This is a genomic window from Endozoicomonas sp. ONNA1 (genome assembly GCF_024606325.1).
In the GTDB taxonomy this organism is placed as follows: Bacteria; Pseudomonadota; Gammaproteobacteria; order Pseudomonadales; family Endozoicomonadaceae; genus Endozoicomonas_A.
This window is the reverse complement of record NZ_JAHHPN010000424.1, coordinates 1-57,671: the sequence shown is the minus strand read 5'-3', so window position 1 is coordinate 57,671 and position 57,671 is coordinate 1. Positions and strand designations below refer to the sequence as shown.

Annotated in this window: 49 protein-coding genes (1 of these 49 running past the window's edge); 19 read left to right on the top strand and 30 right to left on the bottom strand. The window is 46.1% G+C overall.

What is annotated here, in order from left to right:
* Positions 1–1,603, bottom strand: partial view of a tyrosine-protein phosphatase gene (locus KDK19_RS09720; RefSeq protein WP_257291831.1) — the 5' portion only. The gene continues 641 nt to the left of window position 1, outside the view; only the first 1,603 of its 2,244 coding nucleotides appear in the window; its start codon is at positions 1,601–1,603; its stop codon lies beyond the left edge, outside the window.
* Between the two features lie 188 nt (positions 1,604–1,791).
* Positions 1,792–2,397 (bottom strand): YecA family protein, encoded by a 606-nt coding sequence (locus tag KDK19_RS09715; RefSeq protein ID WP_257253246.1) that lies wholly within the window; start codon positions 2,395–2,397, stop codon positions 1,792–1,794.
* A gap of 170 nt (positions 2,398–2,567) precedes the next feature.
* Between KDK19_RS09715 and recQ the strand changes: the two genes are divergently transcribed.
* On the top strand, positions 2,568–4,397 hold the full coding sequence (gene recQ / locus KDK19_RS09710) for a DNA helicase RecQ (protein ID WP_257291830.1): 1,830 nt from the start codon (positions 2,568–2,570) through the stop codon (positions 4,395–4,397).
* Between the two features lie 124 nt (positions 4,398–4,521).
* Positions 4,522–6,216 carry an alpha-galactosidase gene (locus KDK19_RS09705; RefSeq protein WP_257280566.1) on the top strand — a complete coding sequence of 565 codons (1,695 nt, stop codon included), beginning with the start codon at positions 4,522–4,524 and terminating at the stop codon, positions 6,214–6,216.
* Positions 6,217–6,283: 67 nt separating this feature from the next.
* On the opposite strand, the gene KDK19_RS09700 is transcribed toward KDK19_RS09705, so the two are convergent.
* Both KDK19_RS09700 and KDK19_RS09695 read right to left on the bottom strand, forming a co-directional pair.
* Positions 6,284–6,796 (bottom strand): SprT family zinc-dependent metalloprotease, encoded by a 513-nt coding sequence (locus KDK19_RS09700; protein WP_257288636.1) that lies wholly within the window; start codon positions 6,794–6,796, stop codon positions 6,284–6,286.
* 143 nt (positions 6,797–6,939) lie between these two features.
* A complete protein-coding gene (locus tag KDK19_RS09695; protein WP_257253254.1) occupies positions 6,940–7,551 on the bottom strand; it encodes a Yip1 family protein in 612 nt (203 codons plus the stop codon).
* A gap of 415 nt (positions 7,552–7,966) precedes the next feature.
* On the opposite strand from KDK19_RS09695, the gene KDK19_RS09690 reads away from it, so the two are divergent.
* Entirely contained in the window at positions 7,967–8,797 is an 831-nt protein-coding gene (locus KDK19_RS09690) for a glucosaminidase domain-containing protein (RefSeq protein ID WP_257253255.1), read from the top strand.
* A gap of 215 nt (positions 8,798–9,012) precedes the next feature.
* On the opposite strand, the gene ttcA is transcribed toward KDK19_RS09690, so the two are convergent.
* A complete protein-coding gene (gene ttcA / locus KDK19_RS09685; protein WP_257253256.1) occupies positions 9,013–9,933 on the bottom strand; it encodes a tRNA 2-thiocytidine(32) synthetase TtcA in 921 nt (306 codons plus the stop codon).
* A gap of 319 nt (positions 9,934–10,252) precedes the next feature.
* On the opposite strand from ttcA, the gene KDK19_RS09680 reads away from it, so the two are divergent.
* A complete protein-coding gene (locus KDK19_RS09680) occupies positions 10,253–10,588 on the top strand; it encodes a TraR/DksA family transcriptional regulator (RefSeq protein WP_257253257.1) in 336 nt (111 codons plus the stop codon).
* A 170-nt stretch (positions 10,589–10,758) separates the two neighbouring features.
* Positions 10,759–11,025 (top strand): GIY-YIG nuclease family protein, encoded by a 267-nt coding sequence (locus tag KDK19_RS09675; protein ID WP_257253287.1) that lies wholly within the window; start codon positions 10,759–10,761, stop codon positions 11,023–11,025.
* Positions 11,026–11,075: 50 nt separating this feature from the next.
* On the opposite strand, the gene KDK19_RS09670 is transcribed toward KDK19_RS09675, so the two are convergent.
* The 3 genes from KDK19_RS09670 to fnr all read right to left on the bottom strand — a co-directional run bounded on the left by KDK19_RS09670 (position 11,076) and on the right by fnr (position 13,146).
* Positions 11,076–11,603 (bottom strand): hypothetical protein, encoded by a 528-nt coding sequence (locus tag KDK19_RS09670; RefSeq protein WP_257253258.1) that lies wholly within the window; start codon positions 11,601–11,603, stop codon positions 11,076–11,078.
* A 210-nt stretch (positions 11,604–11,813) separates the two neighbouring features.
* A complete protein-coding gene (locus KDK19_RS09665; RefSeq protein WP_257253259.1) occupies positions 11,814–12,356 on the bottom strand; it encodes an adenine phosphoribosyltransferase in 543 nt (180 codons plus the stop codon).
* Positions 12,357–12,387: 31 nt separating this feature from the next.
* Positions 12,388–13,146, bottom strand: a complete 759-nt coding sequence (gene fnr / locus KDK19_RS09660) for a fumarate/nitrate reduction transcriptional regulator Fnr (RefSeq protein WP_257253260.1) — start codon at positions 13,144–13,146, stop codon at positions 12,388–12,390.
* Between the two features lie 318 nt (positions 13,147–13,464).
* On the opposite strand from fnr, the gene KDK19_RS09655 reads away from it, so the two are divergent.
* Complete coding sequence (locus KDK19_RS09655) at positions 13,465–17,637, top strand: hypothetical protein (RefSeq protein ID WP_257291829.1); 4,173 nt, start codon at positions 13,465–13,467, stop codon at positions 17,635–17,637.
* 113 nt (positions 17,638–17,750) lie between these two features.
* Positions 17,751–19,340: an autotransporter domain-containing protein gene (locus KDK19_RS09650; RefSeq protein WP_257280567.1), complete on the top strand. Its 1,590-nt coding sequence runs from the start codon at positions 17,751–17,753 to the stop codon at positions 19,338–19,340.
* An 80-nt stretch (positions 19,341–19,420) separates the two neighbouring features.
* Here the strand turns inward: KDK19_RS09650 and hemN are convergent, their stop codons facing one another.
* Positions 19,421–20,812, bottom strand: a complete 1,392-nt coding sequence (gene hemN / locus KDK19_RS09645; protein ID WP_257253263.1) for an oxygen-independent coproporphyrinogen III oxidase — start codon at positions 20,810–20,812, stop codon at positions 19,421–19,423.
* A gap of 408 nt (positions 20,813–21,220) precedes the next feature.
* On the opposite strand from hemN, the gene KDK19_RS09640 reads away from it, so the two are divergent.
* From KDK19_RS09640 to KDK19_RS09625, 4 genes are all read left to right on the top strand, one after another.
* Positions 21,221–22,153 carry a hypothetical protein gene (locus tag KDK19_RS09640; RefSeq protein ID WP_257253264.1) on the top strand — a complete coding sequence of 311 codons (933 nt, stop codon included), beginning with the start codon at positions 21,221–21,223 and terminating at the stop codon, positions 22,151–22,153.
* A 62-nt stretch (positions 22,154–22,215) separates the two neighbouring features.
* Positions 22,216–22,728, top strand: coding sequence for a hypothetical protein (locus tag KDK19_RS09635; RefSeq protein WP_257280568.1), 513 nt, complete (start codon positions 22,216–22,218; stop codon positions 22,726–22,728).
* A gap of 249 nt (positions 22,729–22,977) precedes the next feature.
* Positions 22,978–23,550 (top strand): GIG1 family protein, encoded by a 573-nt coding sequence (locus KDK19_RS09630; RefSeq protein ID WP_257253266.1) that lies wholly within the window; start codon positions 22,978–22,980, stop codon positions 23,548–23,550.
* A gap of 283 nt (positions 23,551–23,833) precedes the next feature.
* Positions 23,834–24,154 (top strand): hypothetical protein, encoded by a 321-nt coding sequence (locus tag KDK19_RS09625; protein WP_257253267.1) that lies wholly within the window; start codon positions 23,834–23,836, stop codon positions 24,152–24,154.
* A gap of 628 nt (positions 24,155–24,782) precedes the next feature.
* Here KDK19_RS09625 and KDK19_RS09620 read toward each other — a convergent pair.
* From KDK19_RS09620 to KDK19_RS09565, 12 genes are all read right to left on the bottom strand, one after another.
* Positions 24,783–25,085: a hypothetical protein gene (locus tag KDK19_RS09620; protein ID WP_257253269.1), complete on the bottom strand. Its 303-nt coding sequence runs from the start codon at positions 25,083–25,085 to the stop codon at positions 24,783–24,785.
* A 484-nt stretch (positions 25,086–25,569) separates the two neighbouring features.
* Positions 25,570–26,286 (bottom strand): sulfite exporter TauE/SafE family protein, encoded by a 717-nt coding sequence (locus tag KDK19_RS09615; protein WP_257253270.1) that lies wholly within the window; start codon positions 26,284–26,286, stop codon positions 25,570–25,572.
* A gap of 66 nt (positions 26,287–26,352) precedes the next feature.
* Positions 26,353–26,526 (bottom strand): cbb3-type cytochrome oxidase assembly protein CcoS, encoded by a 174-nt coding sequence (gene ccoS, locus KDK19_RS09610; protein ID WP_257253271.1) that lies wholly within the window; start codon positions 26,524–26,526, stop codon positions 26,353–26,355.
* A 7-nt stretch (positions 26,527–26,533) separates the two neighbouring features.
* Complete coding sequence (locus KDK19_RS09605; RefSeq protein ID WP_257253273.1) at positions 26,534–29,032, bottom strand: heavy metal translocating P-type ATPase; 2,499 nt, start codon at positions 29,030–29,032, stop codon at positions 26,534–26,536.
* Positions 29,033–29,051: 19 nt separating this feature from the next.
* On the bottom strand, positions 29,052–29,618 hold the full coding sequence (locus KDK19_RS09600; RefSeq protein WP_257253274.1) for a FixH family protein: 567 nt from the start codon (positions 29,616–29,618) through the stop codon (positions 29,052–29,054).
* Between the two features lie 18 nt (positions 29,619–29,636).
* Complete coding sequence (ccoG, locus tag KDK19_RS09595) at positions 29,637–31,037, bottom strand: cytochrome c oxidase accessory protein CcoG (RefSeq protein ID WP_257253276.1); 1,401 nt, start codon at positions 31,035–31,037, stop codon at positions 29,637–29,639.
* Positions 31,038–31,230: 193 nt separating this feature from the next.
* Positions 31,231–32,151: a cytochrome-c oxidase, cbb3-type subunit III gene (gene ccoP, locus KDK19_RS09590; protein ID WP_306670848.1), complete on the bottom strand. Its 921-nt coding sequence runs from the start codon at positions 32,149–32,151 to the stop codon at positions 31,231–31,233.
* The gene (locus KDK19_RS09585; protein ID WP_257253277.1) at positions 32,148–32,363 is read right to left on the bottom strand and encodes a cbb3-type cytochrome c oxidase subunit 3; all 216 of its coding nucleotides are present in this window, start codon (positions 32,361–32,363) and stop codon (positions 32,148–32,150) included. The genes ccoP and KDK19_RS09585 overlap by 4 nt, the downstream gene beginning before the upstream one ends.
* Before the next feature lie 5 nt (positions 32,364–32,368).
* A complete protein-coding gene (gene ccoO, locus KDK19_RS09580; protein ID WP_257253278.1) occupies positions 32,369–32,980 on the bottom strand; it encodes a cytochrome-c oxidase, cbb3-type subunit II in 612 nt (203 codons plus the stop codon).
* Between the two features lie 14 nt (positions 32,981–32,994).
* The gene (gene ccoN, locus KDK19_RS09575) at positions 32,995–34,437 is read right to left on the bottom strand and encodes a cytochrome-c oxidase, cbb3-type subunit I (protein ID WP_257253280.1); all 1,443 of its coding nucleotides are present in this window, start codon (positions 34,435–34,437) and stop codon (positions 32,995–32,997) included.
* A gap of 865 nt (positions 34,438–35,302) precedes the next feature.
* Complete coding sequence (locus tag KDK19_RS09570) at positions 35,303–35,902, bottom strand: hypothetical protein (protein WP_257253281.1); 600 nt, start codon at positions 35,900–35,902, stop codon at positions 35,303–35,305.
* A gap of 134 nt (positions 35,903–36,036) precedes the next feature.
* Positions 36,037–38,013 carry a hypothetical protein gene (locus KDK19_RS09565; RefSeq protein WP_257280572.1) on the bottom strand — a complete coding sequence of 659 codons (1,977 nt, stop codon included), beginning with the start codon at positions 38,011–38,013 and terminating at the stop codon, positions 36,037–36,039.
* 587 nt (positions 38,014–38,600) lie between these two features.
* Between KDK19_RS09565 and KDK19_RS09560 the strand changes: the two genes are divergently transcribed.
* From KDK19_RS09560 to KDK19_RS09550, 3 genes are all read left to right on the top strand, one after another.
* Positions 38,601–40,295 carry a hypothetical protein gene (locus tag KDK19_RS09560; protein WP_257280573.1) on the top strand — a complete coding sequence of 565 codons (1,695 nt, stop codon included), beginning with the start codon at positions 38,601–38,603 and terminating at the stop codon, positions 40,293–40,295.
* 482 nt (positions 40,296–40,777) lie between these two features.
* Positions 40,778–41,647: a hypothetical protein gene (locus KDK19_RS09555; RefSeq protein ID WP_257291828.1), complete on the top strand. Its 870-nt coding sequence runs from the start codon at positions 40,778–40,780 to the stop codon at positions 41,645–41,647.
* 542 nt (positions 41,648–42,189) lie between these two features.
* Complete coding sequence (locus KDK19_RS09550) at positions 42,190–42,807, top strand: hypothetical protein (RefSeq protein ID WP_257253796.1); 618 nt, start codon at positions 42,190–42,192, stop codon at positions 42,805–42,807.
* Between the two features lie 67 nt (positions 42,808–42,874).
* Here the strand turns inward: KDK19_RS09550 and KDK19_RS09545 are convergent, their stop codons facing one another.
* The 5 genes from KDK19_RS09545 to KDK19_RS09525 all read right to left on the bottom strand — a co-directional run bounded on the left by KDK19_RS09545 (position 42,875) and on the right by KDK19_RS09525 (position 48,588).
* Positions 42,875–44,002: an ABC transporter permease gene (locus KDK19_RS09545; protein WP_257253797.1), complete on the bottom strand. Its 1,128-nt coding sequence runs from the start codon at positions 44,000–44,002 to the stop codon at positions 42,875–42,877.
* Positions 44,002–44,931 carry an ABC transporter ATP-binding protein gene (locus KDK19_RS09540; RefSeq protein WP_257253798.1) on the bottom strand — a complete coding sequence of 310 codons (930 nt, stop codon included), beginning with the start codon at positions 44,929–44,931 and terminating at the stop codon, positions 44,002–44,004. Before KDK19_RS09540 ends, KDK19_RS09545 begins: the two co-directional genes overlap by 1 nt.
* Positions 44,928–45,896 carry an HlyD family secretion protein gene (locus KDK19_RS09535; RefSeq protein WP_257253799.1) on the bottom strand — a complete coding sequence of 323 codons (969 nt, stop codon included), beginning with the start codon at positions 45,894–45,896 and terminating at the stop codon, positions 44,928–44,930. Before KDK19_RS09535 ends, KDK19_RS09540 begins: the two co-directional genes overlap by 4 nt.
* 185 nt (positions 45,897–46,081) lie before the next feature.
* Positions 46,082–47,005 carry a Dyp-type peroxidase gene (locus KDK19_RS09530; protein WP_257253800.1) on the bottom strand — a complete coding sequence of 308 codons (924 nt, stop codon included), beginning with the start codon at positions 47,003–47,005 and terminating at the stop codon, positions 46,082–46,084.
* A gap of 101 nt (positions 47,006–47,106) precedes the next feature.
* Complete coding sequence (locus tag KDK19_RS09525) at positions 47,107–48,588, bottom strand: MATE family efflux transporter (protein WP_257280574.1); 1,482 nt, start codon at positions 48,586–48,588, stop codon at positions 47,107–47,109.
* A gap of 102 nt (positions 48,589–48,690) precedes the next feature.
* Here KDK19_RS09525 and KDK19_RS09520 point away from each other — a divergent pair, with 102 nt between their 5' ends.
* The 3 genes from KDK19_RS09520 to tusA all read left to right on the top strand — a co-directional run bounded on the left by KDK19_RS09520 (position 48,691) and on the right by tusA (position 51,082).
* On the top strand, positions 48,691–49,422 hold the full coding sequence (locus tag KDK19_RS09520; protein ID WP_257291827.1) for an alpha/beta family hydrolase: 732 nt from the start codon (positions 48,691–48,693) through the stop codon (positions 49,420–49,422).
* An 80-nt stretch (positions 49,423–49,502) separates the two neighbouring features.
* A complete protein-coding gene (locus tag KDK19_RS09515; RefSeq protein ID WP_257253803.1) occupies positions 49,503–50,825 on the top strand; it encodes an MATE family efflux transporter in 1,323 nt (440 codons plus the stop codon).
* Between the two features lie 11 nt (positions 50,826–50,836).
* Positions 50,837–51,082 carry a sulfurtransferase TusA gene (tusA, locus tag KDK19_RS09510; RefSeq protein ID WP_257253804.1) on the top strand — a complete coding sequence of 82 codons (246 nt, stop codon included), beginning with the start codon at positions 50,837–50,839 and terminating at the stop codon, positions 51,080–51,082.
* Between the two features lie 201 nt (positions 51,083–51,283).
* Here the strand turns inward: tusA and KDK19_RS09505 are convergent, their stop codons facing one another.
* Both KDK19_RS09505 and KDK19_RS09500 read right to left on the bottom strand, forming a co-directional pair.
* Positions 51,284–52,681, bottom strand: coding sequence for a hypothetical protein (locus tag KDK19_RS09505; RefSeq protein ID WP_257253807.1), 1,398 nt, complete (start codon positions 52,679–52,681; stop codon positions 51,284–51,286).
* Positions 52,682–53,101: 420 nt separating this feature from the next.
* A complete protein-coding gene (locus KDK19_RS09500; RefSeq protein WP_257253808.1) occupies positions 53,102–53,668 on the bottom strand; it encodes a hypothetical protein in 567 nt (188 codons plus the stop codon).
* Positions 53,669–53,808: 140 nt separating this feature from the next.
* Between KDK19_RS09500 and KDK19_RS09495 the strand changes: the two genes are divergently transcribed.
* Positions 53,809–53,988, top strand: a complete 180-nt coding sequence (locus KDK19_RS09495) for a hypothetical protein (RefSeq protein ID WP_257253810.1) — start codon at positions 53,809–53,811, stop codon at positions 53,986–53,988.
* 239 nt (positions 53,989–54,227) lie between these two features.
* Complete coding sequence (locus KDK19_RS09490) at positions 54,228–54,791, top strand: hypothetical protein (RefSeq protein WP_257253812.1); 564 nt, start codon at positions 54,228–54,230, stop codon at positions 54,789–54,791.
* Between the two features lie 189 nt (positions 54,792–54,980).
* Here the strand turns inward: KDK19_RS09490 and KDK19_RS09485 are convergent, their stop codons facing one another.
* Positions 54,981–56,378: a hypothetical protein gene (locus KDK19_RS09485; protein ID WP_257291826.1), complete on the bottom strand. Its 1,398-nt coding sequence runs from the start codon at positions 56,376–56,378 to the stop codon at positions 54,981–54,983.
* Positions 56,379–56,642: 264 nt separating this feature from the next.
* A partial coding sequence (locus tag KDK19_RS09480; RefSeq protein ID WP_257291825.1) for a hypothetical protein occupies positions 56,643–57,671 on the bottom strand: 1,029 nt, incomplete at its 5' end.

Sequence of the window (57,671 nt, the reverse complement as noted above, 5' to 3'; positions counted from 1 at the left end):
TGAAATCTTGTGGAACTTTTCCTGTCTTTTGGTACTGCCTAAGGCTGTTATCAATCGTTACGAAAGTTCCGGTTCTGCCGACCCCCGCATTGCAGTTGACGACGGTGGGGTTGTCTGACCTGGCTGCAACAGAGGGATGCTGACGTAACTTTTCAACCAGTACCGACAGTTTTGCCAGTCTTTCCGGGTTGCCGGCAGAATGGTCTGCCCAGCCTTTGTCGTAAACCCTGAACTGTGTTTCTCCATTAACGGAGAATTGTTTGACGGTGACGTTATCATTATCAAACGAATACTGCCCATCCAGTCTAACCTTAACGCCGCCGTAGTCTTTTTCTTCACCCACATTCTTCGGGCCTACTTCAATAGAACACTTATTAATTCTCTGCCCGGAAATTTTCGGATCTTGCAGTTCCTTGGCGTTAACAAGAGAGACTGAAACGGCAGGACGATGATGGGCCAGCATCTTAATGAAGTTGGTTTCTGTCTTTTCAACCGGTCCCTGACTGGCGATAAAGCTGCCACCAGGCAGGTCAACTTTGGCGGCATGATAGGGAGCTCCCGGTGCGAATGCTTTGCCTTTATCGCTCTGAAAGATGTTTTTGAATTTTGGCTGTGCTTGAGCTTTGAAAGCAGGGTCTTGATCGAATTTACTTTGTATATCTGGGCTGTCTTTTTGAATATCGCTGAATTGCTTTGTAATGACAGGATCGTCAGGCTGGAAGGGGAATGTCTGATCCAGTTTAAGTGGAGCTCCCTCATAAGAGCCAAATGTCAGTTGGGACCCATTGTTCGAGTCATACACACCCTGCAAGGACGAAGTCAGTTCTTTAAGTTCGCGGGATCGGGAGTCAGGGCTTTCCTGAATATTCAGTTGACGATCTACCTCTGCGCCCATCGCAGCCGCAAGCATGGGAGCTTTTGCGTAATGTGTGGCAAGTTCTTCTTTTAAACCCTTTACGTCACCGTTAAAGTTTTTCATCTTTTCGGTGACTTTTCTTTCGGCATAAATTTCTCGTACTTCTTGCTTGACTGTGCTGTAGCTATCGTCTTGGTTTTGGCTAAGTTTTGATATTAAATCCTTGATATCCGAAGTGGGGAGCTGCCGGACGGCGTCTGAGAAGTTGCTGAGTGAGAAACCAGAATCATCATCAAATTTGCCATAGTCTATGCCATCAATGATTTCAGGAACGGACAGGGCTTTAGTTGATGGGGTTTCCGGAGTGCTGTTTCTAACTGCAAGTGGTGTGTCAGCGGGCTTTGAACGGGTCGTTTCGGGTTGCTCACTCATTTTGTTGGGGAGCTTGGGCAGGGGGCGGGCATTCCTTTCCGAAAGGGGTGTTGAAGGCGGTTTTGATGGATTCGCTGCATGGTCAGCGCGATGTTCATGCAGCTTGCTATGGAAGTGGTCATAGACGGGTTTAACCAAACCGTGAACACCGAGAACCTCTCGCGCGACTCTCAATCCCCAGACTTTCGAAGCACTGCAGTTGTATAGTTTGCCATTGACCTTGACTGTCTTGGTAATTGAATTCTGTGGATCAGCGCCTGTTGTTTGAGAATGGCTTATTGAAGAAGCCCCGCTGTTGTTGATCGGATTGCCCACAACCTCTCTCCTGAGAATCTTCCCTGATTCTTGCAGTATAAATGGCTACGTGACTTTTTCCATTGAGTCGGTTGTTGTTGGGGCTGACAGAGAATTCTTGTTGAAGGGTGTCATATTTCTGGCATAGCTCACCGTTCGCTACGGCACAAAGCACTGCTCACATGATTGCTGAGCAGCGCGGTTCGTGTTCAGTGGCGCTTGTGAGGTGAATCTTTGCGGGCAGGTTTTGATGGTTTGACAGATGACTTGCCGCTGGCTTCCTCTGGAGAATTAAACAACAGATAAAGCTCCATTAACACTTCGGGTATCTGGCTGCACATATCTTCAGTCAGCTTTTCATTTTCCAGAATCGCTTCAAACTCGGGCTCGTCGTCAAACAGTCCGGAGCCGAGCATGAGCGGGAGCAGCAATTCACTGACTTCCTGTTCATTTTCCTGGAACCACTTTTCTTCCGACATGATATGGGCCTGAATAAAACCGCAGCACCAGTCCATCAGGTTTTCATCATCCGGGTCGGCAAATTCCTCGCAGGAGAGCTCAAAGCCCTCTTCTTCATTGAACTGCCGATCAATCGCTCGTGACAACTGATCAAGAGCCTGTTCCAGCAGAACTGAATCTTCTCTGGAAAGCGTTACCAGAGTTCCAAAAAGAATCTCATTACGCTCATCAGTCTTTAAATTGAAAGGGATGATGGCCATGGCGGTATAAAAGCCATGGATGGCGTTGAAGGTAAAACCTTCCTCATCCGCATACCTGTTCAGCAGCGGCTCCAGAGTAGAACAGATGTCCTGCATTTAAAGAAAATCCGGTGTGAATTGAAGTTTGGAAGTTTACAGCAGTTTTCTGAAAGATTCCTGTTTATTCAAGGTTAAACTCTTTGAAGTCTTATGCTCGTTTGATGCTATACTGACCTGTCTTTTCTTATGTGATTAATCATTGTCGTTTAAATGTGCACTGGACTGTAATGACTGACCCTGCTCTGAATGTTCTGCAAAATACTTTCGGGTTCGAATCTTTCCGTGGTTTTCAGGGAGAGGTCATCAGGGAGATCACAGAAGGGCGTGATACGCTGGTTCTAATGCCTACCGGCGGTGGTAAATCACTTTGTTATCAGGTACCGGCTCTGGTTATGGCCGGTACGGCCATCGTTGTTTCTCCCCTGATTGCTTTGATGGAAGATCAGATCCGTAATCTCAAGCAGATAGGTATTCGAGCCGAAAGTTTGCACTCAGGCGTAGCCATGGAAGAGCACTATCGAATCGAACAGGAACTGTTTACCGGGCATCTTGATCTGCTCTATGTCGCTCCTGAGCGTCTGATGACTGAAATGATGTTGAGGAAGCTGGATCAGATACGAATTTCCCTTTTTGCCATTGACGAGGCTCACTGTGTGTCTCAATGGGGGCATGATTTCAGGCCCGAATATTTACAGCTCTCAGTACTGAAAACGCGCTTTCCAACCGTTCCCAGGGTTGCTCTCACCGCCACTGCAGACAAACGAACCCGTCAGGAAATCATCGACCGTCTGGGTCTGGAACAGGCCAGAGTGTTTGTCGACAGCTTTAACCGGGCCAATATTTTTTACCGAATCAGTCAGAAGAAGCAGGGTAAGCAACAGTTACTGCGATTTTTGGAAAAAGAGCATCCTGAAGATTCCGGCATTGTCTACTGTCTTTCAAGAAAGCGGGTGGAGGATACTGCTGCCTGGCTGAATGCCCAGGGTAGAAAAGCACTGCCTTATCACGGTGGTATGACGAACCCCGATCGCAAGAATAATCAACACCGTTTTCTCAACGAAGACGGCATGATCATTGTTGCGACACTGGCATTCGGCATGGGGATTGATAAGCCAGACGTTCGCTTTGTTGCTCATCTGGATCTGCCAAGGAGCATTGAAGCTTATTATCAGGAAACCGGTCGTGCCGGTCGTGATGGACTCCCGGCGACGGCCTGGATGGTTTATGGCCTGCAGGATGTCATGTTGCTGCGGCAGATCCAGTCAAATTCTACCGCTGCACCTGAAATTCAGCGAGTTGAGCAGCAGAAGCTGGAGGCCATGTTGTCTCTTTGTGAGGTGACCGGATGTCGCCGTCAGGTGTTGCTGGAATATTTTGATGAACCCCTGAAAGAGAAGTGTGGACACTGTGACCTATGTCTGGAGCCGGTGACGACCTGGGATGGCACGGAAGCAGCCAGAAAAGCACTCTCCTGTGTTTACCGGACAGGGCAGATGTTTGGTGTTTCTCATCTGGTTGACGTGCTGATGGGCAAAGAAACGGCCAAGGTCGACCAATTTGGTCACAGGCAGATAAGCACTTTTGGTATAGGCAGTGAGTTCAAACAGAGCGAGTGGCGTTCAATTTTTCGGCAATTGGTATCCAGAGGGTTTATAAATGTTGACGTAGAAGGGCACGGTGCACTCAAACTGAATGAAAATTGCCGTCCTCTGCTCAAAGGCACTGAGCGACTGTTACTCCGACAGGATCGCTTCGAGTACGCCAGCGAGAGAGCCGCACGCAAAACCCGAAATGTGGATCAGGGAAGAGTTATTATAGGCGACCATGATCGTTCATTATGGGAGGCTATGAGAGCCCGTCGTAAAGAACTGGCAGAAGAGCAGAGTGTCCCTGCTTATGTTATTTTCAATGACAAAACACTCTATGAAATGCTCAATGTTAAACCCACCAGTCTGGAGGCTTTGTCTCATATTTCCGGGGTGGGTGAATACAAGCTGGAGAAATATGGGCAAACTTTCGTTGAGTTGATATCCGGGTTTGTTGTTTCGACTGTTTGATTTGAGTATTTGTTTCTAAGCTTGAGCATGGGAGCTCGTCAAATGACGCTATGGGTTTTTTGCCAGCTTTAAACAGGTTCATATGTCTCATACCATTCATTTGCCGTGTCACAGAGAGCTCACAGTGAATAATCCAGACTTGCTGGATAACATTTGTGAAAATGAAGTGACCTTTTGTTATAACGGTTTGCATGACAATCCAATACCAGACAATTACCAGCTATTTACCAGTGAGTTTGATTTTGAGTTCAGTGCGACTTTGCTGGGTGATGGCTTTCAAATGCTGGCACAAACCACAGGGACGTTTGACAAGCCGGTCGATGTTGGTCGATGCCCGGATAACGACAGTAGTTATCGGATTTATGGGGAACAGCAGAGAAAGCGTTATTACAACTACCTGATTATTGAAGGTTCAGCGGAGTATACCTTGTTTGGTTTTACCCGCTGTTATCGCTATGCGGGCTACTTCGAAGTAGTCAATGGTGAGAGCGGTATTATGATATCGGCATGCATTGATGGGGAAGGAACTTCTCCTCGGGACTCTGGCAGCAAAGAGCTGGAGTCAGTCGTTGTGCTAAGTGGAGATTCTTTATCTCAGCTGTATCAACAATACGCAAAGTTGATCGCTCAGCATCACCCCGCAAGGGCAGGCGTCGGGCAACCAGCACCCATCGGCTGGTGCTCTTGGTATGCCTATTATGCTGATGTCACCGGAGACAACATTCGCCAGAATCTCAATCTAATGGCAGGTGATCTTGGTAGCCTGGAGTGGGTGCTGCTGGATGATGGTTATCAGGCGTTTATGGGCGACTGGTTGTCTCCTTCGGATAAATTTTCCGGAGGAGTGAAAGAATTAATTGCGGATATCAGGCGCAAAGGAAAAAAACCGGCGATTTGGCTTGCTCCTTTTATTGCTCAGCCTGAGTCGCAACTGTTTGAACAGAATCCATCATGGTTTGTCCGCCATCATAACGGTGATCTCCTCAAAGCCGAAGATGTGACGTACGGAGGCTGGCGTTGTACCCCCTGGTATGTACTGGATACATCCAACCCCGAAGTACTAGCTCATTTAACTCACCTGGTCAGAACCATGCGAGAAGAGTGGGGTGTCGAGCTGTTTAAACTCGATGCCAATTATTGGGGAGCGCTTAAAGGAAAACGTTATCAGAGAGGCGTCACCGGAGTGCAGGCTTACCGAATGGGGATGGAGGCAATAGCGGAAGGCGCTCAAAATGCTTTGTTACTCGGGTGTAACGCACCCATGTGGCCATCTCTGGGACTTGTAGATGCCATGAGAGTCTCTGACGATGTGGAGCGGAACGCTCAGCGGTTTGAGCAAATTGCAAAAGAAACCTTCTATCGTAGTTGGCAGCATCGTAAATTGTGGCAAATCGATCCTGATTGCGGCACATTTGTTTCGCTTGCTAATCAATCAACGGATCGTTGTAATTACGACTTTCATCGTAATGTCTTACTTGCCAGCGGTGGGCTTTTGCTTTCGGGCGATCCGCTGCCTGATCTCACTCCCTTTGCTAAAAAGACATTAAGCAAATTGATACTGCGCCATCGTTACAGTCAGGACGCCGCCCAATTTACTTCACTGTCTTTACATCATGCTTCTCTTGCTTTAACAGAGGGTAAAAAGCTGCACTGTTTATTCAACTACAACGAGAACGCCAGGGAGGTGGCATTGACCTCCGATCAGCCGGTGTATTGGCGCGATTATTGGACTGGCGAGAAGTTAACTGAAGAACCTGTTCAGAAGGTGATGGTAGCATTGGATGCCGGGTTAACCAGCCGTGCAATTATTGCTTCGTGATAAGAGAAGTTCCCTCTCAAAAAAGAGTGGTTTCACCACTCTTAAATTGCCACTGAAGTACAGGTTCTCAAACGCTGATTCTCTCAACGAACTTCAAAGGTTCCCGGCACTGGGTACAGAGATAGACGGTACCTTTTACTGCCCTGTTATGGCGGATGGTACTGAGTGGGATGGTCTTTCCTTTACAGCTGCAACTATACAAAAATGGCCTTTTACTGGTATTGCTGGTGTTGTAGCTGTGCGTTCTACGGGCCGGCAGTCTGAAAACCTCTTCCATAATCCATTGCCACTCCCTGCCATGGGGACGGATTTTTCTGCCAAACAGTTGGTGAGCAATGAGGTGTGCGACTTCATGGCCCACGGTATGCGTCAGAAAATGCTCCTGGTTTTCTTTAAATAGTTGCTTGTTGAGGCGTAACAGGTTTTTTTCTGTCCAAGCCTGACCGGCGGTTTCACCTCTTAAATTGAGGCTGATCTGTGGACGCGGAAATTGTTTAAGAAAGTGCCGCTCAGCCAGGCAGTAAAGCTCACTGACCCGTAACTCAATGGCAGGCAAATAGAGACATTGTGTATTCGACATAAACTAACTGATTTGAAAAACTTTCCAGAGGATAGATCAGGGAAATTGTATCTGTACAGCTTGCTTATTGGAATAATCAGACAGGGTTCAGGGCGTCGCTTCCAGATGATATGACTTAATTCATCTGGCCTGACGCTGAAGTTTTAGTGAGCTTGAATGTATTCAGGGCCTACACCCATGCCCCAGAAAATAACAGTGGTGATCATAATAGAGACCAAAACAACCAGCCCGATACAAAGCACTGAGCTGGCATAGACAAATCCCTGCTCTTTGGGTATTCGCATAAAGGTTGGCAGACCAGAATACAACATCCATGCAGAGCAGGAAGTGGCAATGGTGCCTGCGACGATAGTCAACCAGATAGAGGGATAAAGTCCGCAGAAGCCCGCCAGGAAGAGTGGTGCAGCTGTGTAGCAGCTAAATGCAACACTCTGTGTCATGGTGGGCTTGCTGCCAAAGGTTTCTGCCATCCATTGGATGAATGCACCCATAACAGCAACACCGGCCAGTATGGCCAGCCAGGCAAAAAATGCCATGTAAGCAGCACTGGCTTCTGTTAACTTGATGACCTGATCACTGCCGGGGACTGTCCAACCGGTTCGAGTCGTTCCCAGATAAGTACATATGGCTGGCAGGGCCGCCAGCCAGATGACCTGACCCAGGTAGAGGCGAAGAATACCGGGAGGGTGCTCTCGAATAATGCTCCACTCTTCTTCGGGACGAGAGAGAAGTCCCCAAAAATGACTTAATATCATGGTGCAACCTCCATTATGGCTGTACCAGTAGCTGGTAATCCTTACATTGAACTTTGTAATCAGCTACAAAACAGCGGCTAATATGTTGTTATTATTCACTGCGTCAGGCATCGGTTCTTCCTGTTCAACAGGATCGTTTGATAGCCTTGATTTCAGTGTCTAATTATTTCTAACACGATGTAAAGTAATATCGTCCAAAGGCAGGTTATTTATTGAATAATACGGCAATTATTTAGCACCTTATCAGCCACCTGATAGCTTAGGTCATGACAGGTTAGGTGGATCGTAAGGTCAGGGGGCTAGTATGATAGAACTCCGGAGTGATTAAATGCCTCTGAGGCGGTGCCGTTTTTGTTGAAGTATTGTGTGGAAAGAGTCGTTTTTGCCAAGCTGGCTCAGGAGTATTGCTAATACCATGATGAATAAAATTGATCGTTATTTTCTTTTGCTACTGGCGGGACTTGTCGCTCTGGCAAGCTGGTATAACAAAGATTTTCAGCCTGTTAAAGAGCCCGCAGTAGAACAGGTAAAAAAGATCAGCAAGGAGGAGGTTAAGAAAAAGGTTCAAAAGGATATTCCTGATTTTGCCTCCATCGAAGACGTCAACAAGAAGAAAAGTCACTTCTTTGGCTTCATCAAGCAAATGGTTGATGAAGAGAATGAGCGTCTGGCGGGTATCCGTCAGGAAATTAAAATGCTAAGAGACAAATCGACTCTGCATGAAGCCGAAGAAAAGTGGTTATTTGATATTGCCAGAAAATTCAGGGTGGATGAAGAGTTTAGAGTCAGTGATGATTTTTATGACGACCTGTTGAGTAGGGCGGATGAGATTCCGGTCTCTCTTGCTTTGGTGCAGGCAGCTAACGAGTCGGCCTGGGGGACTTCAAGGTTTGCCGTTGAAGCCAACAATTACTTTGGCCAGTGGTGTTTTACTCCGGGCTGTGGTGTTATTCCCGGTGAGCGTCCGGAAGGTGCGACTTACGAGGTCAGGAAGTTTTCTTCAATGGCTGCATCGGTTCGGTCTTACATGCACAATCTCAATACCAGCCATCATTATGAAGGTTTGAGGGAGCTGCGCTCAAAAAGAAGATCCATGGGGAAGCCAGTTACCGGTCCGATGCTGGCACATGGACTTCATGCCTATTCCTCAAGAGGGATCGATTACATAGAAGAGTTGATATTCATGATTGAGAGTAACGATTTACTAAAGTTCGATCTGGAAAAGCCTTTAACGGATCAGTATTAATTGATGGATGACTTTGGTAATAATGCATCTAATGATACTGCTAATGCCTCAGCAAACGACTCCCTCCGGTGCATACCGGAGGGATTGTATAAATAGCGAAGCACGCCATTGAAAACAGAAGATTGTTCAGTCAGGGGGGGCATGGGGCAGGATCAGGGGAATCCGTTATTACGGGAACTTTGCCAGTAAAAACTGTCCGATCTTGCCTGATAAGCCTAAAGGTTAATCAAATTTACAATGGAGGCTTGTTCAGGCTTTTCATCTTCATCGTTTTGATCCCTGAAGGTCAGAGGTACATCCACCGGGTCAAATGCTGTGTCACCCTCTTCAGCAGGCTGGCCATCCGCCACCAGATTTCTGAAATCAAATAATGAGCTGTCTGCCAGATGGGAGGGAGCTACGTTTCTCAGAGCTCTGAACATACTTTCCATTCTGCCGGGGAAGCGCTTGTCCCAATCAGTGAACATAGCTTTGATCGCTTGCCTCTGAAGGTTTTCCTGAGAGCCGCAGAGGTTACAGGGGATAATCGGAAATGCTTTGAACCCGGAGAAACGGATAATATCTCTTTCACGGCAGAAGGCCAGAGGGCGGATAACCGTGTGCTGACCGTCGTCACTAACCAGTTTGGGCGGCATGGCTTTCATCTTGCCGCCATAGAACATGTTCAGGAACAGAGTTTCTAAAATATCATCCCGGTGGTGGCCTAAGGCAATCTTGGTGGCTTTCAGCTCGCTGGCTGTGCGGTAGAGAATGCCCCGGCGCAGGCGTGAGCAGAGTGCGCACGTGGTTTTTCCTTCAGGCACCTTCTCTTTGACAATGGAGTAAGTATCTTCTTCGACAATGCGATACTCAACGCCCAGATTTTCAAGATAATCAGGCAGCACATGTTCAGGGAAGCCAGGCTGTTTTTGATCAAGGTTAACTGCGATAACGTCAAAATTGACCGGCGCATAGGTCTTCAGATTCAGCATAATGTCCAGCAGGGTATAGCTGTCCTTTCCCCCTGACAGACAGACCATGATGCGGTCACCATCCTCAATCATGTGGTATTCAGCGATGGCCTGACCAACCTCTCGTCTCAGGCGTTTCTGTAGCTTGTTGAAGTTGGTTTTTGCGCTTTTTGTCTGACTCTGCATTTTGGTTCTGTCTTGTCTCTCAAAGTACCCAACTTCATTTAAAGCCCGGAAAGGGGGCGGTTAAACCGGGTGACTTACAGCTCTGAATAATGGTCAAACGGGCAGGAACCCGAAAATTGAGGACATTATAATAAAAGGTTTAACGATAGGCATCAGGGATATCTCCCGAATTTCGCAGGGCTGCATGCGACTGTTGCGAATGAGCTGTCGAAATATAGTTAACTGTGGCTATGCTTAGCTAATGGACAGAATGCGAAGGGACATAGCATCCAGTCGTTTATACACACAATAATCGTCGACATTTATTCAGGGGATTTCCATGGCTGATTACGAGAAACTTAAAGTCTGGTTATTGTCTCGCAGAGATGAGTTGAATGTTCGTCTCGGAAACATCAGTAAAGATATGACTCGCAGGGCCAATGCCGATTGGTCAGAACAGGCGCAGGAGAGGGAAAATGATGAGGTTATTGACCAGCTGGGTAATGATGCCCGGGCTGAACTTAACCTGGTTAACAAAGCGCTGGATCGTATGAATCATGATGATTACGGCTTCTGCACCGGCTGTGGTGACAAAATCATTGAAGCCCGTCTGATCGCGATGCCATACGCCGATCTGTGTATTAAGTGTGCAGAAAAGCGCGATCGGGCCAGCTGACGTCATCAGCTCTGTAGGGGGCAATTTCGTTACGAATCTTGATTTAAAAGGGAGGGTGAGTACTCGCCAGCAGGTATGACCGCAAGCTTATTAACTCAAGCTGAATGATTCCCGCCTTTTCGAGAATGATGATCGAAGGAGTATCAATGCTTAAGTAACCTTGCGTTTACATACTTGCCAGTAAGAGAAATGGAGCACTGCATATTGGTGTAACCAGTCACCTGATTCAGAGGATATGGCAACGCAAAAACGACCTGGCTTCTGGTTTTACAGCAGAACATAACGTTCACATGCGGGTTTACTTTGGGCAGCGTGAAACGATGGAGTCCGCCGTCATCCGCGAAAAACAGCTGAAGAAATGGAATCGCCAGTGGAAGATTGATTTGATTGAAAAAGAAAACCCGCAATGGAATGACCTGTGGGATTATATTCAATGACCGTTTGCAACATCCCCCATTGTCTCGAAATTGTCCGCTACAGAGCAGCATCAGGGAGTCTTGACACTCTCTGATACTGACTCTTCTGTCTCAATTGAATTCGTTATTAAAGTCTTGTAGCTCGCCACAAAGCTCTCGATGGGGCCGGGGTGGTGACGGTGGTAGTAATTATGCCAAAGCTTACCCAGAGCATGGACATCATCATGGGGTACTTTGTGGATGGGTTTATTGGTTCGATAATAAATCATCCAGGCAATGGCTGTTGCGTAAGAGAGGTTGGTCGCTAATTCCAGGTGTGGATGAGCCAGAAATTCTCTCTGGCTGGCCAGCCCCCGGATCAAACTGGAAAGGTCGGCCTTCTTCGCCAGATAATGATCCCAGATGTTGCGATGCATTCTGGGCGAGATTTGAAATATCCCCAAAGCCTGATGGTGTTCTTGTTTAAGATGAAAACCCAGCCCGGATTCTCTGGCGGCAGTCCCCAGCAGCAGGTTTTCTGCAGTAGGGCTCCACATTCTTAAATGTTTCAGGGTAGGGCGAACAACGTAGTGGCGCAGCTCCTTTGCACAAATACCCATCGGGATTTCCTTTGCTTTAGAGCATTATTTTCATTATTCAGATTATCGTAGCACTCAAAAAAATCTGAAGTACAGCAAAATTTAACCAGGGAGCACTTCAGAGCATGAAAAACACAGCAGCACCTGAAGTTATTTCCGATAAAACCGAATATCAGGCCACCGTGGAAGGGGTAGAAGTGAGTTTGATGCAGATAGAGCAAATAAGGGGGGTTATTCCCCTTCAAATTCACACAGAGAGAAGACCGGAACTCCTGCTTCGTTCAATGTCTTTGAACCTCCAAGATCCGGAAGGTCCATGATGGCAGCCGCTTCCAGAATTTGTCCGCCGAGTTGTTTGACCAGATGACTGGCCGCAAGCAAAGTGCCGCCTGTTGCGATCAGGTCGTCGACCAGAATCACTTTATCACCTTTCTTAATGGTGTCTGAATGAACTTCCAGGGTCGCCGTACCGTATTCGAGCTCATAATCCCGGGCGACGGTATGGAAGGGCAGTTTCCCCTTTTTCCTGAATAAGACCAGTGGCTTGTTCAAAGCATACGACAGCGCAGAGCCCAACAGGAAACCCCGTGCATCAAGGGCACCGATCCGGTCAAACTCAACATTCATGTACCGATGAATGAGGCTGTCCATGACTGACCGCCAGGCTTTGGGGTTCTCGAAAAGCGTGGTAACGTCCCGAAAATAAATGCCAGGGTTTGGCCAGTCAGGAACGGTTCTAATCTGTGCTTTCAGATAAGCTTCATCAACGATCATTTTTTTGCCTTACTGTCCATTCCGGGCGAGCTTATGCGGTGGAGATAATCTGTTCCAAATCGACAGACTTTCCACCCGCCAGTGAGCATAATTGAACCGGGTCACGGATTTCAATCTCTTTGCCCACTGCGAAGATCAGGCCGTTTTTTTGAAATCGGGTAAATACCCGGCTAACGGTTTCTACAGCCAGTCCCAGGTAGTTGCCCATTTCGTTGCGGGACATGGACAGCCGGAATGACTGAGATGAGAACCCCCTGCGACGAAAACGACTGGCCAGATTGATCAGGAAAGTCGCAATCCTTTCATCGGCGTTCTTCTTGGACAGTAGCATCATCATCTGCTGATCTTCCCGGATTTTCTTGCTCATCAGGCGCATCATATGACGACGCAACTCTGGGAATCGGTCGGACAGGGTTTCTAGCTGATCAAAGGGGATCTCACAGATCATGGTGGTTTCCATAGCCTGTGCAGAGACAGGGTAGACGTCAGTATCCATACCACTCAGGCCCAGTATCTCGCTGGGAAGGTAGAAAGATGTGATCTGTTCCTCACCTTCGTTGGTGGCGGTATAGGTCTTAATGGCCCCGGAGCGGACAGCGAAGACGCTGGTAAAGGGGTCTCCTTCCAGGAACAGGTGTTCCCCCTTCTTGAGAGGGCGGCCTCGCTTGATGATGCGATCAAGCTGGTCAATGTCTTGTAGACTCAATGCCAGCGGCAGGCAGAGAGAGCTAAGACTACAGTCTCTGCAGGCCACATGGCCAGGCTGTCGTACATTGGGCTTTGACGTCATTGAGTGGCCTCAAAGTCGTATTGGCGAAATCGCTGCACATTCTATTGAAAATGTTATCTGAGTGTAAGTCTGTGCTTTCCGAGACTAAAGTGTAATTCCTTCATACTTAAGGTTTTTTTCGGAAAATGCTTATCAGGTTTCGATAAGTTCGCGGTAAAAAGTATTGCCCTTGATCAGCAGGTTGGACCTTTAGCTACAGGGTTTATGGAGGTCGCTGTGAACGCTATCAATAACTATTAGTAAAGAAAAATATTCTTCACGGCCAATGTGCCGATAACTGTTTTCAATACAATTTCGTAAATCAGGGAGATTTACGCCATGAGTCTGTTCAGCTCAGTGACGGGGATTTTCTTTAGGCCAGCCGTGCCAGAGGCTGAACCCAGAACCTTTGAGGAACTCGTTGACGCAGAAGGTCTGACATTTAATGATCTTACGCCACGGGAAAAGAAAATCCTGATGGACAGAAAGGGCGAGCTGGAGCTGGATAAACTCAGATCATTAAAACTCGAAGAGGCCGAGTGTGCTGAGCTTGAAGAGACGCATCGCACCAGACTTCAGAAAAGCTCGATCTGGAATGGCCGGAGAATCGCTGTCACCATCGCCAAGGGGACTGGGGTTATGGTCGTTGGGGCCTTTGCAGCGGGGGCTGCTTCTGTCTCTATTCCTGTCGCTGCCGGAGTAGCTGTGTGCACGGGAGTAGGCTATTTGTTTTATCTTCGAACTCATGCGGGTGAGCTGGAAACGCGTTCAAAGCAACTGACTGATTTTGTCGTTACACACGCACAACCCCAGAGAATTATTCGGGAACAGCTGGAGATCAGAGAGTCTGAACGTGCAGAGGCTCTGAACAGAACGCTCCATCAGACACAAGAAGAGCTGGCGTTGGAGAGACAGCGAAAAGCAGAGTTGGCCAGTCAGCTGTTTCCGGAAAAATCGGATCTGGCCTCAGGGCAAGAACACTTTCAGGAGATGCAGTATTTAATCGAACAACTCAGGTTTGCCGAGCAACGTCAAAAAGAGCTGGGCGATGAGTTAAGAGTACTGACAGAGCGGCACAAAAACGTTGATCTTGAGACACTGAGAGTGAATGAAGAAGTTGAACGATTGAGTGATGCTCTCAGGAACTGGCAAGATACTGAAAAAGGGGGAGAGCTTCAGCTTGCCCGTGAAAAGGTCATGGCCCTTGAAGGTGAAGCACGGACACTCACTGAAAAGATTAAAGAAAAAGATATTGAGCTTGAAAGGCTGAATCGGCAGAAGAGCCTTCAGGCCAACGATATTCAGGCACTGATTCTGCAAAATAAAGCCGTTGAGCGAGGCACTATTAAGCCATTGCAGAGAAAACTAAAGGTAGCCGAGCGAATGCTTGTCGATGCAGAAAACGCTCAGCAGGCGATTCAAAACCAGCTCTTCCAAACTCAGCAGACTGTCCGATCCCTGGAAGGAGAGGTCAAGACGGTTTCTGATGAAGCGGATACCCGCAGAGCTCATTTGGAAAGTGCTTTAGAAAGGGTTCAGTTTCTGGAGAATCAGTTAAGTCTTGCCATTCAGAATAAAGATAAAAACTTTCAGGAATATCTGGTTGTTATTAGTGAGCTAAATACTGTTCGAACGCAGCTTGTAAGCAGTCAGGAGTTACAAAAGGAGCTGGAAACCCAATTGGAGAATGATCAGGCTGCTCAGCACATTCAGGTAAGGCGACTGGGGGCAGATCTGGAGAAACTGCAAAAAGAGAAAGCCCTGTTGATCAATAGCTCGGAAAAGATCGCTTCTGAGAATCGGTTGTATCGGGAGCAGGTTGCTCTTCTCACCCGGGAAGAGCAGATGGTCAGGGCGCGTTGGGTAGAGGCACACCAGTCGACTCAGCGTCTGAAGAATGTTGAAAAAGAACTTAAGGCTCAGGGTGAACTGCTTACAGAAACCAGAGTTCACTTACAGCATGAGGCTTCTTCCAGAAAAGTGCTGGAAGCGGAGCTCAATGGCTTTAAGCAGTGGGAAGCAAACGTTGCCAAAGAAAAAGCTTCGCTGGAGGCGCAGATCCAGCGTCTCAGGGATCAGAAAAAAACAGACCAGACTGAGCTCGTCAGGACAGCGCATCAGCTTGAAGAGAAAAAGTATGAGCTTAAATTGCTGCAGGAAAGTCATACCCGCCTTCAGGAGCATGTCAGTCAGGGTAAGCTTTCGAAACAGCAGTTGAGAACCGAACTGGATCGCGTGAGAGAAGAGATACTGAATAGAAACAGAGAGATCCGGGAAATTAGTGACCTTTTGCAGAAAACAAAAAGCGCCCTGGAAAGTTCAGAGCAGAAGGTTCTTGACCTCAAAGCAGAACAGGAGACCGTTCGCAGTCAAACCATGCAGGGGCCTGTCTCCAGTGCTATGACTCACGTGAATCAATTGACCGCTGATTTGGTGAATACCAGAGAGCAGCTAAAAAAGGTCGAAGAGCAAAAGTATAATCTGGAGCTACAGTTTCAGGGGCTCAGCAGTATGAATGAGAAGCTGCTGAAAGAAGCCGCTCAGTTTAATAACAAGCGGGGTCAGAAAAAAAGGGTCTGGCAACAGCAAATCAGGCAGGCTAAATATGAAGCTGAACAATGCCAGGCGCTTGCTAAACGATTCCAGCAAGAGTTGATCAGCAAGAACTCATCGGTTGATGAGATGAGTGAGAGGCTCAAGCAATTTGAAGAGGCGTTTGGTCAGGTTTCAGAAGAGTTAAACGTCAAAAAGCAGGAGGCAAATGCAGTCACCATTCAGCTTGAGTCGACCATGATAGAGTCTGAAGAACGAAGGCTAAAGCTGGAAGAGGTGGAACAGTCGAGGGCTAAACTGCAATTCAGGCTGGATTCCCTGACCGGCGAACTTGAAATGCTCAGATCAAAACCGAAAGGCGTTGATAAAGAAGTGCGCCAAAGAGTAGTTGATGAGCTTGCAAAAGCACAGGGCGAGGTTAAACAGCTACAGAGACTGCTGGGTGGCATTGACACCATTGAGGAAAAACTTCAGGCCGATGCTCAGGCATTGCCGAAGCTGAAAGATAAACTCAATGAGATTAATGAACAGCTGATGTTCCTCGAAGGGTCTCTGCAAAGGGTTCATGAATCGGTTCAAACTAAGGCTGAGGAGATTGCTCAGACCCTGTCACGGCTAAAGTCTGAATGGCAGGAGATGGCGGTCATGACTGGACAGGAAATGGTCGCTATCAAACGTCAGGTCGAACAGCTGCATGAGATGAGCTATCTACTGAAAGTCCGGGAGGTAGAGAGTCAGACCAGGACTCTGGAAACTCAAGTCAAGCTGGTAGAAGCTCTGAAAACGCTCAATGAGCTGCAAAAGGGCAGGGATTCTGAAGAGACTGACAAGTTGGCAGAAGAGTTGGTGGCTGCTGAAACCTTGCTGCAAGCATTAAGGGAGGAATCCGAAGAACTGTCACGAAGTCTCATGTCAATGCAGAATCATCCTGCTGTGCTGGTTGACGTTGATCCTGAAGACAGGGAGCTGGACCGACTGCGCAGTGAACTGTTGCTGGAGCAGCAAAAGTCAGAGGACTATGCCAGCCAGATCAGAGAGCTGAAAGTGCAGTTTGTGCGACAGAGTTCTGAAATGCAGCCGTCTGATACCCCTGATGAAGAGTATGCCCTGACAATTTTGGAAGTGGTTAAAAAGTACATTGCCCTTGATGAAAATGAAGCCCGTCCGGGCACAGGTCTTGAAACTCTGTTGACTGATCCTCTGGATTATATTTACCGCATTGATGATTCAGACGACAATGACCGGGACTGGGAGACCGAGCTGGCTGGCGAAGAAGCTCCTGAGAGCTGGCACCTGGCCCTGAAAGAAGAACAGCAACGCTCCAGAGCTTACTTCAAAGAGTTGATGGCCTTTCGGACTTATTTGGTTGCTGAACTGGGGTATCGTGGATTAAAAACAATGGCGCTGGAAGAGTGCAGGGTGGAGCTGGAAGGCATCATCAGTGATTATCTTGGAATATCGGAAGAGCTTAAAGAAATCTCTCTGACGAATTCACCCGTGACGACAACGATGCCTTCGTCATCGCGGGTGCCGCCCGATAGATTGCCAGACCTGGAGTGGGATAATTATGGTGATTTAAGGGGGTCTTCAGATTTGTCGGAGGATGCAGCTCATTCTGATGATGGTATGCAATACGAACCGACCCGGCCTGAAAGTTGGAGCAGCTTTGAGGATTATTATGAGAATGATGAGCTCGGGCAACAGAGACGTGAAGATCATGAACCAGAAATGAACGATCAGCAAGAGCTCAACCAGAAAGTGCTCTCTGTACTGGGTGAACTGGAGAACATTGACCATGAGCTTGCAGAGCTGGGTCAATCTGAGCAAATCGCGGCTTCTTCTATTGGTAAAGAGACTGGGACAGACAGCCGGCGAGCCAGACTGGAGGAAAGGAAAGCAGAACTGAGTGCCTGGCTCCTTCAGGAAGACGTTTACACAGTGATGCAAAAGTTTCGTTAGGAAACGGGCTGTGTACATCTGTTTGTTGAAATAACAACCCTGTTAGTCAAATCCTGAAAATAATCAGTCATAGTCCCCCGAAGGAATTCAATCAGTACTCCGGGGGAAGGATTATGGCCGAAAAATTACTCAAATCAACATTCGTATTGGTCATGCTGCTGGCAGCCGTTGTGTTGCCTGTGCCCGTGCTGGCTATTGATCCGGCCTTACTTGTGACCGGAGGAACGGCCCTTCTGGGGACGGGGCTTGGCGGGCTCTCCTATAGGCTTGGTCAATGGTTGTTCAGTCCGGATAACGGCAGTGACGATAACTCTGCTCCGTTAATAGTTGAACCGGTATCCTTTTTTAATCCCGGTGAGGACAAGCCTTATGAAGTCACTCTCAGGCTCCTTGAAAGTGATGATGGTGGCGGAGGCGGTGGCGATGGTGGAGAAGCCGGGCATGATGAGAAATCTGGATCAGAATCCAGAGATAATATCCCGCTGAGCCCTGAAAGCCCTGAAGGTTCTGAGAAGTCTGAAAAACATAATGAGGCTGTAAAAGGTGCTCAGGAAAAGTGGATGGTCATTAAGGTTGAGAAAGGGGCTGCCAGTCGTGCATTGCAGTCAACGATTAATGAGCCCCTGCCTGAAGTCGGAGAGGTGCTCTATCATCCGAGCCCCAGCGCTCAGGCGACATTAAATGCGACACGTCATCTGGAAATGGCTGCTACTCAGGCATTGTTCAACCAGATGAGTGATCTGCGCCAGATTATGGATTTCTACCGCAGCGGTCAGGCTTTTCTTCTTAATAGTGCCAGTTTGGATCAATACACGTTGAAAGCAGGCAATCAGACCATCACAGAGCAGTTGCAGAGTGATGGCGGCAGTCAGTGGCACAGCTTTGTGCAAACTTATGGCTCGAAATCCCATTATTCATCACTGCCTGGCCTGGAAGAAATGAACGCCAACAGTTACGGGCTGAATGCCGGGGTTTTTAGTCAGGCCACTGAAAATACCATTGTCGGCCTGATGTTTGGTACCCGTAAAACGTCAGCCGTTTTCCAACAGAAATTGGGCTCGGGCTCGGTAGAATCTGTACATTTTGGTCCGTTCATGTCTTGGCAGAGGGATCAATGGCAGTTTGATGGAGCCCTGACTGTTGCTACCAAACAATACAGCAGCCAGCGTAAGCGGGCCGGGGGTGATCGGCTGCGAGCTGATCGCTCAGGCTTAGAGTGGAATGCTTACGGCGCCCTGGGTTATGACATCGACATGAATGACTGGCTCAATGGTCTTACCGTCACGCCAATGGTTGAGTTTCTTTACCATCATTCTGAGTCGGACAGCTTCAGAGAGAAAGGTCTGTCTGGTGAAGGAATGGCTGTGCGCGGGCAATCGTTTGACCAATGGGTTGTCCGGTTGGGCAGTGACTTTGTGTTACTGAATGAAATGGGGGATAAACCCTCAGCCCTGAAGCTCTCTGCGGGCTATCAGCAGCAGACTGTATTGAGTGAAAAGTCCAAATATACAGTCAATGACACTGAGGGGCACGGACAGTCAGAACATCTGTTTCAGGAGATCAACGACACGGGGTTGTATCTGAGTCTGGGCTACCATGGCGAAATGTCTGAGCAATCTGCTCTGAGCATGAATTATACGTTGATTCGATCCAGTCGTAGTATCAGTGACGGCCTTCAACTGGGTTATACACGATCTTTCTAGTCAATCAGTCTGACAGTGGCTTATTAGACGCTTTTCGTGCTCAGCCCGCTATGTCTGCGGGCTAATTTACCTGAGCAAGGTTAAATCACCTTTGAATAAAGGTTCTGCCGTTGTTGTGTCTGCTGTTTGAAATAACCATCAAACTGCATGCAGATGTTTCTGATCAGCATCTTGCCCCTGGGCTCGACTTTAATCCCCTGACCATTCAAAGAAACCAGCCCATCGTTGGCCATGGGTCTCAGTGCTTCCAGTGCATCAGAGAAATAGTCACTGAACTTGAGGTCATAACGTTCTTCGACTTCAGCAAAGTTCAGTTTGAAATGGCAGATCAGTTGGTTAATGACACTTTGACGAATCTCATCATCACGATTCATGGTCAAACCACGGTAGATCGGCAGGCGGGCTTCATTGATTGAGTTTTGATAAGCCTCCATGCTGACATGGTTTTGCGTATAAACACCGCCTACCTTACTGATAGAGGAAACGCCCATGGCAATCAGGTCGCAGTGACTGTGCGTGGTATAGCCCTGGAAGTTTCTGTGCAGGGTGCCTGTTTCCTGGGCGACGGCCAGCTCGTCATCGTTCAGGGCAAAGTGATCCATACCGATGAAGACATAGCCTCGCGCTACCAGCTTTTTGGTGGCCTGATGCAGAATGTCCAGCTTTTCCTCAGAAGAGGGCAGGTCGGCCTCGTTAATTCGTCTCTGTGGTTTGAAGCGATGTGGCAGGTGAGCGTAGTTAAACAATGACAGTCGGTCTGGTGCCATCCCGATCACACGGTTTACGGTACTCATGAAACCGTCAACGGTCTGATGAGGCAGGCCGTAGATCAAATCCATATGCACTGACCTGAAAGCCATCGTTCTGGCGGCATCCAGAACAGACTGAACCTGCTCTTCGGGTTGCACCCGATTGATGGCTTGCTGAACCTTCTCGTCAAGATCCTGTACGCCGATGCTGATACGGTTAAAGCCCTCGTCACGCAGACGGGACATCATGACCCAGTCCACCTCGCGGGGGTCCAGCTCAATGGAAAAGTCAGCATGACTTTGATAGCTGAAGTTAAAGACGGACCTTAGCTTGTCCATCACCGCAGAAATCTGGTCCGGGCTCAGAAACGTTGGAGTGCCACCACCAAAATGAAGCTGCTCTACTCTCTGATCCTGGCCGAACAGACTGGCTTGCATGTCGATCTCGCGAAACAGGTAGTCGAGGTACTCTTTGGCTTTGTAACGGTGCTTGGTGACTATCTTGTTGCAGCCACAGTAGTAGCAAACGTGGCTGCAGAAAGGTATGTGTATATAAAGGGACAGGGGATTATTGGTCGCACTGCTTCTCCGGGCGCTGGACTCATAGTGCCCGGGGTTAAACCCCTCCTGAAACTGAACGGCAGTGGGGTATGACGTATATCTTGGGCCACTGAGGTCGTATTTTTTGATCAGACCTGTATCCCATACGGGGGCTGTACTCATGTTAACTCTCGAATTGGTTACCGCTCATCTGGCTGGACGCTATTGATGACTATCCAGGTAAACAGCCGATTGACCGGTTCTTTTTATTAACAGTTTAAAGACTAAAAAGCCAAATGTATTTGACGTGTGTCAATAAGTAGGTGGCGCAATTCATTCCGGTTTCAATGCTTTCAGGTCGCCGGATTCCAGCGCGGGAACGGGTTGTCTCTTTGGCTGTGTATTCAGGAAAAAGGCGGTTAGAAATGCTAACCGGAATGTCATTAACAGGTTTTTGCAAGAAGGCTAAGGTCAATTTATAGCAAAGCAGGGAATTCGCTTCACTGGAAACCTGAGAGTTCATACAGCCAACCGGGAACTTTTAATGTCCGTTGCCTGTCTATAACTATAAATTATCACGGAGAATAGATTATGACTTACGGATTAACACCAACAACAGGTAGCGGTGCAACCAAAGCTGAATTTCATCCCCCGCAGAACACTTCAGCGGGGTCCGATAACTGTCCGGCGACAACATCGAACGGTCGACGTTTGGTTGAGGTTGAGCCTGCATCTAATACAAATAATACCAGCCCTGCAGGATCCTCTCCGCGCCAGCCTGTTTCATTTGATCAACGTACCTGTCAGTGGTTGGAAGCACTCCCAAGCTTTACAGGCCGGAATGCAACCGATGTAAATCAGGCTGCAAACACTGGCAAAGTTTTTGAACAAAACGGAAAAATCCCTGTTGAGTTTATTAAGGAAATGACCAACCTGCTGTTAGAGGAAGGAAGATTTGCGCTTGAAGAATTATCCCGATTAAAAGAAGAGGAAGATGCACTGTCATTTTTATTGACCCCCGAAGAGGTAGAAAACAAGGACGGCAGTAGCTTCAGCCTCAGTGAAGAGATAAATACAGCTGATTTTGAGGTTAGGGGCGTCCCGGTAAAAGATCTTGAGGAGTTTACACTGGAGCCAGACATTGAGCCAAAGGCAAAAACATTTTACTCATTTATGGAGGGGGAACAGGACAGTGTAAAAACATTCCTTGGATTTGGAATCCTGGAAAGTGGGCATCCATTCAAATTCGAAGAAGATTATAATTACAGTGAATTGGGTTCTGCAAACCCACCATGTATTACTATTGCACCTGACTGGAACAGTCTGATTGATAATTTAGATGATTATGATCTGAAAGAATTTCTGGAAAATATGAGTCAATACAATTCTAAATTGCTCGACGATTGGCTAAAAATCACCCCATCAGGCAGCCTTAATGATATACGTGATAAATTGAAAATTGTTTTAAGTCCCGATTTATTGGGTATGTTCTGTCAGCAGGTGATCAATAGGATCAATAATTGAGCCACCTGCTCAAAACGGGCTGTCGCCTGTCAAAAAATGTAGATCATCATGGAGGATATATTATGACTTACGGAGTAACACCAACAACAAGTAGTGCCGCAGCCAGAGTGGAATTTCAACCGCCGCAGTTTAGTGTAGCGGGATCCGCTAGCTGTTCGACAACAACATCGGGTGGTCGAAGTCTGGCTGGTGTAGTGCCCACAATTTATATAAGTCCGACAAGACTCGGTCCGTTCCAAGCGTATATTCCAACTTTTCAACGTCTTTGTGCGCCTTTCGAAATCAGATTTAACTTCATATGTCAGCCTGCAGGACGTGCAATCGAGTATCCAAGCAGCATGGACGGCAGAGATGTACCTCGTTTCGAGCCGTATCTTGATCAAATAATTCGAAATTCGGCCATGGCGGTCGGTGGATTAAATCAAGATTCATTTGTTTATGAGGATGAGCCGCAAAGGCCGCAGCCTGATGTTTTTGTGGCTGAGCCGGGAGGGCCGGGGCGTAATTATTATCAGTTATTGCAACAAGCAGCAGCACCGATTTCAAGGGGGAGGGGAGCAGCAAGAAAAGGCTGAAGCAGTCGTTGGCTATGACAAACAAAAAGCCTGAAGCCGATGGCAGGGCGCTTCGCAAGCCTTCTGAAAATCATCAGAATGGTGTTTAAAACTTGTTCCCACGCTGAGACCCAGAGGGCCTGAAAGCGTGGGAAATGAGTCAACCTCATCAATCACTACATTGAAAGAGCATTCACTTCCGCTCCGACAGCCTGTGATCAGTCTATGCTAGACAACCAATAATATTGGGTTCAACCGGGAGAGTGCGTTTTGTGGGTTATTGGCGTTTGCAGTCTTGTATTGCTTAAGGTGCTGTTCAGTGTTGTCACCTATTCCGGAGTGATTACCTGGGAAGAGATTCAGTCAGATTATATTGATACCCGTAGAAGTCCTGTCCAGCTGATGGCTTACCTGAGCTATCTGTCTCGATTGAAGCTGAGTGGGATATCGCCTGAAACGGCTGTGCTGGAGAATGTTTTCAACCTATCGAACCAAAGGGCGCTGGAGTGCAGTGATGGTCATTGTGTGCTGGAAAGCCAACTGGTATTTAACCGTTATCCCTACTGGCTGGAAGACGACGTAGTGCATCTGTTGTTGTTTATGTCCGGCAAGGACTGGCAGGAAAAGTCTTTGCAGGAAGAGTCAAACGGGTTGTTGAAGAAAAGTCTTGGCGAGTTAGTGTCAAGGTACTCTCTGGAATGGCGAATCTATGTGAATCCACCCCATAAACGATCAGTGGGACTCGCTCATGCACACATCTTCCTCAAAGGTGTGAACTCAGAAGAAATTGCTCATCAGGTCAAACGGGCTCTGATGTCTGGTAAAGCAGGGCATGAGCTCTGATAGCTCAGACAACCAGAAGCCTGGCTGATAATAGCGCTGGCCAAGGCGACATCGTATTGATGACGGCAGAACATTGAGGATGAAAATTGCTCCGTGACGAATCACCACCAGAAACTTTTCGACATTTGAGGCGAAGCAACGAATTTGCTGTTCCAGAAAGCTACGAAGTTTCTATGGGCAACCATGAACTTTAATGTCCTTTGACTGTCCAAAGGCGCAGGTAACCGAGAACTTTAATGTCTGTTGCCTGTTCAGAACCATAGATCTTCATAGAGGATATATTATGACTTACGGAGTAAAAACAACAATCAGCGCCGCAACCAGACCGGTATTTGAACCGTCACGGTATTGCGCAGCGAAGTCCAATACCATGCCCTCAACAAAAAGTGGTCGAAGCCTGCTGAAGATTGAGCTTGCACCTGATCTGAATCGAATAAATCACGAGCCGGTCCGTCCTTACGTTCCAGCTGTTCGACGTTATGGTCCATATTCACAGGCATTTTCAGGCATTACAGGCCAGGAAACAGCTAAAAGTCAGGCTGAAGCATCACCAATGGCTCTGACCAATAAAAAGCTCGATGCCATGAGAAGACTCTTTAACTAAAGCCACTGACATAGCAGCTGGTATCACTCATTGTTCGGTTGTTTCAGAGGCTTTCAGGCCAACAGATATCAAAAGAATGATATCTGTTGGCCTTGGGTTTTACGACACTGTTTGTCTATGTGCGTATTAAAAGAGAACTTGGCAAGATCGTTTACACCCGACCTTAGCCTGAAACTAAGTGGGCAGCAGAGTCAACTCACTTGAGTAGTGTCGGCAAGGGTTAACAGTGTTAGTTGTATTAGTCCAGAGACAATGATCTTCCCTCGATAAAATGGACACAGGTCTACAGCTAAGTTGTCGTGGCGCAGCTGGCCTTGCTCGGAATGTACATCATTTGGAGTTGACTTAACTTTGCGCTCATCAGCCACGAGCTGTCCCTCAAAATATTCCTCGCGCCAACGAGACTACATATAGGGATGAATGTCGAGTGCTTCAGCGACATCCTTCAACATTTTGTTGGGTCTAATGGTCATTCTAACAGCCGACACTTTAAATTCGTTGGTGTATTGGAGAGTTTTTTTCACAGTTTTATAAGCAGGCACGTGATTACCGTTTCAGTTGGATTTGAGTGTCCACTAAAATGGGGGAGGTTCACAATCGACTGGATTTTGTTATTAGGCGGCGTGGCTTATTTCTTGAGGTGGTTCACGATAATGGTGAGAGTGTCTTCTATTTTGTCGAAGCGTTCACGAGTTTCTTGTTTGAACTGGTCAAAGTGTTTTTCTTGCTGGTCAAAGCGTTCGTCAATCTTGACAAAGCGTTCGTCAATTTGGGCAAAGCGTTTTTCTTGTTGGTCAAAACGTTTGTCTATACGAGCGAACCCTTGGTGCATTTCAGCACGGGTTTTGCTGGCGTAGCTGACAATACCCGTCAGGGTGTCTCGAATATGGTCAAGCTCTGTTTCGTTCGGTTGTTCAGCGTTTAAGCTCATGTTGTACTCCTGTCAAATGAGTGAGAAAGACAGCTTAGCAGACTTTGAGAAAGGGTGCAGAGAAACTTAACATGGGGATATACAGCATACGCGGCATAATATCATTAACAACCGAATCAAGAAGGATACTATCATGTCTGGGAAAGCAACTCCTGGAGAAATCGCAAAGGCCGATCATGGCATCCTCATGGCCAAGTCTCATACGACATTGTTGCTATCTAATCAAACGGTTTAATTGGTAAAGAAAGCGACTTTCTTTTCAAAGTTGATGGGTTTATTCAAAAATCGACATGAAGAGAGTGCATAAAACAAAATGCTTTCTGATTCATTTTGAGATGGATTATTAAAAGATGAGAATGCTGGTTCTCACCTCAATAAATCCGGAATCAGTTGTTATTTGTCCAGTTCACAATAATGTTATTTGTCATACCAAACGGTACTGGCGAAATGTTACCGCTATCTGGAGCTCTGTTGGCTCAGACACCTACATAGAATGGCCGCCATGTCCGATTGAGAGTATGGACATGACCCATACCTGATGTGGACCGGGAATACTGTAAAGGCCAAAGAGAATCATCATAATGCCGGCAATGTTGCGGGTCATGCTGGCTTGAATAACAGACGTCAGTTGCCTTGCAAATATTCCGGTCAGAAACACAGAGGGCAAGGTGCCCAGCCCAAAAGCGGCCATTAACAAGGCAGATTGGGTCGGGTTGTTCTGAGTGGCGGACCAGATGAGCGTGCTGTAAACCAGTCCACAGGGAAGCCAGCCCCATAAGGCACCCAGGGTCAGGGCATCAGGCGTGCTGCGAATGGGCAGAAGTTTGCTGGCGAGCGGTTGAATGTGTTTCCAGAGGTGTTGTCCCAGCTTTTCCATTTTCATCAGGCCTTTCCACCAGCCGGTGATGTAAAGACCCATGGCGATCAGCATTCCGCTAGCAATGATTCGAAGCGAGGATTGCATGGCTTCACTGGCATCCCCGAGAAACCAGCCCACTAATCCAAACAGCAGGCCCGCCAAGGCATAACTGCTGATTCGGCCTATGTGATAAGTCAGCATTAACCAGCTGGTTTCAGCTTTTGAGCGTCCTCTGAGTGACAGGCTGAGGGCTGAGGTGATACCTCCGCACATGCCAATGCAGTGAGTGCTGCCCAGCAAGCCAAGGGTGGTTGCGGCTAGTAGAGTTGGCGCTTCCGTCATAGCTATCTATCTGCTCAAGGCTGTTCATCTGCTCAGGGCTGTTAATCTGCTCAGAGCTGTTCCCAATCAGTCTTTTTTGGTTGGACGACTGACTTTTGGCTGGTCGTCGTCAAACAGAATGTTGTGGGCGGGTCCTTCCAGATCATCAAACTGGTCATTATCTACTGCCCATAGAAATATCCCTACAGCAAGGGCAATCAGCAATACGGCTATTGGTATAAGAATGATCAGGCTTTCCATAGGGGTACTATACCTTTACAGCAACTTGCAGGTTATCCGCATTTTCACTGCCATTATTCTGGCTTGCCAGTTGTTCTTCCCGGGAAGCAGGCTTTTTATCTCTGTTGAGTCGCAGGGCGTTGCCCACCACCAGCAGAGAACTTAATGCCATGCCAATCGCAGCCATCCAGGGGGCAATCATAGCTGCTGCTGCCAGTGGCAGGGCGGTTATATTGTAACCCAATGACCAGGCCAGATTCTGACGAATGATCTTGCGGGTACGTCTGACCAGATCAAAGGCGTCTATCAAACGACCAAGGTCGTCGGACAGAAGTACGGCGTCGGCACTGGTCTTGGCCAGGTCTGAAGCATTACCCATAGCCAGAGAGACGTCTGCACCGGCCAGCACCGGTACATCATTAATGCCATCACCCACCATCAGAACATGCTCGCCGTCAGCCTGTCGCTGGCGAATAAACATCAGTTTGTCGTCCGGACTGGCCTGAGAGTGCCATTGTTCAATGGCTAACTGTTGGGAGACTGATGCTACCACCGGTTCCTGATCACCACTGAGCAGCGTCACCTTGAAACCGGAATCTTTTAACCGACGAATGACGTGGGCCGCTTCTGGCCTGAGGCTGTCAGTTAGTTTGAACCAACACAGTGGCAAGTCATTCTCAGACATGAGTAGCCATTGTCCTTCCTGCTTCGGGCGTGCAGGTATATTTGTTTGACAGCAGAAATCGGGACGGCCCATTTTGTAATGGTTGGCACCGATTCTCGCTTCGATGCCCCGACCGGTATGACTGACCACTTCTTCAGCCCTGAGGTCAGTCGCGACTGCAAAAGCCCTGGCAATGGGATGTTCCGAATGCGCTTCAATGGCTGAGGCAATGGCAAGCAGCTTGGACTCAGAGTGATGGCAGCCAGCAACAGGATAAGTGCCTTCCAGTTTTAAACGACCTTGGGTCAAAGTGCCGGTTTTATCAAAAACAATGTGGGTGATTTTGCCCAGACCTTCGAGAACATGACCCCGGGTGACCAGGAATCCCAGTTTATGCAGATAGCCTGTCGCTGCCGTCAGAGCTGTTGGCGTTGCCAGAGAGAGGGCACAGGGGCAGGTTACTACCAGTACGGACAGGGTGATCCAGAACGCATCTTCTGCCACGACACCCGACCAGTACCAGTAAACGACAGTTGCTGTCACCAGAACAGAAGCCACAAAGTAACCGGCAACACGATCTGCCAGTCGGGCAATGGCAGGTTTGTCCTGTTGGGCATGTTTTAGCAGTTTGAGAATCGCAGACATCCGGGTTTCTTCACCTACATGGGTGATTTCAAGCTCAAGGGCGTTGTCGATATTGAGACTGCCGCCCATCACTGACTCGCCTATGCTGCGGGCTATTGGCAGATATTCGCCTGTCAGCATGGATTCATCGACACTACTACTCCCTCGCAATATAACAGCATCAGCGGGAATGGAATCACCGGGTAATACCCGTACATGGTCTTTGGGTTTCAGATCAATGATCGGGACTCGAACATACTCTTTACCCTCTTTTTTCAGGCAGCTGGAGGGCAGCAGGTTGCTTAGGGCCCGGGCTGCACGAGAGGTTGAATGTCTCGCACGAAGCTCCAGATAACGACCGGACAACAGGAAGAAAGTAAACATAGATACCGAGTCAAAATAAACTTCACCACTTCCGTTAACGGTTGCCCAGAGGCTGGCAACATAGGCTCCACCAATGGCAATGGAGACCGGCACATCCATGCTGAGATGGCGGGTTCGGAAATCTCGCAGGGCTGCTTTGAAAAAAGGTGCCGCTGAGTAGAGTATGACCGGAGTGGCCACCAGAGCACTGACATACCGGATCAGATCCCGATAGGGGGCCGTCATGTCGTTACTGATCGCTCCGGAGTAGAGCGCGATGGCATACATCATGACCTGCATGGTGCCAATACCGGCAATGGCGAGGCGTCGTATGAATACGCGGTTCTCTTGCTTGAGCATGGCTTCCTGGCGATCAGCGCGCCAGGGGTAGGCTTTATAACCAATCTGATGAATGGCGATCAGAATATCGCTGAGTGGTGTCTGTGCGTTATTCCAGCTGATCTGGGCTTCATGAGTACTCAGGTTAACAGAGACTTTTTCGACACCTTCGATCAGACTAATATGATTCTCCAACAACCAGACACAGGCAGCACAGGTGATGCCCTCTATCAACAGGCTGGCCTGTCTTTCGGACTCACCGTTGCTGATCACAAAGTCCTGCTGAATATCATTCCGGTCGTAAAGCCGGAGTTCTTCTTCCAGCCGCTGGCTGAGCGTATTGGCCTGCAGACCGGGGTCGGTGCGGTGCTGGTAATAGCTGTCCAGTCCGCCGGCAATGATGGCTTCAGTCACCATCTTGCAGCCCGGGCAACACATGGGCTGCTGAACACCTTCAACCGTCGCCGTGTAAGGGGGTGTCCCTTCGATAGGCAGGTGACAATGGAAACAGTAGCAATTTTCAGAATGTTTACTCATCCACTCAGCCCAAAATGCTTCAAGGTTTAGAGCTACCGCGCGGCAGCAGCTCGCTGGCAACACCGGCTTTCAGCACCAGGGGCTGATTCAGGCGCCAGCCTGTTTCGTAACCGACTTCAGGAATAAGTTCGTCCAGAGTTTCCAACTGGACATAGGTTTTTCCCTCGACCGCTTCATCAATCTGACCCACATATATCTGGGTGGACTCGTCACCGGAGATAGAACGGTTAACCATGATGACTTTGTCCTGGTCGGCGAATACTGGAGAAAGCAGGCTGAGCTTTAATTGTTGTGGCCATTCGCTGAGGTTGCCGTTTACGGTGATTCGAACCTCACCTGTCAGATCGTCGATCAGCAAGTTGGCCCGAATTCCAAGGTCATTGGCGTTGTGATCACGGGTAAGATCTTCATTGATCTGTTTACCTGTTTTGTAATAGTCATCGACCACCACACTGTCCTGAATCTTGAACGCATAGTAAGTCCGGTAACTGCCCCAAACAAAGGTGACCGCCAGTACTCCCAGAATTCCCCATACCCAGGGCTCCTGGTACCAACGGGTGACGGGTTCATTCTTCACAAGGCTCATAATCGTTACTACCTGTCTTCAGATTTGCGGAGCAAGGAATCGACTTTCGGCACTTACAGGCTGAATGTCCGGCTGATCACTGCTGATTATAAATTCAATATCACGGCTGCCGGAATGGACAGAACCCGCAGGCAAGACCAGCCGAACTACGTGTTGCGCAACTTCGCCGGCATTGACCGTAAAGCTCATATCACCTTTGGTGCTCAAATCCCCTATGTCCCTGACACTGATGGTCATGGTCAGCGTGCGCTGATCCTTGTTGGCCAGTTTGAGGATATAGGTATTTTCAATGCTGCCATCGGAGGTGGTGCGATAAAGCTGATTGCGGTCTCTGAGAATGTCCAGTTCCAGTGCGGAGCGATTGTTCAGGCTCCCTGCAAAGAGTCCGATCATTGCCAGCAGGGCGACGGTGTAACCTATCAGTCTCGGGCGCAGGAAATGGGTCTTCTTACCTGAAAGCTCATTGTCTGTGGTGTAGCGGATCAGGCCTTTATCGTAGCCCATCTTGTCCATAATGTTATCGCAGGCATCGATACAGGCCGCACATCCAATGCAGCCGATTTGCAGTCCGTTCCTGATATCAATACCGGTCGGGCAGACCTGGACGCAGACGCTACAGTCAATACAGTCACCCAAACCCTGACTTTTGGGGTTCACACCTTTTTTGCGTGAACCCCGGTTTTCACCGCGCTTATGATCGTAAGCGACCACCAGAGTATCCCGGTCGAACATCACACTCTGGAATCGTGCATAAGGGCACATGTGCAGGCAGACCATCTCTCTCAGATAGCCAGCATTACCATAGGTCGCAAAGGTAAAAAAGCCCAGCCAGAAAAGTGCCCAGGGGCTGACTTCCAGAGACAACATATTCGGAACCAGTTCCCGAATCGGAGTAAAGTAACCGACAAACGTGATAGCAGTGGCAACAGAAACACCCAGCCAGATACCATGCTTCGCCAGTTTGCGCAGAACTTTTTCTGCCGACATCGGAGCTTTGTCCCTGCGCATTCGCTGGTTGCGGTCACCTTCTGTGACCTTCTCTGCCCACATGAATACCCAGGTGAATACACTCTGTGGGCAGGTATAGCCACACCAGATCCGGCCGGCAAACACCGTGATGGCAAACAGACCAAAAGCGCAGATAATCAACAACCATGACAGCAGAATAAAGTCCTGCGGCCAGAAAGTAGCGGAAAAGATATGAAACTTGCGCTCCGGCAAGTCAAACAGAACAGCCTGTCGACCATCCAGGTTAAGCCAGGCCGTGCCAAAATACAGAAGGAACAACAGCGCTCCCCCGAGCAGCCTGAGATTGCGAAAGTACCCCTGGAAACTGCGTGTGTAGATTTTGTCCGGCTTTTGATACAGGTCAATTAATTCCGGTCCACTGGATTGGATCTGTTGGTCTGACTCTGGCATATCACTTCACTGCCCTGATGGTCGTTATAAATCGTCCATTGAACCTGGCTCTTCTCACCGTGAATGTAAGAAGTGGTCCTTCGAACTGCATCTTAACAGGACGCTATTGGTAATTCGGCGTTATCTTACCTGATAAAAAAAACCACAGCCAGACAGCTGTGGTTTTCATGACAAGGTGGCGAATCAGAGACAGTTAATCTGTCTCTTTTTCGTTGTCCTTGTTGTCTTCGTCGAGACTGAATACGTAGGTAGCGACCAGGTGGACTTTTTCCTTGCCGAGAATGTCTTTCCAGGCCGGCATCACACCGTTACGACCATTACGAATGGTGTATTCCACCTGAGCCTGGCTGGAACCATATAGCCAGACTTCATCGGTCAGGTCAGGTGCCCCCAGTAGCTGGTTGCCTTTGCCGTCGGCGTTGTGACATACCGCACAAGTCGTGTCATAAATCTTCTTGCCCGCTGTCATTGTGGCCGGGGCAACTTTGTCTACCAGACCCGCATTAGCACGGATGAAGGTAGCAACGTCACGAACGCCTTTCTCGCCAATCACCGCGCCCCAGGCAGGCATCTGCCCGTTACGGCCTTCCATGATCGTGGTGGTGATCGCGTCAGCCGTGCCGCCGTATAGCCAGTCGTCATCAGTCAGGTTCGGGAAGCCGAAGGCACCGGCGGCATCACTGCCGTGACACAGGGCGCAGTTGTTCAGGAAGATACGCTCACCCATCTTGACGGCTTTAGGGTTGTTTACCAGCTCTTCAATCGGAGTATTAGCGTACTGTTCAAACAGTGGCTGATAACGACGATCATGTTTTTGCTGATGGCGTTCCAACTCACCGGTAGAGGTCCAGTCCAGAAAGCCCTTCCAGTTACCAAGACCCGGATACAGAGCCAGGTAACCGGCAGAAAATACGATGGTACCGACAAACAGAGCCAGCCACCATTTGGGCATCGGATTATCCAGCTCTTCGATACCGTCGTAGGCGTGCCCGGTGGTTTCAGTTGTTGTCTCTTCGCGCTGTTGCCTCCAGGTAGTAAACAGCACATAGATTACAAATGCCAGGCAGGCCAGAGTAAGGATGACAACCCACCCACTCCAGAAACTACTCATCATTGTATGGCCCCTTTGTCCTTGTCTGCGTGCTCAGTCTTTGCCAAGCCACTGGCGTGTCGTGTATTTATATGAGCTTCGTCGTCTGCAAACGGCAGTGATGCTGCTTCATTAAAGTCCCGCTTCTTATGGCCACTGTATGCCCAGAAACATACCCCCAGAAAGGCAATCATGGCTAAAACAGTGGACAGTCCTCTCAGATCATTAATATCCATGAGTGTCACCGTTTATTCTGTAGTGCGGTGCCCAGTGACTGCAGATAAGCCACTACGGCGTCCATTTCAGTGCGACCCTTGACTGCGGCTGTAGCACCTTCGATGTCATCATCGGTGTAAGGTACGCCCAGGCCTCTCAGAACTTCCATTTTCTTGCCGGTCAGTTTGCCGTCCAGAACGTTTTCGTTCAGCCATGGGTAAGATGGCATGATGGACTCGGGGACAACGTCTCTCGGGTTATTCAGGTGAGCACGGTGCCACTCGTCAGAGTAACGACCGCCAACACGGGCCAGGTCCGGACCGGTTCGCTTGGAACCCCAAAGGAACGGATGATCGTAAACAGACTCGCCGGCTACAGAGTAGTGGCCGTAACGCTCTACTTCAGCACGCAGAGGGCGCACCATTTGTGAGTGACAACCTACGCAGCCTTCACGGATATAGATGTCACGACCTTCCAGCTGAAGAGCAGTGTAAGGCTTAAGGCCTGCCACCGGCTCAGTGGTGGTTTTCTGGAAAAACAGGGGCACGATCTCAACCAGGCCGCCAAAGCTGATGGCTACTACGATCAGCGCCACCATCAAACCAAGATTTTTTTCGACTAAATCATGTTTTTTCATGGTGAACTCCCCCGTCAGGCCATCTGTGCAGGTGACGCCTGAGCTTCACCTTCCTGCTGGTTTTCACTGCCCAGTTTGACAGTGCGGTATAAGTTGTAAGCCATGATCAGCACACCTGCCAGGAAGAAGGCGCCACCGATTGCACGGACAACATAGCCAAAGTGGCTGGCGGTTACGGACTCGAGAAAACTGTAGGTCAGGGTGCCGTCGTTGTTTACAGCTCTCCACATCAGACCCTGGGTAATGCCGTTGACCCACATGGCCACTACGTAAAGGACGGTGCCGATGGTAGCCAGCCAGAAGTGAGTATTGATCAGACCAATACTGTACATCTGTTCACGACCACAAACCTTGGGAATCAGGTGGTACAGGGAGCCGAAAGAAACCATGGCAACCCAGCCCAATGCGCCGGAGTGCACATGACCGATGGTCCAGTCAGTGTAGTGAGACAGAGCGTTAACGGTTTTGATGGCCATCATTGGGCCTTCGAAGGTCGACATACCATAGAAGGACAGGGATACCACCAGGAAGCGCAGGATCGGGTCGGTACGCAGTTTGTGCCATGCGCCGGACAGTGTCATGATGCCGTTGATCATGCCTCCCCAGGAAGGTGCCAGCAGGATCAGGGACATCACCATACCCAGGCTCTGGGCCCAGTCGGGCAGGGCAGTGTAGTGCAGATGGTGCGGGCCCGCCCAGATGTAGATGGCGATCAGTGCCCAAAAATGTACGATAGACAGACGGTAAGAGTAAACCGGACGCTCAGCCTGCTTGGGAACGAAGTAGTACATCATGCCCAGGAAGCCGGCGGTCAGGAAAAAGCCGACCGCATTATGTCCGTACCACCACTGAATCATGGCGTCCATGGCGCCAGCGTAGGCAGAATAGGACTTGGTCAGGGTGACTGGAACAGAGGCGCTGTTGACAATGTGCAGAATCGCAACGGTGATGATGAAGGCACCGAAGAACCAGTTGGCCACGTAGATGTGCTTGGCCTTTCGCTTCATGATGGTGGCAAAGAACACAATTGCGTAGCTGACCCAGACAATGGCAATCAGGATATCGATTGGCCATTCCAGCTCGGCGTATTCCTTGGAAGAGGTCATGCCCATGGGCAGTGTGATGGCGGCCAGAACGATCACCAGCTGCCAGCCCCAGAACGTGAAAGATGCCAGTCCGGGCATGGCCAGGGTAGCCTGACAGGTCCTTTGGACGACATAGTAAGAGGTAGCGAAAAGGACGCAGCCTCCAAATGCAAAAATAACGGCGTTTGTGTGTAAGGGTCTCAGTCTGCCAAAACTGGTCCAGGGTAGATCAAGATTCAGTTCAGGGAATACCATCTGGGTAGCGATGAACAGTCCCATCCCCATCCCGACGATGGCCCAAACCACCGCCATGATGGCAAACTGCCTGACAACCTTGTAGTTATAGGTTGGCTGTATCGTTGCAGTGCTCATGCTCCGTGTTACCTTCGGGTTCTGCTAACAGTTATTACGACTTGGAGATAACCTGAGGCGTTGCAACTTAGACCGGAAATCCAGTAACACACTATGACCTTGGCTCTTGCCTTGACACTGTGCATAGTGTTTTTGTGGCCAAAGGAACCCTGTTCAGTTGCCAAAGGTTTCCGAACAGCCAAGGCGCATTGCTCTACTGGATTTCAGGCCAGATATTCTCTGCTACCGGCCAGCTCCCCCGGGTTGTCCGTAAGGCCGTACTTCCTGCTGATTCTTTATGTGTTAATAAAAAAATGCAGTTGACGAATTGAGTCGGAATATTTCTCTCATCAGGGCAGCGAAAAAGCTGCTCTCGTGAGTTCTCTGATATAAGACAGTTGTCAAGTTCACTGTTTGCCAGAGATCCTCAGGCTCTGGCTGAATGACTTGAGACTGACTTATTACCTTCAGACTCCGAGTGTTTTGATCCTGGGTTGGTATTCCTGGTCGTGCACACTTCTGGTTGTTATCCGGTCCTTATCGGTTGGCAGAGTTTTCTTATACTGCCAAACCCGTCGCAATCATACAGAAATATTGTTAGCCCTGCTAATGCTTTTTGGCTATGAGCGAGTGATATGTATTGAAATCTTTTGTGACAGCCTGTTTTGTATAGGAGATGTCAGGATTGCCATAGGATCAGGGCTGCATGAAGAGTGTGAGATAGATTTTTGCTGTCATTTTCTGCCATTGTCAGAGGATGTTCAGTTTTGTGTCATTGTCGGCAGAATCCGGAAGCACAAAAATTCATCGGAGGCTGAGATCAAAATTTATGTTCATGTCAAAGAGGCGATTACCTGCCTTGTTCGAGCCTGATTGATTCTGAAGCTTATTTGGGATATTTCAGGTAATCAAAAAAAAACTTCAGATTATTTGGAAACAACGACAATAGATTTTCTAAATTAGGTTGATGCTCAATAAAAGTGACAAGTGAGTTAATAGCCAGTAAAGGTAAAGATGATAAAATACTATTGAGTTCGGAAATGCTATTGGGGGGTGTTGGTATCTTGTGTATTAACATCCGCTCCCAATAATAATAAATAGTCAAATGCAGCCACTTTTTCTCACCAATAGCATGGTTAAACTCCCAGTTATAGTCATGAGCAGGACTTGCTCCGTGACTGAGTAATGTAACAATTTGAGATATCGTTGAAGCATCAGCCAAGATGTGTGAGATCGTCAGGCTGTTGTAAGTTTCTTTAGATGTAAATGAATTTGGATTTGCACCATTATTTAGCAGAAAAATAAGCATTTCCAGTGATCCAAAGCAAAGTGCATCGGGCAATGCATCCTGATCATATTCAAGTTGATAACCTTGGCCCATTAATTCTTTTACTTTGTTAAAATTATTTTCCCTAATGGCTTCCGTAAAATCTCCTGCCAGAGAGCATTTCATGAAAAAAAACAGCGTGAAGTAAAGTGCTCTCATTCTATAACGTCTATTTACAATGCAGAGTATGGACTTTAGTAGAATTGTGACTCTTGGCAAATTTGAGTGACGGTGGTTTTGTATTTGTCTATTGGTTGGAGAATCCCCCGTATCGGCCAAGCAACAATTGATCGTTATTGATTAGTGCAGCCTGCCAAAACTGATTGAGAATCATGGGGAGGGTGACTGTTTTCCAGAATGTTTATAGATAATTTGCACAGCCCTTTTATAAGAGCCTGCAAGGGAAAACCATACATATGTGCAAGTCCAAAATTATATTTTCTACCATCAGCCGTTTTATGAGAAAGTGAATGATTATGGATTTCGTTTGAAGTTTTCATTATCTCTGGATCTGGTCTTTTATTCTGATTGATATGTAAGAAATAGTTCTGGTATTTGTGATCATGTCTAGAAATAAAAAAATCCTCTGTCATTTCATACGGCTGCATAGCTGACCAATAGACTATTTCTAATGAGGTTCTATGTAGCCATTTTTCGAACTCTGTATTATCCAACTCAAGAGCTTGCTGTAAGCTTATTGTATCGGTTGCATAATATCCCCGGATAAAATGCTCAAGAATATCTCCGATGAATCTTTGTACATCTTCGACAGCTTTAGGATTTTGGTAATGAAACTCATGGGATAAACGTTTTCCACGAGCATAAACAATAACAATGGCAACGATATTATCCATAAGCGCATTAAAAAAAGCTAACAGGTTTCCGACTTTTGGAAAAAATTTAACATTTAAAGCATTTTCAGGGGGCAGGCTGTGCAATGTAGTTTCAAATATTTGGCTGTCACCAAGATCTCTCAAACCGGACCAGGATAAATCTGAGCGCTCAGTGTCTTCTACCCAGTTACAAATTGATCCGGGAAAAGCTTCATTATTGCAAAAATGATAAGAACTCAGTTGCCCTAAAGTCATCCATTTTGACAGACCTGACCATGCAACACATAAATCTTTTGTATGCTGCGATTTAATAAGGCTATCGAATGACAGTCCATATCTTGCATACTTCCCGATATCAATAGCTGCTTTTTTTAACCCTTCTTCGGACCTGTAATGAGGGTTTTTGGAATTTGATGGGTCTAATTGGCATGCATAATTAACATAATCTTTTGAAGCTGAGAAACAATAACCGTGTATGTGACCTTCAAATATTTCGAGCTCATCTTCCAATCTTTTATTAATGATATCCGCAGAAATAGAAAATAAACCTTTACTTAAAGGTATTTCGCTGGCGAAATTCTGATCTGAAAATAAGTGGTGCAAACTATTGTGCATTTTAAGTTCACGGGTGAACTCATTCCATGATTCATCTTTTCGTTGAAATTTAAGGTATAGTGTTTGGTTGTCAGGAAGAGTGAGCTGGATGGATCTTCCGCCACAAACTTTCTGAACTATGGAGTTATCTGATAGCATTAATTCTATTTCAAGATCCTCATTGCTTGAACTCTCTTTTAGAATTTGTTTTTTTATTTCTTTTTCGATTTTGTGCCCCATTTCAATGTCTGGAGGTAAAAAATGACTGTTTCTGTAACAGGCAATGATGAGGTCAGAGAAAAATGGATTCCGTGATTTATAATCCAAGCTGGCTGTTGCGTATAAAAGTTCTTGTGTTGCACAGGGAGGCAGGGGAAGGTTGTTTTTTGCTAATTCAATAATTTCATCCAGAAAACCTGCTGGGAATAAATGCTTGTCTTTTTTTGCTGCTTCATACAATCCAAAACGTCTGTCTAAGTGCGAATAATGAACGATATCTTCAATTTTACATCTCAATGCTTGTAACTTGGCAATTTTTTTAAACAAATTCTCTATTTTGTGTGTTGTACTGAATTCTTTTTGGAGTGTTTCCTGTTTTTTTCTACTAAAAAACCTGTTACCCAGTTTTATTATCAGATAGAGCCAGTCATCACCACTAAAATGTTCGGTATTGCCATCCAGATAATCTTTCATTAATGATATTTGGTGTTTTTCGCCAGCAGAGAAATAGCCTTCTGGTTTTTCTAACGTTTTGATTTTTATTGTTTTTCTGTGATAAAGACACTTTTGTTCAACTAGAAGAGAGCCATTTGTGGGCAATGGCTCTGTTTTTTTCGAGCTCACAGCTTCCTGACAGGTAGTATCTGCCCTTATAGGTTGTGGCTGAGGCTGTGAGTGGATTGATGATAAATGCATGGAAATAATGTTTTAAAAATACGATTTCATTCTTAGTCCATATTTTTCTGAAAAGGTTCAAAACTTTGTGCAGATTGTTGAATAAGGTGTATCACGTCGGCAAGCGAGCAAAGTGATGATACTGATCTGGATGGCGTTCCAATGCACAAGCGATATGTTTGAGTGACTTTTCTGAGCCTTCGAAAGATAACGCCACCATGAAGGTACAATCTGGATTTTTTGTTTTAATCCAGACACAGACTGTCTCTGGCACCCTTCAGGATGCATGCTCAAGCCTTGCCGTTATTGCAGAAGAGTTCTCGCTGGTACTGAAAGATCCGCCCTTCCGTTGCATAACAACCTGAGTGAAAGCCTGATTCGGGAATATGTCAGCGATGAAATGGGATTATCTGACAGATAGTTTAACAGGCGGTGAGCGCTTACCAAGGTAAAAAACTTGATTGCAAAGGCCTACGGTAGTCTAACATGTAGGCTTTGCACCAGTTTCTGAGACAATAACAATGCAGGAGTTTTGAATGTTTAGGCAATTATTTTTTTGGCTATTAGTATTCTATCTGCAAGACGTAAGAGCAGTTCAGGATTTACGGCTTTTTTTCGTTGTTGCGCCTTCTAACTTGAAATTTATGGTGGATGGCTGTTATGGATTTAATTCAGAGTTCAGCTACTTTATAAAAGATTTTAACGATGAATTTAAAGAGGGTCGTAAAGAAGTAGTAGTATTTGTTAAGCATTTAAAAAAAACGTTTTCTTGTTTTGTTATTCCTTCCCGCGAATTAGGTTTTATTGCTGAGGGTTCTGGTGATTATAATTTTTCACTGCATAATTTTCATTCTGAACCTGATGAACGACGCTTTACTCGATATATTATTGCCAGATCTTTGTGGTATCACCTTTTTTATACATCGTATTTGGAGCAAAAAGAAAATGAATTTAAGTTCGCTGAATCATTATTTAATAAAAATTCTGATTTGGAGGTTGTGCTGTTATTTAAGTGTTTTGGTGACAATGAATATAAGGAACATTGTAAAAGCTATTTATCAGATGCCCTTGAGGGATTTGGATGGAACCTTGAAACTAAAGTTAGAAGCAAAGAAAGTTGTATGTATATTAGAATTATTATTGCTCTTGGAAATGAGAGTTATAATAATCTCCAGTCCTTTCAGCTAGATTCCAATGTACGCTTGGATATTGAAAAGTCGGGTATACGAAGGCAAGGAGAGAAAAATAAAAGCTCTATGATTTTTTTTCCATCAACAGTATTCCAGAAAAACCCCTGTGAATCACTGGCTGCCAGCGACATACAGAATCAGGAAGACTACTGCGCTTTCGGAATGATTGGCTCAAATAATGCGTGTGTGTGGACATTTCCCAGAACCTACAGCCAGATGGAAAGCTTTGTTGAAGAGAGTGCCTGTGTCAGTACTGGTGCTACTGCTAAAAATGTCTATGAAGTGTGCAGAAAATTTACTAATACTTCGGCAGAAGCCTTGAATGGCGCCAAAGCCTTATGTGTTGTTCTGACGGGAATTTCCATTAGTTTCAAAAGAGAAAAGTCAGATGCTTACAACAGTCTGAAAAATACGAGTGAATATTTAAAAGAGCTTGGATTAGAGGTTCATAATATGCCAACGGATGGTTACTGTGGCTGGCATGCTATTTTGAGTTGGATCAGAAGTAATAGGTATGAGCTTTTGTCTGAAATGACTGAAAATTCAGATGATTTAACAGCGCAGAGAGTATTTGAATATTTTTCTGCCAGGGCTCAGGAAATGGTCGAGGAAGGTGATGAACGTGAGTTTATAGTATCAATGGCTAATGAAATGAATGGATCTAATCCCGATAGAATGTGGCTTGAAGATAATCATATTCGTTTCCTGATTGCCCCGTTTATCAACCAAAACATTTTAATGCTTGATATAGCTTCTAGTGATCCCACTCCGGGATGTCCTTTTCAGATTAGCTTGATAAGAGCAGATGGTGTTGATGTTATTTTTCAGAATCAAGATGAAGTTGTTAATGCGTTGCATGAAAATCGCCATTGTATGATGTTACTTCATGCTCATAATCATTGGTTGTTGATAATGCCTGATCGTCAATTGGCTACAAATCAAGCTACTCGTGGGAATGCAACTTCACAAGATATACCGAGAGAATGGTTGGAAATTGACTGGAGTACTGTCGTTGTTCCACATCTTCTTCTGAATAAGTAGCTCACTAAATGAAAGCCTGTTGTGATGCCCAGGTTCTCAGTTTTGAGCCAGTCATCATCACTGAAATGTTGGGCTCCTCTTGCGATCACAATTTTACCGCTCAGCTACTGAGGTCGTTCATTGCAGGGCTAAATGAGAATGATTATGCTGGTGCGTAAGCCCTGGTTGCCAGCCTCTGGTGCATGGCTTCTTCGATGGTATCACTGCACTTACCCGCAAGGCACACGCCGACCTCAGAAAAATCGGGATCGTAATCAACTCCGCACCATTACGACTTTGAACCAGTGTTCAGGAACTTTTTTTTATTTTGTTGCGTCTAAGTTAGTACAGGATGCAGATGCTCATTTATTTGGGCAGAAATGTTCATTTTGAGCGGGAGCTCGCTGATTTTTCCGGGCTGCAATGCATCAAGTTCAAAAAGCGCCTGCAAATTCTGGGCAGTTACCACGGAATAACCCAATAACCAGATAAAGGAGTATCTTATGAATAATCTTAACTCTTTTGGAACTAATGGATTTACTGTGAGGACTCACCAACAGCCAATGAAGTCAGGTAGGCAGAGTGTCGTCACGGAATGTTTTAATTACGATAAAGCCGATCGCTTTGTAAAAATCTCTGATACTAAATCGGAATTTTCTAAATACTGTTATAACGGCCCTACCTTAATCGATACCTCTCAGTATAGAGGTGGCAATGCGACTAGAGCATTGTCTTCGTATTCTATTAAGGCTTCTGATGATAGTTCTGAAAACAATGATAATAAAATCTTACAATTGGATATAGATGATAGTGAATGGGTTGGGATCAATGAGAATGTTCAAGCAATAAGGCTTAGTGGTTGCGTATTCCTCATTCATGTTCCTTATAATGCTAAATCCTATTATGCCTGGCATCTTAACTCGCTGCACAGGAAAATTTTATCAGACAAAACAACAGCAGCCGTCTGCATGTCTGGGGATACTACTGAAGTTAAAGCAGCTTACCGCGAAGCCAGGTCCTGGAGAGAGATGCTGAGTCAATATCCCGGGACGAGCTATTTATGTGCCACTGACGACATTGAAGATGAGTTCAGGAGTGTTTTTCGTGTAAGTCCGGCTAATATCACCAAAACCGGAGGAGTGGAGGTTGACATCACATTTGATATTGCTACCCGAAGCTTTCAGGTGATAAATCCTCTTGAAGTTGAAGCCGCTGTCAGTGAGCTTGAATCCCGAAAAGAAATGCTGCAAGAACATCCAGGGACCAGCTATTTATATGGCCCTAAAGACGTTGGAGATCTGGCAGGGAGTCCTTCTGATATTGATGCGGCTGAACCAAAACCGCAGGACAGGGTCAACTCAGCCACGCAATAGATGGCATTGTTTGGGCCGCTCTTTATGAACGCTCACATCACTTTAGGCTCCCCGCCCTCTGGATACTTTGGTGATGATGAGCACTGCCCTGCCTTGGCTCCTGCCCTTCAAAAAACCGCTGCACCAGACTGACCGAAGAAATATTGTAGGGCTAAATAAGAATGATAATGCTGGTGCGTAAGCCTTGGGCGGATCTGTCCCAATGGGATTGGTCTGCAAGTTGGTTGATGACAAATGCGAGTAAATCATTCTTTATAATTTCAATTCATTACATTATTGGTTCATATTTTTCCTGAAAAGTTCAGGATTTTCATAAAAATGATGGAGGCATTATTTTTCTGAGGAAATGACTATCCTAAATCACTGCTTTGCGGTTAAAAAACTGAAAGAAAAAAGGTGCTCCCTGTTGGTTTACAGTAAAATAGAGGTTGGTAAAAAAGCTATTTAAGTCAGCTGAAAAATAGGCATGAGCCGTAGTTTTTATTTGCTCCTGGTCATAATCGTACTAAATTTCAAACTCTATATTCGAAAGAAGCTATACGATGAGATTGTTTTTTTTTATGCTCATTTTTTCCACGCAATTTTCTTTGGCAGGAGGGTTTACTGAGGCTATTTTTGAGAATGATTTTAAAGCAGTTAAAGAGCTGATCGATCAGGGTTATCATCTGGCAAAAGATGCAGATGCAGTTCCCACTGCAATCAGCACCGGATCATTAGAGATGCTGCTTTTTCTGCTCAAACATGGTGCTGACCCAAATACCTTTACTCGTACCTACCGATATAATGGCCTGAACATAAGACATGTTTTAGGCGACACTTCAAGTATAGGTCAGATTGTTGCATTATTAAGTTATGGCGCAGTCGCTCATGATGGCCCAAATGGTCATAAGTGGGATTATAATATGGCAATAGTTGATAAGAGGTGGCTGCATGTAGCTGTTTATTATTATTGGGAGCGGATGTTAATGCACAATATACCAACACCCCCCAATAGCATTTCCGAACTCAATACCATTATAATGTCTCTGCCCTTACTTACTATTAAGGCTCTTGCTGTTTTTACTGAACATCAATTTAATTTAGAAGATATACTGACGTTGTTGCCAAATTATCTAAAGTCGTTTTTTAGAGTCTTTCTCAATTTTCATGAAGAAGACTGATAATAGGGTAGATCATGCAAGGCAATCAATAGCACTGTCGTATTTTTAATGGTCGCATAAACCCCATCTAATCAAGGCTCTTTTTAAATCGTTTTGCCGCGACCACTAAGCCACCGATAGTAAAAGCGCCCAGATAAACAGCATCCGTCGTCATGCCCTGTAACTCTGCTCCTCTTAAAATAATCCCCCTCATCAACCGCATATAGTGGGTTGCAGGCAAGAGTTCAGACAGCCATTGAGCCGCTATTGGCATGCCTTCAAAAGGAAACATAAATCCTGACAGTAGAATCGAAGGCAGCAGAATGAAAATGGTCATTTGTGAGGCCTGCAACTGTGTTTCTGCAATGGTCGAGATAATCAGCCCAAGGGTCAGGCTTGCAGAAATAAACAGCATGGTAGCCAGTAGCATCTGGATAATACTGCCGACAAAGGGCACATCAAAAATCAGGTGGCCCAGTGACATAATGATGCCGGTCTGAATAAACCCTACAAAAATATAGGGAATGATCTTTCCGATCATTAGCTCAATAGGGTGAACCGGTGTCGCGATCAGCAGTTCCAGATTGCCCCTCTCTCGTTCACGCACCAGTGCGGCAGATGTGAACATAATCATCGTCATGGTCAAAATAACGCCAACCAGACCCGGAACAATATTGACAACGGATCGTTGCTCCGGGTTGTAGTAAAGAACGATTTTAAAAAGCGCGCCCGAAGACTCAGGCTGAATCCCGGCAGTGGCACGGAAAGGCATCGTCTGGAGCTTTAAAATGGCCGAGCTGATCATAGGGTCTGAGCCGTCAATAAGCCACTGCGCGCCGGTTCTGCCATCGTTTAAGCGCTGGATGAAGTCGGATGGAATAATCAGGGCAGCTCTTACTTTTCCACTCTTGAGTGCTTCTTCTGCTCCCTGTGGACGTGCATCCTGACGAACTATTCTGATCACCTGAGTAGCCTCCAGTGCATCCATCAGAGCGCGGCTGAAGTAAGTGCGGCTGTTATCCACAGCAGTGACCGGTATCTCTCTGACATCGGTATTGATCGCGAAGCCAAACAGCAGCAATTCAATGAGAGGAATAATGACGATCATGGCAAAGGTGGCGCGATCACGGGACAGTTGTCGTAATTCTTTCATTAGAATCGAGGCAATTCTTTGAAGGCTATTGGTCATGCCCGACAGAGTTGAAAGCTTTTCCATTACTGCCGCCGCTGTTGGGTACAATGAACAAATACATCCTCAAGACTGGGGCGCACCCTTTCAATGGTTCTGTCTTTCATTTCTTCTGGCCACTGGCTTCGCAACCAGACTTCAGGCTCACTGATTGTATTGGTTATCAGAACCCGCAGGCGGGCTCCCTGCTGGGCCGAGGATAAAATTTCAGGTCGGGCTGTCAGGGCTTCCCTGACCAGCCGAAGTTCGGTGCCGTCTACTTCCAAAACCCTGGCTTGCATATCGGCCATGAGCTGCTTGGGGGAACCTTCGGCTTGCTTAATACCTCCCTCCAGAATGGCCAGACTATGGCAACGCTCGGCTTCATCCATGTAGTGAGTGGACACCAGAATAGTGACTCCCTGATCACAGAGGTCAAAAAGAGTTTCCCAGAAATCACGTCGGTTCTGAGGGTCTACCGCTGAGGTTGGTTCGTCCAGTAGCAATAATTCGGGTTTATGTAATGTTGCTGCTGCCAGGGCGAGCCGCTGGCGCTGCCCGCCACTGAGGCTGCCTGTCATACGCTTGCGGCGCTGGTCCAGACCATAGGTAGTGAGTTGGCTGTCAATGCGTTTATTGACCTCTCTGCCCGGCAGATTGAAAATTTGTGCCATGAACTTCAGGTTTTCTTCGACGGAGAGATCGTCGTACAAAGAGAATTTCTGGGTCATATAGCCCAGTCGCTGTCGAAGTGCTTCCGACTCTTTGGGTATTTCCAGCCCCAGAACACGAACGTCACCCTGACTGGGTGTCAGCAAACCGGTTAACATTCTGAGCGTAGTCGACTTGCCACTGCCATTGGGCCCCAGGAAACCAAAAATGGTCTTTTCTTCGATGTTCAGGTTCAGATGATCTACGGCCATGAAATCACCAAAACAGCGGGTCAGCCCTTTGGCTGAGATGGCCTGTCGGCTCACAGGGGCAGGTCCACTTGCACAGGCAGTCCTGATGGCAAATCAGAAGCGGTTTCCGGAAGCTGTACTTCGGCCATGTAAACCAGTCGGGAGCGTTCTTTTTCATTGAGGGCATAATGGGGAGTGAAGGCCGGGTCCAGAGAAACCCAGCGTATTTGACCAAGAAAAGATTTTTTGACGCCATCAATATGTACCGTCACGTGGTCGCCCACGTGAACAGCGGCCCTGCGGGGCTCTGGAACGTAAATGCGTGCATAGGGTGCTTCATGCAACAGCAGGATGGCCAGAGTGCTGCCTGCTGAAACTCTCTCTCCCAAGTGTCTGGGCAGACTATCCAGCCAGCTGTCTCTTGTGGCATAAATGGATAGATCCTCCAGCTTTCTCTGTTCCAGAAACTGATTGGCCAGAGCCTTTTTCATGGAAGCCTCTGCCTGTTCTATGACTTCAGGGCGATTGCCATTGAGCAAACTCTGGAGTTTTTCTCTGGCATTTACTTTTTCTGCCATGAGAGCATCACGATCAGCTCTCGCCTGATCCAGTCTGGATTGGCTGATCAGTTTGCGCTTTAACAGTGTTTCGTTTCTCTGGAACGTTTTATTGGCATCCACCAGCCGGGCTTCTATTTGCCCGACACTGGCTCTTGCTGCTGCTATGTCTTCCATTCTGGCGCCGTTGACTATTTCACTCAGATAAGCTCGTGCCCGTTCTGTTTCGGCCAGGGCCGCAGCAACGGCTGCCTGTTGCTTGCGATCATCCAGCTTCAGGATCACTTGACCGGTTCTTACCGGGTTGCCCTCATGGATGAGTATCTCTGTAATCAACTCCGAAGCGGTCGCTGTCAGAGTGACTCTGTCACGCTCAAGGGTTCCCAGTGCCTGATGGTTGTCGGAAGAGAAACAGCCGGAAAGCAAAAGTGACAGAACGGTAGTGCCAATTAAAGTCAGATGACTTTTTATCAATCTGCTCATAGAGTGAAAGCGTTTACTGTGACGATGAACATCCATCAAATGTAGTCACAAAATGAGAAGACGACCTATTACTGTCTGCGCCACCATGAAATGGAACTGAGGTTGGTAAGCAGGGAAGACAGCGAGTACCGAATCGCCTGGGAAGCGGGGGGAACATCGGTACTCTGATTACAGTTAGAAGTCGATCAGGTAGCTGAAGTCAGGAACTCAACAGAGGGCGCGAAGAATGCACAGCCAGTGGTGGCCTGTGAATAATCCATCAAGTGGTCATAGTGACCATGCCTGTCGGCCTTGACCATGGACTCCATCATTTTGTCAAAATGGGTCGGAGTGCGACAGTAGGAGACAAAGTAAAGTCCGCCTTCACTGGCATTGCCATAGGGCATACTGTGACGCAGGATTTCCATACTTTTGCCTCCACTGTCCTTGACGTTGGAACGCTTTACGTGAGCCGTTGGCGCTTTTTCTTCGCCACTGAATTCAATGTCGTCCTCCTTGGTGCGGCCGATCACTTTTTCCTGCTCAGTGACCGCCAGTTTGTCCCACTTTTTGAACGAGTGAACCCACTTCTGGGTATGGATATAGCAGCCTCCGGCAAACGATTGATCTTCATCACCCACCAGAGTGACGCTGGCCCTGTTATCTCCCTGTGGATTTTCGGTGCCGTCTACAAATCCGGTCAGGTCGCGACCGTCCAGGTAACGGAAACCTGTCTCATCTTCCTGAATGTCAACGGCTTGTCCAAAATGATCCATAGCTCTGTGCAACAGGATAAAATTGATATCCCGACGATTGGAACGGATATGGAGCAGCAGATCACCGGGAGTGGCAGGTGCAGTCCGGTCACCTTCTGTCACGGCTTTGAAGGGAGCGAGAAGCCTTGGCTTAGCGGCTTTGTACAAAGCGTCCCAGGCCTGACTGCCGATACTGATCGTGGAGGTCAGCCTGGCATCGGGGTACTGTTCGCTGAGATCCCGTGTCAGCTGTGGTATCAGCGCACAGGTCTTTTTAATCTGTGTGAGGCTGTCTGGATCTTGCCTGATAGTTAAAACCAGAAAGCAGGCATCGGTATTGGCTTCTGGAGTAATTCCTGATTGTGGTGTGCTCATTTCCAACTCTGACGTCAGTTTTCGAAACAATGGCAACCTGTCTGTTCGCTGTCTGGTGCCATTGCATAGCATGAAGGGGTTTAGGTTCCGGATCAATACACTTATCTGGCTTTATCGGATAGGTTACCGGCCTCTTCGCACTCACCTTCTTCAGCCATTTGTGCCAGTTGTGAACATTCTGATGACATCGGCTGGAAAGGACAAGCTGTGGTTTCCTCCTGACGGGTCATAAGGCTGGCAATCGTGTCCTGTCGGGTAATCTTGCATTCAATGGCGTCAATAGTTCGAAAGCTCAGCCAAATGGCTATGGCTGAGAACAGGACTCCTCCGGCTGCCTGACCCACCAGTACGCCATAGGGCCCCATATATGCAGAGGCGACCCAGATGAAAGGAACGGTACCCAGTGTCGCCCGACCCCAATTTAAGAGGGTTGAGTATCCGGGTTTGCCCAGATTGTTAAAGGCAGCATTGGCGACGAACAGAGTACCTGTGAACAAAAAGCTAATGGCAATCCAGTCGCAGAAAAACGACACCAGGCTGGCCGCTTCCCCCGTGGCTCTGAACACTTGAATGAGAATGTCCTGCAAGAAAAACAGTATGGCTGAAATGACAATGACATAATGCACAGTGAAGAGGATAGCATTTCGAAGCGACTCCCTGACCCGGCCCATCCGTCTCGCCCCAAAATTCTGGCCTATTATAGGTCCTACTGCTCCGGACAGGGCAAAAATGACACCGAAGGCGACAGGTATCAGTCGGTTAATGATTGAGTAGCCTGCTACGTAACTATTGCCGTACTGCGACATATAGCGAACCATCCAGGCGCCACTGAAAGGCATGGCCAGATTGGTGGCAATGGCAGGGAGGGTGATTGCCAGAATGTTTCTCAGATCCTTGCCAAAGTGGGAAAGACGGAAGGGGGAGTAGAGTTTATGTTTATAGAAAATGCCGTAAAAGGAAATAGCAAACATTGTGGCACGAGCCATCACTGAAGCAATGGCAGCACCCTCTATATTCAATTCCAGAAGAAAGATCAGTATAGGGTCCATTATGGCATTCACAGCTCCGGCTGAGAGTGACGATGTCATTGATAGCCTGGCATCTCCTACGGCTCTGAGCCCGGCACCGAGGGTCATGGACAAGCTGACCAGAGGCATGGAGGGAATCACAATATGCAGGTAACTGTCGGCCAGTTCATGAACTCGCCCGGTGGCTCCCAGCAAAGTCACCAGTTCAGGGATCAGAAGCCAGAAAACGATGGCCAGCGTGATACTGACTAACAGCACCAGGAAACAGATATTTACTTGATATTGACACGCTTTTTCCCGGTTGTGGCTGCCAATGGATCTGGAGACCAGGGCCCCGGCGGCAATGGATAAGCCAATACCCAGAGCCGAAGTGATAAACAGGATGGTGCCGGCATAACCAATAGCTGCAGCCAGAAATTTTTCACCGAGCAGACTGAGAAAGAAGAGGTCGAGCAGGTCGACAAAAAACAGCGTTGTGATGCCTGCTGCATTGCTGAGGCTCATGACAATGACGTGCTTCATTGTTGAACCCTGAGTAAAGCGGGCATGGGTCATGACAGGCTTCCGTTTCGACACCGTATGAAGTGTTCCGGTCAGTTGGATATAAAACGACCAAAGTCGTTAACATATAAGATAGAAAGAGTCGTGCTTTGATCAATGAACAGGACATTGCGCTTCGACCAGCTTAGTTCAGATCGCAGCGACGGGTCGGGTAAATGGCGTTACAATCAAGCGCTTTACTTCCTCTGGACTGTTTATCTTATGGATCTTATCTGGAACCGGGCTGAAACCGGGTCTCCATTGCTGATTCTGGCCCATGGTGCCGGTGCGGCTATGGACAGCGATTTCATGAATCAAATGGCCGTCTTGATGATGGCTGAAGGTATCAGTGTCGTGCGCTTTGAATTCCCTTATATGCGGGAGCGAAGGAAAACCGGTAAAAAAAGACCACCGGACAGGCAACCAAAATTATTGCACTGCTGGCAGGACGTGATTGAATATATCCAAAAGGATTATAACGGCCCTCTTTTCATTGGCGGTAAATCCATGGGCGGACGCATGGCCAGCCTGCTGGTGTCTGAGGTGTCTGGTCTTTCATTGAGAGGTGTCGTATGCCTGGGGTACCCATTCCATGCACCAGGTAAACAGGACAAACCCAGAACGGAGCATCTTGTTGATTTCCCATTACCCATGCTGGTGGTGCAGGGTAGTAGGGATGTCATGGGGGATTACAGCACCGTGCGAGGTTACGGCCTGTCAAAGAATATTGAGCTTCATTGGCTGGCCGACGGCAATCATGATCTGAAACCCAGGGTAAAATCGGGTTTTACTCATGAGCAACATCTGTTAGAAGCCGCACAAAAGATCTCAGCCTTCATAAAGTCATAAAGTAAAGTTTACGTATACTGATCTGAACTAAAGCCTCATAAAATGGTCTGAATTTTGTCAGGCAATTGTGAGGACTGACGTTGAAATCGACTGCAGCATTGTATCGGCAGGTCTGGATGTTTGCCTGGCCTGCCATTCTTGCCAATATTTCGGTCCCTCTCCTGGGACTGGTTGATTCAGGGGTGCTGGGGCATCTCTCCAGTGATATTTATCTGGCCGGTGTCGCCATCGGCAGCACATTGTTTTCACTGTTGTTCTGGGCTTTTGGTTTCCTTAGAATGGGAACCACCGGTTTGGTGGCCCAGGCGCTGGGTCAGGATGATCATCAGAAAACCCGGCAATGGCTGGCCCAGTCGATCCTGCTAGCTCTGGTGATCGGCTTTTTGCTGATTCTTTTACATCGTCCCCTCCTGGCTATTGCCCTGCCTTTATTTAATGCGGCCCCTGAAGTGGCTGAACAGGCCAGGATCTATTTCTCCACTCGAATATTTTCAGCTCCTGCGGTTTTGATTAACTTTACGATAGTTGGTTGGCTGATTGGAATGCACCGCCCTAAAGGGCCATTGTTTATTCTCGTGCTGGCCAATGTGGTTAATATTATTCTGGATCTGTTTTTTGTTCTGGACCTGGGAATGGCTACCCGGGGTGCAGCATTGGCAACAGTGATCGCCGACTATACCAGTCTTGTACTGGGGGTCTCGATGGTCAGTCAAACCTTGAGAGGTAAGTCTGGAACTTTTGTCCGTTCAATGATTCTGAGCCTGGGCTCTATGCGTCGCCTGCTGTTACTGAATCGACACTTGTTTGTTCGCACGCTCTGTCTGCTTGGAACTCAGGCTTTCTTTACGGCACAGGGAGCCCAGAGTGGCAGTCATATCCTGGCGGCCAATGCTTTGTTACTTAATATGTTGCTGCTGATTTCCAATGGACTGGATGGCTTTGCCCATGCTGCCGAAGCACTGACGGGTGAAGCTTTGGGGCAGCGAAAAGAAGATCGCTTTAAACAGATTGTCAGGGTAACAGGTTACTGCTCGCTCATTTGTGCCGTGTTATTTTTTTTCACCTTCTCGCTGGTGGGGCAGGGTATCATTGGTCTGTTGACAAATATCCCTGCCGTCGCCGAAACGGCAAACACTTATCTGCCCTGGTTGGCTGCCATGCCGTTGTTTGCCGTCTGGTGCTACTGGCTGGATGGTGTGTTTATTGGCGCCGCGCGAACGGATATGATGCAAAACACCATGTTGGTGGCGACGTTAATGGTCTTTCTGCCAGTCTGGTATGTCACCCGTAATATGGGTAATCACGGCTTGTGGTTGGCCTACAGTGCCTTTATGCTGGCCCGCAGTGCAGGACTGGCTATTGTTTATCGATCCCTGAGTCGGTCCGGTTCCTGGGTCGGATAACAGGAGTGAATGTGTCGGATACTATAGAAATTGATCATGAACTGGATACTTCAGGTCTGCTTTGCCCGGAACCGGTCATGATGTTGCACAACAAAGTGAGAGACATGAAGCCGGGAGAAATGGTCAGGGTTATAGCGACTGATCCTTCTACCCAGCGTGATATTCCCAAGTTCTGTAACTTTCTGGATCATGAACTGCTGTCTCATGAGCAGGTGGAAAAACGGTATATCTACCTGATTCGGAAGTCAGCCTCCTAGGAGGCTTGTATTTGTGTAACTTAACCGGGTTGTCGCGCTAACCTTTCTGCTCCAATAGATAGCCCTGGCTTTTGAAAGGACAACTAAGGACAACCAGATGCCTGAGAGAGATTGCGAATGAAGGTTACGCTTTTAATCCTCGATTATTTGGGTAAAGGCAGTTTGATTTTTTATGGGTGCCCTAAATCTTCTGGTCATCTTCTAAGAACGGCGCCACGTGTCATCATGTCCATGATAATAATACTTCAGTAATTGCATGCCAACGAGGCTGTGTGCTTCTCTGTAATAAGGGTCTGGATTATAAGAGTCATCAGTACGTCCACTAACTGGCTTTTCATGAAGGTCTATAATGCAGGGTTTCTTTAAGGCACCTCTTAAAAAAACATCTTTAGCGTGCTCTGCCACAAAAAAACAACTGTTTTCACCGTCCCAGGAAACGCCTCTATCAGATTCCAAGAGATAATCGTAGTGAGATGAAATATGTACAATCTGTTTTGATAGGTGTTCATAATTACTGTCTGCTTCACCACTTAGAATATAATCAAATAGTTTTATCGCATTATCTCTGGAGTATTTTTTTGATGTTCTTTTATTTAGGTAGGGCATTTCAGAGAAAAATGATCTATGCCTCTCTAAACGGATTTTATCAGTTTCAGATAGTTGTTCTGTAACGTCTTTATCTATATAGATAAGTGGCAATGTCATTGACATTTTTGGCTGAGTGAATATCCCGCGGCTAGCTAATATATAAGGTGGTTTAGATAACCACTGATTGTCAATGTCTGAATAAAACAAATGATTAACCCCTAGTTTTTGCAAACGATTAGCTAGTTTGGTTTTGTTTTCAGACTCTGACTTAGCTATGCAAAATCTTATAGTCTCGGTAATGTTTTGAGACACAATAACTCTAATGGAATCCATAAACTGAAGGCACATCGATGAAGCATATTTCGCTAATTGTACGAGAAAATCTAGCTGCAGATCTGTTTCCATAGAGATACATAAGATATTATCATGATCTTTAAATTCAGCCTTCATCTGATCAATTTGTGTGCTTGTCAGATTCATATCCGAAAACACAATAAGTAATGGGATATCATCTTTACTGAGATCGGTTCCTTCTTGCAATATCGTTTGAATATAATTAATTCCAGTAAGATGTCGAGGATTATTCAATCCATTAAATATGCTGGTGCCATGCAGTGCGGCCCATGTGTGAAAGACCGGACATGGAGGACATACCCTCAAATCCATAGCGCTGGCTTTCTCCAGTGAATCAATGCCTGAAAACTTTAAACTATCAGCCATATTCTTCCATGACTCTTTATCAATTGAATCAAAAAAAATTGGATCTGCCGTGAACACTATATTTTTTGCAAGGCGCATGTGGTGACTATCGTTATCTTTCCCGGACGGTACCAAGGAAATGCATCTTGATGATATGTCCTTACACCCAAAATGCTCTTCTGTGTACTCTTCTGCCTTAGGAAGGTATTTCTTATTGTTAACTTTATTTTTAGATAGGCTTTCTGTCAGCGTTTCAGTGTACAGTGACGAATATCCTGCCGGATGTATTTGCTCTCCTACAACTTGATCCATGTCCTTGCTCCTTGTTCTTTGCTCCTTAGAACCTTACAACGTGTGTTGGTTCTGATTCATTGCTAACAAGTGTGCAAGAATGCCTAACAAAATGAAAAAGTGAACAAAAAGTGAAAAATGAATAAGAAATAGACAGAGAGATTCATATAAAAAATTGAAAAAGCACAAATGGAAAAAGACATTCATATATTTGACCCGCATGGATTACTTATATGGTGAGGATTACCAGGCTGGAGAGTGGCATCGGTGGAATGGTGTATATTTGAGATCAAGATTGGGCTTGGTACTGTTATAGAAATGAAAAAGCTGGGTATACAGTTGATTTTAATATGCTGATTTAGAATGATCGTGAGCCAACAAAAAATCAGGAGCTTGCACCTGAGATGCATTTCCTTAATTTGATGTTATGTCTATTTTAGCTCAATCGATTTCACTGATCAGGTGCGTTTGTAACTCGTCGTAAATCTTATCAAAAGTTGCTTTGATACCGATTAAAGGTTCCCCGTTGCTATTAAAAGAAGCAATAAAAGGAACATTAAAATGAAAAGTTACTGTATTATTATCAATTGTTGTTGATGCTGTCGTTTCGAGAAAAGTTTGCTGGTCTAATAAGGTTTCAGTAGATGAAGGCAGCTCGGAAAATGTAAGAGATTCAGGATTTTCAGATGGAAAAACTTCGGAGCAGTATGCTCTATTGTTTTTTTGATCATCTGATTCCTTTTGAATATTTACTGTCAACTGTTCAGAAATAGTTAGCTCTCGGGGACGATGATTTCTTATATTAGTTGCAATTTTTTCTGATATTTTTCCAAAAATAAATTTCTGTATCAGTTGAGTAAGACTGTATATCTCAGCATATTCCTTTTCGAAAGTTAGTCTGTTTTGATTTACTAAAACTGTTATTTTTATTGTACCCTTTATTTCATTTGATGTGGTACTGCCGGAGATAAAAAACAGTAGCATCATTGCTTTTACGAGCAGACTCATCTATCAAATCTCATTGATGGCGATACACGGCATTGAGTATAGGCATATAAAAGAATAGGGACATCCATATATTTGACCAGTCTACGGATTGAACTACTTTACTGCTGTTTCCAATTTTTACCATTGTAGCTGAAGATCTCATGACTCAGGTTCGCAGTAGCCTGATTGATTCAGGTTCGACTCCGTACTATCGGTGTGTTCGCAGGGCTAATTTGTGTGGTGAGGATCATCTGACTGAGAAGAATGTTGCGCATCATCGGCAGTGGGTGGTTGACCCATTGGTTTCCATCTTTGCCGTCGAAGCCTGTGCTGATCTGTAATGTCTAATCATTATCATCTGGTGCTGCACATTAGCTCCAGCGGGTTTTTTCTGTTCTAATTTTTCTTTTTTTGTTTAATTGTCTCGATTATTATGATTTTTTATTAATGGTTGTCCTTATCTTTTTCTTGAAAAATAAGGTGGCACCTCAAACTTTGTACTTGATTTTGGATTTTTGCTTTTCCAGATATTCAGTGCTATTTTTCGTCGTAAGTTAGGTATGACAGAGAGCAGTACAGAATGAGATTAAGAAATACGATCTTAGTGTTACTAATATATGCACTTCCATATCATTCAAGCGCAACAGTGCTTTCAACTTCTACTCGTTTCATCTCATTTTACGATAAAGCTTTTACAAGAGCATTTAAAAAAAGCGAATATAGCCTGGAAAGCTTTATTGGCGCTCGTGAATCATCTGGGCTTTCAAAAATGATTGAAGGTATTAGAATGATGAGAGCAGTGCTTTTAAGCGAAACTCAATCTAACCCCACAAATCCAAAAGATATATATTTAGGGCAATTATGGAACTTGCAACAGAATGGTTTAGTTGCTACCAGCGTTGATCAATTTTTAATGTTTTCTTCCCTGTCTCCCTTGTCCGGACCAGGTGGTCAACTTGATAATACTTTTGAGGGTTTGCAAAGAAATAAAGGATTGAATGAGGACTTAAAGAAGGTCTTGCTGATGGTGTTGGAAATACTTAATGAAAGTAGTGAGTTTATAAACTCATGTAGTGAATTAGGACTACTTGAAGAACTGCAAGACATAAAGAGAGAGATTGAGGAGCTAACTCAAGGTGAATAAAAAGTGGCAGATATGAGTTTTCATTCAGGAAGCAAAAAAAACTGCATATTTGAAAAACGATAAACTTTAAGGATATCTTGGTTTATCCAATGATTTTGCATAGTCAGCACACACAATAACTGTTAGTAGGATCTCCCGCTCTTCAGGCAGGTCTTCCGGCTTGGCACTTTATCAGATCTAAGGTATTTTCTACCAAGTGCACCATGTGAAATCATGTCCATGATAATAATATTTAAGTAATTGCATTCCAATGAGACTATGTGCTTCTTTGTAATATAGATCTGGATTATAAGAATCATCAGCAAGTTTACTAGTTGGCTTTTGATGAAGGTCTATCCTCCAGGGGGTTTTTAAAGCACCTCTTAAAAAAACTTCTTTAGAGTGCTCTGCCACAAAAAAACAACTATTTTCACCTTCCCAGGAAACCCCTTCATCTATATTGAATAGGCATGTGTAGATAGGTGAAATATGTGTAATCTGTTTTGATAAATGTTTAAAATTACATTCTGCTTCACCACTTAAAATATAATCAAAAAGCTTTTTTGCTTTATCTGTAGACCATTTTTCTGAATTTCTTTTATATAAGTAAGGAAGCTCAGAGAAAAATGATCTATGTCTTTCCAAAAGTTTTCTATCAACATCAGATAGCTTTTTTTCATCTTCACTTTTTATATAGATGAGAGGCAACGATCTTGATATTGTCGGCTGACTAAATATTCCATGACTAGCTAAAATGTGAGGAGGTTTGGATATCCATTGGTTATCAATATCTGAATAAAACAAATAATTAGTCCCTAGCTTTTCTAAACGATTAGCTAGTTTGATTTTGTTTTCAGATTTTGCTTTATCTATACAAAAGCTTATAGTCTCAGTAATGTGTTGAGATACAACAAGTCTGATGGAATCCATAAACTCAAAGCTCATAGATGAAGCGTGTTTCTCTAATGGCTTGGGGAATTTTAGCTGCAGGTCTGTTTCAAGCGAGATACATAATATATTATCATGATCTTTAAATTCACCCTTCATCTCATTAATTTGAGATTCTGTTAGATTCATCTCCGAAAATACTATAAACAATGGGATATCATTTTTACTCAGATCAGTTCCTTCTTTTAATATCCTTTCAACATAATTAATTCCCCTGAGTCTTTTAGGGGTATTCAAACCATTGAATATTGTGGTGCCATGCAATGCGACCCATGTGTGAAATAGAGGGCAGGGAGGACATACCCTTAAATCCATAGCGATGGCTTTCTCTAATGAATTAATGTTTGAAAATTTTAAACTATCAGCCATATTTTTCCAGGATTCATCATCAATTGAATTTAAAAAAAATGGACTTTCATTAGCAACTATATTTTTTGCAAGTGCGATGTAGTGATGATCCTTATCTTTTTCGGTCGGAGCCAGAGAAATACTTCTTAATGACAGTACCTTGTGCTCAAGATAGTCTTCTGTGCATTCTTCTGCTTTTGAAAGGTATTTCCTATCATGATCAGTATTTTTAGATAGCCTGCCTCCCTCCGTATCGGTGTATAGTGGGGTATATGCGGCAGATAATTTTTTCGATCCTATAATTTGGTCCATGTACTGATTTCTATTATTTAATGCTTTATTTCTTAGTATCTTAAAACATTTATTGGTTCTAAATGATTACTAGAAAACAGGTAAGATTGTCTGAAAAAATCACAAAGGACCTAATGTATACCGTTTTTACCTGAGATTGAGACTGCCCTACGCTAAAAGATTTTTTCTGTTACCTAACTTTTTTGCTAGATTACTTGTGGTTTTTCGGTGAACTACTATCCAGTATCATTTAATTGAGTTCTAATAGCGATTAGGCATCTTCTATTATTTGATCCACGTGCCATCATGCCCATAGTAATAATACTTGAGTAATTGCATTCCAGTGAGTCTGTGTGCTTCTCTGTAATATGGATCTGGATTATGACAATATTCAGTATCCGGTTTTTGATGAAGATTTATCATGCTAATTCTTCTTGAAGCGGCTCTTAAAAAATCTCCTTTAGAGTGCTCTCTTACAAAGAAGCAACCATTGTCACCTTTCCAGGAAATTATTTCATTATTAGCCCTCAAAAGATAATCGTAGTCGGATGAAATTTTGACTAACTGCTTTGATAGATGTTGATAATTACTCTCTGCTTCACCACTTAAAATATAATCAAATAGCATTCTCGCTTTGTCTGTAGACCACTTCTTTGAATTTTCTTTATTTAGATGAGGCAGTTCAGAGAAAAATGATCTATGCCTATCTAAAAGCTTTCTATCGGCATTAGGTAGTTTTGTACTGTTAATGTATGTGTTAATAAGTGGCAATGTACTCGACATTGTTGGCAGAGTAAACATCCCATGTCTGGCTAATATGAAAGGTGGTTTGGATAACCATTGATTATCTATATCTGAATAAAATAAATGATTAACCCCTAGCTTTTCAAAACGATTAGCTAGTTTGGTTTTTTTTTCAGAATTTGCCTTGTCTATACAAAAGCTTATAGTCTTAGTAATATTTTGAGATACAACAACTCTAATAGAATCTATAAACCTGATGTTCATGCGTGAAGCATATTGCTGCAATTCTGCAGGGAATGTTAGCTGCAAATCTGTTTCTAACGAGATACATAAGATATTCTCATGACTTTCAAATTCAGCCTTCATCTGTTCAATTTGAGAGCCTGTTAGATTCATATCTGAAAAAACTATAAACAGGGGGATGTCACTTTCACTGAGTTTAGTTCCTTCTTCCAATATCCTCTTAACATAATTTATTTCCGCGTGTCTTTCAGGATTATTCAAACCATTAAAGATAGTGGTGCCATGCCATGCGCCCCATGTGTGAAAGACTGGACATGGAGGGCATAC

Bases quoted from the DNA above. Each gene is read 5' to 3' on its own strand.
- KDK19_RS09715 (WP_257253246.1), bottom strand. From the start codon at position 2,397: ATGCAGGACATCTGTTCTACTCTGGAGCCGCTGCTGAACAGGTATGCG.
- recQ (WP_257291830.1), top strand. From the start codon at position 2,568: ATGACTGACCCTGCTCTGAATGTTCTGCAAAATACTTTCGGGTTCGAA.
- KDK19_RS09700 (WP_257288636.1), bottom strand. From the start codon at position 6,796: ATGTCGAATACACAATGTCTCTATTTGCCTGCCATTGAGTTACGGGTC.
- KDK19_RS09695 (WP_257253254.1), bottom strand. From the start codon at position 7,551: ATGATATTAAGTCATTTTTGGGGACTTCTCTCTCGTCCCGAAGAAGAG.
- KDK19_RS09690 (WP_257253255.1), top strand. From the start codon at position 7,967: ATGATGAATAAAATTGATCGTTATTTTCTTTTGCTACTGGCGGGACTT.
- ttcA (WP_257253256.1), bottom strand. From the start codon at position 9,933: ATGCAGAGTCAGACAAAAAGCGCAAAAACCAACTTCAACAAGCTACAG.
- KDK19_RS09680 (WP_257253257.1), top strand. From the start codon at position 10,253: ATGGCTGATTACGAGAAACTTAAAGTCTGGTTATTGTCTCGCAGAGAT.
- KDK19_RS09670 (WP_257253258.1), bottom strand. From the start codon at position 11,603: ATGGGTATTTGTGCAAAGGAGCTGCGCCACTACGTTGTTCGCCCTACC.
- KDK19_RS09665 (WP_257253259.1), bottom strand. From the start codon at position 12,356: ATGATCGTTGATGAAGCTTATCTGAAAGCACAGATTAGAACCGTTCCT.
- fnr (WP_257253260.1), bottom strand. From the start codon at position 13,146: ATGACGTCAAAGCCCAATGTACGACAGCCTGGCCATGTGGCCTGCAGA.
- KDK19_RS09655 (WP_257291829.1), top strand. From the start codon at position 13,465: ATGAGTCTGTTCAGCTCAGTGACGGGGATTTTCTTTAGGCCAGCCGTG.
- KDK19_RS09650 (WP_257280567.1), top strand. From the start codon at position 17,751: ATGGCCGAAAAATTACTCAAATCAACATTCGTATTGGTCATGCTGCTG.
- hemN (WP_257253263.1), bottom strand. From the start codon at position 20,812: ATGAGTACAGCCCCCGTATGGGATACAGGTCTGATCAAAAAATACGAC.
- KDK19_RS09640 (WP_257253264.1), top strand. From the start codon at position 21,221: ATGACTTACGGATTAACACCAACAACAGGTAGCGGTGCAACCAAAGCT.
- KDK19_RS09635 (WP_257280568.1), top strand. From the start codon at position 22,216: ATGACTTACGGAGTAACACCAACAACAAGTAGTGCCGCAGCCAGAGTG.
- KDK19_RS09625 (WP_257253267.1), top strand. From the start codon at position 23,834: ATGACTTACGGAGTAAAAACAACAATCAGCGCCGCAACCAGACCGGTA.
- KDK19_RS09620 (WP_257253269.1), bottom strand. From the start codon at position 25,085: ATGAGCTTAAACGCTGAACAACCGAACGAAACAGAGCTTGACCATATT.
- KDK19_RS09615 (WP_257253270.1), bottom strand. From the start codon at position 26,286: ATGACGGAAGCGCCAACTCTACTAGCCGCAACCACCCTTGGCTTGCTG.
- ccoS (WP_257253271.1), bottom strand. From the start codon at position 26,526: ATGGAAAGCCTGATCATTCTTATACCAATAGCCGTATTGCTGATTGCC.
- KDK19_RS09605 (WP_257253273.1), bottom strand. From the start codon at position 29,032: ATGAGTAAACATTCTGAAAATTGCTACTGTTTCCATTGTCACCTGCCT.
- KDK19_RS09600 (WP_257253274.1), bottom strand. From the start codon at position 29,618: ATGAGCCTTGTGAAGAATGAACCCGTCACCCGTTGGTACCAGGAGCCC.
- ccoG (WP_257253276.1), bottom strand. From the start codon at position 31,037: ATGCCAGAGTCAGACCAACAGATCCAATCCAGTGGACCGGAATTAATT.
- ccoP (WP_306670848.1), bottom strand. From the start codon at position 32,151: ATGATGAGTAGTTTCTGGAGTGGGTGGGTTGTCATCCTTACTCTGGCC.
- KDK19_RS09585 (WP_257253277.1), bottom strand. From the start codon at position 32,363: ATGGATATTAATGATCTGAGAGGACTGTCCACTGTTTTAGCCATGATT.
- ccoO (WP_257253278.1), bottom strand. From the start codon at position 32,980: ATGAAAAAACATGATTTAGTCGAAAAAAATCTTGGTTTGATGGTGGCG.
- ccoN (WP_257253280.1), bottom strand. From the start codon at position 34,437: ATGAGCACTGCAACGATACAGCCAACCTATAACTACAAGGTTGTCAGG.
- KDK19_RS09570 (WP_257253281.1), bottom strand. From the start codon at position 35,902: ATGAGAGCACTTTACTTCACGCTGTTTTTTTTCATGAAATGCTCTCTG.
- KDK19_RS09560 (WP_257280573.1), top strand. From the start codon at position 38,601: ATGTTTAGGCAATTATTTTTTTGGCTATTAGTATTCTATCTGCAAGAC.
- KDK19_RS09555 (WP_257291828.1), top strand. From the start codon at position 40,778: ATGAATAATCTTAACTCTTTTGGAACTAATGGATTTACTGTGAGGACT.
- KDK19_RS09550 (WP_257253796.1), top strand. From the start codon at position 42,190: ATGAGATTGTTTTTTTTTATGCTCATTTTTTCCACGCAATTTTCTTTG.
- KDK19_RS09545 (WP_257253797.1), bottom strand. From the start codon at position 44,002: ATGGAAAAGCTTTCAACTCTGTCGGGCATGACCAATAGCCTTCAAAGA.
- KDK19_RS09535 (WP_257253799.1), bottom strand. From the start codon at position 45,896: ATGAGCAGATTGATAAAAAGTCATCTGACTTTAATTGGCACTACCGTT.
- KDK19_RS09530 (WP_257253800.1), bottom strand. From the start codon at position 47,005: ATGAGCACACCACAATCAGGAATTACTCCAGAAGCCAATACCGATGCC.
- KDK19_RS09525 (WP_257280574.1), bottom strand. From the start codon at position 48,588: ATGACCCATGCCCGCTTTACTCAGGGTTCAACAATGAAGCACGTCATT.
- KDK19_RS09520 (WP_257291827.1), top strand. From the start codon at position 48,691: ATGAACAGGACATTGCGCTTCGACCAGCTTAGTTCAGATCGCAGCGAC.
- KDK19_RS09505 (WP_257253807.1), bottom strand. From the start codon at position 52,681: ATGGATCAAGTTGTAGGAGAGCAAATACATCCGGCAGGATATTCGTCA.
- KDK19_RS09500 (WP_257253808.1), bottom strand. From the start codon at position 53,668: ATGAGTCTGCTCGTAAAAGCAATGATGCTACTGTTTTTTATCTCCGGC.
- KDK19_RS09495 (WP_257253810.1), top strand. From the start codon at position 53,809: ATGACTCAGGTTCGCAGTAGCCTGATTGATTCAGGTTCGACTCCGTAC.
- KDK19_RS09490 (WP_257253812.1), top strand. From the start codon at position 54,228: ATGAGATTAAGAAATACGATCTTAGTGTTACTAATATATGCACTTCCA.
- KDK19_RS09485 (WP_257291826.1), bottom strand. From the start codon at position 56,378: ATGGACCAAATTATAGGATCGAAAAAATTATCTGCCGCATATACCCCA.